The 57671-nt window shown below is 50.9% G+C and carries 47 protein-coding genes, 1 tRNA gene, 2 rRNA genes and 1 riboswitch (1 of these 51 running past the window's edge); of the genes, 17 read left to right on the top strand and 33 right to left on the bottom strand.

The genetic code is table 11. From position 1 onward, the window contains the following. The 11 genes from ACVA53_RS08080 to mgtE form a co-directional block, all read left to right on the top strand. On the top strand, positions 1–181 hold the final stretch of the coding sequence (locus ACVA53_RS08080; RefSeq protein WP_446504867.1) for a KpsF/GutQ family sugar-phosphate isomerase. It extends 791 nt beyond the left edge of the window; the window shows 181 of its 972 coding nt (coding positions 792–972); its start codon lies off the left edge, out of view; it ends in the stop codon at positions 179–181. Continuing rightward, positions 181–732 (top strand): 3-deoxy-manno-octulosonate-8-phosphatase KdsC, encoded by a 552-nt coding sequence (gene kdsC, locus ACVA53_RS08075; RefSeq protein ID WP_446504866.1) that lies wholly within the window; start codon positions 181–183, stop codon positions 730–732. Before ACVA53_RS08080 ends, kdsC begins: the two co-directional genes overlap by 1 nt. Beyond that, complete coding sequence (gene lptC / locus ACVA53_RS08070) at positions 729–1286, top strand: LPS export ABC transporter periplasmic protein LptC (RefSeq protein ID WP_446504865.1); 558 nt, start codon at positions 729–731, stop codon at positions 1284–1286. The genes kdsC and lptC overlap by 4 nt, the downstream gene beginning before the upstream one ends. Beyond that, a complete protein-coding gene (gene lptA / locus ACVA53_RS08065) occupies positions 1273–1776 on the top strand; it encodes a lipopolysaccharide transport periplasmic protein LptA (RefSeq protein ID WP_446504864.1) in 504 nt (167 codons plus the stop codon). Before lptC ends, lptA begins: the two co-directional genes overlap by 14 nt. 7 nt (positions 1777–1783) lie before the next feature. Next, on the top strand, positions 1784–2509 hold the full coding sequence (gene lptB / locus ACVA53_RS08060; RefSeq protein WP_255040768.1) for an LPS export ABC transporter ATP-binding protein: 726 nt from the start codon (positions 1784–1786) through the stop codon (positions 2507–2509). A gap of 110 nt (positions 2510–2619) precedes the next feature. Further along, on the top strand, positions 2620–4110 hold the full coding sequence (locus tag ACVA53_RS08055; protein WP_446504863.1) for an RNA polymerase factor sigma-54: 1491 nt from the start codon (positions 2620–2622) through the stop codon (positions 4108–4110). A 26-nt stretch (positions 4111–4136) separates the two neighbouring features. Next, on the top strand, positions 4137–4424 hold the full coding sequence (gene hpf, locus ACVA53_RS08050) for a ribosome hibernation promoting factor (RefSeq protein ID WP_255040766.1): 288 nt from the start codon (positions 4137–4139) through the stop codon (positions 4422–4424). A gap of 3 nt (positions 4425–4427) precedes the next feature. After that, entirely contained in the window at positions 4428–4877 is a 450-nt protein-coding gene (ptsN, locus tag ACVA53_RS08045; RefSeq protein ID WP_446504862.1) for a PTS IIA-like nitrogen regulatory protein PtsN, read from the top strand. Between the two features lie 40 nt (positions 4878–4917). Next, a complete protein-coding gene (gene rapZ / locus ACVA53_RS08040) occupies positions 4918–5769 on the top strand; it encodes an RNase adapter RapZ (protein WP_255040764.1) in 852 nt (283 codons plus the stop codon). Continuing rightward, the gene (locus tag ACVA53_RS08035; protein ID WP_255040763.1) at positions 5769–6044 is read left to right on the top strand and encodes an HPr family phosphocarrier protein; all 276 of its coding nucleotides are present in this window, start codon (positions 5769–5771) and stop codon (positions 6042–6044) included. The genes rapZ and ACVA53_RS08035 overlap by 1 nt, the downstream gene beginning before the upstream one ends. 233 nt (positions 6045–6277) lie before the next feature. Further along, entirely contained in the window at positions 6278–7636 is a 1359-nt protein-coding gene (mgtE, locus tag ACVA53_RS08030; RefSeq protein WP_255040762.1) for a magnesium transporter, read from the top strand. Positions 7637–7791: 155 nt separating this feature from the next. Here the strand turns inward: mgtE and pmbA are convergent, their stop codons facing one another. After that, complete coding sequence (gene pmbA, locus ACVA53_RS08025; protein ID WP_255040761.1) at positions 7792–9135, bottom strand: metalloprotease PmbA; 1344 nt, start codon at positions 9133–9135, stop codon at positions 7792–7794. A gap of 170 nt (positions 9136–9305) precedes the next feature. Between pmbA and yjgA the strand changes: the two genes are divergently transcribed. Next, positions 9306–9830 carry a ribosome biogenesis factor YjgA gene (gene yjgA / locus ACVA53_RS08020; RefSeq protein ID WP_446504861.1) on the top strand — a complete coding sequence of 175 codons (525 nt, stop codon included), beginning with the start codon at positions 9306–9308 and terminating at the stop codon, positions 9828–9830. Between the two features lie 111 nt (positions 9831–9941). On the opposite strand, the gene tldD is transcribed toward yjgA, so the two are convergent. The 25 genes from tldD to csrD all read right to left on the bottom strand — a co-directional run bounded on the left by tldD (position 9942) and on the right by csrD (position 40634). After that, a complete protein-coding gene (gene tldD, locus ACVA53_RS08015) occupies positions 9942–11390 on the bottom strand; it encodes a metalloprotease TldD (protein WP_255040759.1) in 1449 nt (482 codons plus the stop codon). A gap of 43 nt (positions 11391–11433) precedes the next feature. Further along, the gene (locus ACVA53_RS08010; RefSeq protein ID WP_446504860.1) at positions 11434–12258 is read right to left on the bottom strand and encodes a carbon-nitrogen hydrolase family protein; all 825 of its coding nucleotides are present in this window, start codon (positions 12256–12258) and stop codon (positions 11434–11436) included. 64 nt (positions 12259–12322) lie between these two features. Beyond that, complete coding sequence (locus ACVA53_RS08005; protein WP_446504859.1) at positions 12323–16207, bottom strand: YhdP family protein; 3885 nt, start codon at positions 16205–16207, stop codon at positions 12323–12325. A 14-nt stretch (positions 16208–16221) separates the two neighbouring features. Beyond that, positions 16222–17691, bottom strand: coding sequence for a ribonuclease G (rng, locus tag ACVA53_RS08000; protein WP_255040756.1), 1470 nt, complete (start codon positions 17689–17691; stop codon positions 16222–16224). Positions 17692–17699: 8 nt separating this feature from the next. Beyond that, the gene (locus tag ACVA53_RS07995) at positions 17700–18278 is read right to left on the bottom strand and encodes a Maf family protein (RefSeq protein WP_255040755.1); all 579 of its coding nucleotides are present in this window, start codon (positions 18276–18278) and stop codon (positions 17700–17702) included. A gap of 107 nt (positions 18279–18385) precedes the next feature. Then, positions 18386–18874 (bottom strand): rod shape-determining protein MreD, encoded by a 489-nt coding sequence (mreD, locus tag ACVA53_RS07990; RefSeq protein WP_255040754.1) that lies wholly within the window; start codon positions 18872–18874, stop codon positions 18386–18388. Then, the gene (gene mreC, locus ACVA53_RS07985; protein ID WP_255040753.1) at positions 18864–19724 is read right to left on the bottom strand and encodes a rod shape-determining protein MreC; all 861 of its coding nucleotides are present in this window, start codon (positions 19722–19724) and stop codon (positions 18864–18866) included. The genes mreD and mreC overlap by 11 nt, the downstream gene beginning before the upstream one ends. Positions 19725–19764: 40 nt before the next feature. Beyond that, positions 19765–20808 (bottom strand): rod shape-determining protein, encoded by a 1044-nt coding sequence (locus ACVA53_RS07980; protein WP_107350074.1) that lies wholly within the window; start codon positions 20806–20808, stop codon positions 19765–19767. A 115-nt stretch (positions 20809–20923) separates the two neighbouring features. After that, positions 20924–25228, bottom strand: a complete 4305-nt coding sequence (locus ACVA53_RS07975) for a DUF6701 domain-containing protein (RefSeq protein ID WP_446504858.1) — start codon at positions 25226–25228, stop codon at positions 20924–20926. Further along, positions 25225–25659, bottom strand: a complete 435-nt coding sequence (locus tag ACVA53_RS07970) for an MshP protein (protein ID WP_255040751.1) — start codon at positions 25657–25659, stop codon at positions 25225–25227. Before ACVA53_RS07970 ends, ACVA53_RS07975 begins: the two co-directional genes overlap by 4 nt. Continuing rightward, positions 25649–26401, bottom strand: coding sequence for a PilW family protein (locus tag ACVA53_RS07965; protein ID WP_255040750.1), 753 nt, complete (start codon positions 26399–26401; stop codon positions 25649–25651). Before ACVA53_RS07965 ends, ACVA53_RS07970 begins: the two co-directional genes overlap by 11 nt. After that, positions 26401–27126 carry a type IV pilus modification PilV family protein gene (locus tag ACVA53_RS07960; RefSeq protein WP_446504857.1) on the bottom strand — a complete coding sequence of 242 codons (726 nt, stop codon included), beginning with the start codon at positions 27124–27126 and terminating at the stop codon, positions 26401–26403. Before ACVA53_RS07960 ends, ACVA53_RS07965 begins: the two co-directional genes overlap by 1 nt. After that, on the bottom strand, positions 27110–27643 hold the full coding sequence (locus ACVA53_RS07955; RefSeq protein ID WP_446504856.1) for a prepilin-type N-terminal cleavage/methylation domain-containing protein: 534 nt from the start codon (positions 27641–27643) through the stop codon (positions 27110–27112). The genes ACVA53_RS07960 and ACVA53_RS07955 overlap by 17 nt, the downstream gene beginning before the upstream one ends. A 98-nt stretch (positions 27644–27741) precedes the next feature. After that, positions 27742–28257, bottom strand: coding sequence for a type II secretion system protein (locus ACVA53_RS07950; RefSeq protein WP_446504855.1), 516 nt, complete (start codon positions 28255–28257; stop codon positions 27742–27744). Between the two features lie 13 nt (positions 28258–28270). Continuing rightward, on the bottom strand, positions 28271–28858 hold the full coding sequence (locus ACVA53_RS07945; protein WP_446504854.1) for a prepilin-type N-terminal cleavage/methylation domain-containing protein: 588 nt from the start codon (positions 28856–28858) through the stop codon (positions 28271–28273). 39 nt (positions 28859–28897) lie between these two features. Then, entirely contained in the window at positions 28898–29386 is a 489-nt protein-coding gene (locus ACVA53_RS07940) for a hypothetical protein (RefSeq protein ID WP_446504853.1), read from the bottom strand. Next, positions 29367–30587 (bottom strand): type II secretion system F family protein, encoded by a 1221-nt coding sequence (locus ACVA53_RS07935; RefSeq protein ID WP_446504852.1) that lies wholly within the window; start codon positions 30585–30587, stop codon positions 29367–29369. The genes ACVA53_RS07940 and ACVA53_RS07935 overlap by 20 nt, the downstream gene beginning before the upstream one ends. 19 nt (positions 30588–30606) lie before the next feature. Further along, positions 30607–32322: a GspE/PulE family protein gene (locus tag ACVA53_RS07930; RefSeq protein WP_446504851.1), complete on the bottom strand. Its 1716-nt coding sequence runs from the start codon at positions 32320–32322 to the stop codon at positions 30607–30609. Positions 32323–32324: 2 nt separating this feature from the next. After that, complete coding sequence (locus ACVA53_RS07925) at positions 32325–33575, bottom strand: tetratricopeptide repeat protein (protein ID WP_446504850.1); 1251 nt, start codon at positions 33573–33575, stop codon at positions 32325–32327. Positions 33576–33578: 3 nt separating this feature from the next. After that, positions 33579–34421 (bottom strand): ExeA family protein, encoded by an 843-nt coding sequence (locus ACVA53_RS07920; protein WP_446504849.1) that lies wholly within the window; start codon positions 34419–34421, stop codon positions 33579–33581. A 3-nt stretch (positions 34422–34424) separates the two neighbouring features. After that, positions 34425–36077, bottom strand: a complete 1653-nt coding sequence (gene mshL / locus ACVA53_RS07915; protein ID WP_446504848.1) for a pilus (MSHA type) biogenesis protein MshL — start codon at positions 36075–36077, stop codon at positions 34425–34427. Between the two features lie 16 nt (positions 36078–36093). Further along, entirely contained in the window at positions 36094–36417 is a 324-nt protein-coding gene (locus tag ACVA53_RS07910) for an MSHA biogenesis protein MshK (protein WP_255040739.1), read from the bottom strand. Continuing rightward, on the bottom strand, positions 36410–37045 hold the full coding sequence (locus tag ACVA53_RS07905) for an MSHA biogenesis protein MshJ (protein ID WP_255040738.1): 636 nt from the start codon (positions 37043–37045) through the stop codon (positions 36410–36412). Before ACVA53_RS07905 ends, ACVA53_RS07910 begins: the two co-directional genes overlap by 8 nt. Next, positions 37042–38535, bottom strand: a complete 1494-nt coding sequence (locus ACVA53_RS07900) for a PilN domain-containing protein (protein WP_446504847.1) — start codon at positions 38533–38535, stop codon at positions 37042–37044. The genes ACVA53_RS07905 and ACVA53_RS07900 overlap by 4 nt, the downstream gene beginning before the upstream one ends. Positions 38536–38663: 128 nt before the next feature. Continuing rightward, complete coding sequence (gene csrD / locus ACVA53_RS07895; RefSeq protein WP_446504846.1) at positions 38664–40634, bottom strand: RNase E specificity factor CsrD; 1971 nt, start codon at positions 40632–40634, stop codon at positions 38664–38666. A 252-nt stretch (positions 40635–40886) separates the two neighbouring features. On the opposite strand from csrD, the gene ACVA53_RS07890 reads away from it, so the two are divergent. Further along, positions 40887–41774, top strand: a complete 888-nt coding sequence (locus ACVA53_RS07890; protein ID WP_255040735.1) for a LysR family transcriptional regulator — start codon at positions 40887–40889, stop codon at positions 41772–41774. 96 nt (positions 41775–41870) lie between these two features. Here ACVA53_RS07890 and ACVA53_RS07885 read toward each other — a convergent pair whose 3' ends face one another. Further along, complete coding sequence (locus ACVA53_RS07885) at positions 41871–42425, bottom strand: single-stranded DNA-binding protein (protein WP_255044151.1); 555 nt, start codon at positions 42423–42425, stop codon at positions 41871–41873. Positions 42426–42693: 268 nt separating this feature from the next. On the opposite strand from ACVA53_RS07885, the gene uvrA reads away from it, so the two are divergent. Together uvrA and ACVA53_RS07875 are read left to right on the top strand one after the other, a co-directional pair. Then, positions 42694–45522, top strand: a complete 2829-nt coding sequence (gene uvrA, locus ACVA53_RS07880; RefSeq protein WP_255044150.1) for an excinuclease ABC subunit UvrA — start codon at positions 42694–42696, stop codon at positions 45520–45522. A 99-nt stretch (positions 45523–45621) separates the two neighbouring features. After that, positions 45622–47367: a PglL family O-oligosaccharyltransferase gene (locus ACVA53_RS07875; protein WP_255044149.1), complete on the top strand. Its 1746-nt coding sequence runs from the start codon at positions 45622–45624 to the stop codon at positions 47365–47367. Between the two features lie 80 nt (positions 47368–47447). On the opposite strand, the gene ACVA53_RS07870 is transcribed toward ACVA53_RS07875, so the two are convergent. Then, positions 47448–48566 (bottom strand): pyridoxal-phosphate-dependent aminotransferase family protein, encoded by a 1119-nt coding sequence (locus tag ACVA53_RS07870; protein WP_255044148.1) that lies wholly within the window; start codon positions 48564–48566, stop codon positions 47448–47450. Between the two features lie 254 nt (positions 48567–48820). Continuing rightward, positions 48821–49007, top strand: a riboswitch (Lysine riboswitch). A gap of 108 nt (positions 49008–49115) precedes the next feature. Here ACVA53_RS07870 and lysC point away from each other — a divergent pair. Then, positions 49116–50498, top strand: a complete 1383-nt coding sequence (gene lysC, locus ACVA53_RS07865; RefSeq protein WP_255044147.1) for a lysine-sensitive aspartokinase 3 — start codon at positions 49116–49118, stop codon at positions 50496–50498. A gap of 108 nt (positions 50499–50606) precedes the next feature. Here the strand turns inward: lysC and metH are convergent, their stop codons facing one another. After that, entirely contained in the window at positions 50607–54278 is a 3672-nt protein-coding gene (gene metH / locus ACVA53_RS07860) for a methionine synthase (RefSeq protein ID WP_255044146.1), read from the bottom strand. A gap of 203 nt (positions 54279–54481) precedes the next feature. Between metH and ACVA53_RS07855 the strand changes: the two genes are divergently transcribed. Next, the gene (locus ACVA53_RS07855; protein ID WP_255044145.1) at positions 54482–55765 is read left to right on the top strand and encodes a cation:proton antiporter; all 1284 of its coding nucleotides are present in this window, start codon (positions 54482–54484) and stop codon (positions 55763–55765) included. Between the two features lie 71 nt (positions 55766–55836). Here ACVA53_RS07855 and metA read toward each other — a convergent pair whose 3' ends face one another. The 4 genes from metA to rrf (ACVA53_RS07835) form a co-directional block, all read right to left on the bottom strand. After that, complete coding sequence (gene metA, locus ACVA53_RS07850; protein ID WP_255044144.1) at positions 55837–56778, bottom strand: homoserine O-acetyltransferase MetA; 942 nt, start codon at positions 56776–56778, stop codon at positions 55837–55839. A 241-nt stretch (positions 56779–57019) separates the two neighbouring features. Beyond that, positions 57020–57135: ribosomal RNA gene (gene rrf / locus ACVA53_RS07845) — 5S ribosomal RNA — on the bottom strand. Between the two features lie 8 nt (positions 57136–57143). Further along, a tRNA-Thr gene (locus ACVA53_RS07840) sits at positions 57144–57219 on the bottom strand. A gap of 47 nt (positions 57220–57266) precedes the next feature. Then, positions 57267–57382, bottom strand: a 5S ribosomal RNA gene (gene rrf, locus ACVA53_RS07835). Positions 57383–57671 lie beyond the last annotated feature (289 nt).

Raw genomic sequence — 57671 nt, 5'->3', positions numbered from 1 at the left:
CAACACGGCTATCGGCGAGGTGATGACCCGCAACCCAGTGACAATCCGCGCTGACGTGCTTGCTGCCGAAGGCCTGAAATTGATGGAAGATCGCAAAATAAGTGGCATTCTAGTAACCGATAACGGTGTATTGGTCGGCGCGCTAAACATGCATGATCTACTGAAAGCGGGAGTGATGTAATGCAAATAGAGACCCTATACGGCCCAGTCAGCCAAGCTGTATTTTCCCATGCCCGCACTATTCAGCTACTGATCTGCGATGTTGACGGTGTCTTTTCTGACGGCCGTATCTACATGGGCAATGATGGCGAAGAGCTAAAAACATTCCATACCCGCGATGGCTATGGCGTTAAATCCTTGATGGGGGCCGGTATCGAAGTGGCCATTATCACCGGCCGCAAATCAGCAATTGTCGAAAACAGGATGTCGGCTTTGGGTATCAAGCATGTCTATCAGGGGCAGGATAATAAATTAGCCGCCTACGAAGACATCGTTGCCAACCTAGGCATCGCTCCGGAAAACACCGCCTATATTGGCGATGATCTGATTGATTGGCCGGTAATGGAAAAAATCGGTCTTTCCGTCTGTGTTGCCGACGGCCATCCCCTATTAGCCCAGCGTGCAGACTTTGTCACCCGTATCCAGGGTGGATTCGGTGCCGTTCGCGAAGTGTGTGATCTGATCCTTGAAGCCCGAGGGGAATTGGACAAACATAAAGGCTTAAGTATATGACCTTACAGCGGCTACTCTATGCACTGTTGATTGTCATCTGTGCATGGACAGGCTATTACCTGCTTGAAAAGCACTGGGCAGAGGACATCCAAGTTGCCCCGGATGCAGAGAAACCGATTTTCACTGGCAAGTCTGTTGTCAATACGTCCTACAATGAGTCAGGGCTGCGCAGCTACCAGATCGATGCCGATTACCTTGAGTACTTTAGCCAGAGCGGCAATACAGACTTTATCGAGCCAGTGTTGTGGGTCTATAAAGACGGCAGTGAAACCGAATGGCGGATCAGCTCCAATGAAGCACGGCTGGACAAAAAGCATATCTTGCAAATGACCGGTAATGTTCGTATTTTCAACTTGTTGCCTGACTCAGCTGTTCGCGTTATCCAAACCGACACCTTGCGGCTGGATTTGGTTAGCAAGGACTTCGACACGCCGGATCATGTCATTATTACCGGTGATTCCTTCCAAAACGAAGGAACAGGCATGAAAGGCAACATGGACCGTAACATCGCCACCTTATTAAATAATGTAAAAGGTAGATATGAAGCGCTATAAATTAATGACCCTGCTCTGCCTGTGCCTGAGCACAACCAGCTGGGCACTGAGTAATGACACCGAGCAGCCTATCTATATCGACTCAGACAACCAAGAGTTAGATATTCAGAAGAATATCGTTACCTTCACCGGCAATGTCATCCTACGCCAAGGCAGTATTGATATCCGTGCCGACAAAGTGGTAGTCACTCGCCCTGGCGGTCAGGAAGGTAAAGAAACCATTGATGCTTTCGGCAATCCGGCGACATTCCACCAGCTGATGGATGACGGCAAGCCAATTGATGGCTCCGCCAAAAAAATGCGCTATGAGACTGCCACCGAATTCCTCAAGATGACCGACGAAGCGGTTCTGATCCAGGAAGGCAGCGAAATTAAAGGTAACGTGATCAGCTACCGCATCGACCAGCAGAAGTTGGTGGCCGAAAGCGGCAAGAAACAGCGCGTCACGACAATCCTTCAGCCGAACCAGTTGAACAACGACAAGAAGTAACCATGCTATGGCAACCTTAAAAGCACAACACCTAGCCAAAAGCTACAGCGGCCGCAAAGTGGTTTCTGATGTCAGCCTAGAGGTCAAATCGGGCAAGATTGTCGGTCTACTTGGGCCCAACGGTGCCGGCAAGACCACCTCTTTCTATATGATTGTCGGCCTAGTTGCCCGTGACGAAGGTACCATCACCATTGATGATACCGACATCAGCCTTCAGCCGATGCATAACCGCTCGCGAATGGGGATTGGCTACTTGCCGCAGGAAGCATCGATCTTCCGCAAGCTATCGGTCCACGATAACCTGATGGCGGTACTGCAAACCCGCAAAGAGCTGTCAAAACTTGAGCGTCAGGAAAAACTGGAAGAATTGTTAGATGAATTCAACATACAGCACATTCGCAATAGCTTAGGTATGGCACTATCAGGGGGTGAACGACGCCGGGTGGAAATTGCGCGAGCATTGGCTGCTAACCCGAAATTCATCCTTCTCGATGAGCCTTTTGCCGGCGTTGACCCTATATCTGTGATCGATATCAAGAAAATCATTGAACATTTGCGCGATCGTGGCCTTGGCGTACTGATCACCGATCATAATGTAAGGGAAACTCTGGATGTCTGTGAGCAAGCTTACATTGTTAGCCAAGGGCAACTGATTGCCCACGGTACGCCATCAGAAGTACTCAATGACGAACATGTAAAACGAGTCTATCTGGGCGACCAGTTCCGTCTATAGTTAATTTATAAAGGCTTTTTTGAAGCCGTGATGGACGCAGAGGGTTCAATCACCATTTTGGGTACTAGGCAGCAAAAACCAGCGATAAATATAAAGGTACATACAATAATATGAAAACCTCGCTCCAGCTTAAAATTGGTCAACAATTGGCAATGACGCCGCAACTGCAACAGGCCATCCGCTTGTTGCAGCTATCAACTCTGGATTTACAGCAGGAGATCCAGGAGGCATTGGATGCAAACCCGTTACTAGAGCTGGAAGAAGGGACCCAAGAATCGACCAACGACGAAAGCGACGGCAATTCGACCACAGCCGAGACCACCGACAACAACAGCGATGACGGCCTGTCTGAGGTCGCTGACGCTGACTCATTTGACACATCCGATGCTATCGAGCAGCGAGAGATGCCTGAAGATCTTCCGGTCGATACCACATGGGACGATGTCTACAGTGCCAGTACTGGCAATACCGGTATCGCCTTAGATGACGACATGCCGGTATATCAAGGCGAAACCACCGAAAGCCTGCAGGACTACCTGATGTGGCAGGTTGAGCTGACCCCGTTTAGCGAGACCGACCGTACGATCGCAACGTCCATCATTGATGCCATCGACGAAAAAGGCTACCTCACCTGCTCGGCCGAAGATATTCTCGATAGCCAAGGCGATGACGATGTCGAGCTCGATGAGGTGGAAGCCGTCCTCAAGCGTATCCAGCAATTTGACCCGCTGGGCGTGGCCTCTCGCAACCTGCAGGAGTGCCTATTGCTTCAACTGGCAACTTTTGAGCCGGATACCCCTTGGCTCGCTGAAGCCCGGATGTTGCTGACCGATTACATCGGACTGTTGGCAAATCGTGATTACCGCCAGCTAATGCGTGATACCAAGCTCAAAGAGCCTGAACTCAAGCAAGTGATGCAGTTGATCCATGGTTTGGAACCTCGACCGGGCAACCGCGTCGTTACCTCAGAGACCGAATATGTCGTCCCTGATGTCTCGGTATTCAAAGATCACGGCAAATGGGTCGTCACCATCAACCCAGACAGCGTGCCGCGGATCAAAGTCAACGAACAGTATGCGGCTCTGAGCAAGAGTACCCGCAATTCAGCTGACAGCCAGTTTATCCGTACCCATTTGCAAGATGCAAAATGGCTGATAAAAAGCCTGGAAAGCCGCAACGAAACCTTATTGAAAGTCGCCCGCTGCATTGTCGAGCACCAACAGGACTTCTTCGAATATGGCGAGGAAGCCATGAAGCCTATGGTACTCAACGATATCGCGCTGGCGGTCGATATGCATGAATCCACGATATCCCGCGTGACGACGCAGAAATACATGCACACGCCGCGTGGGATTTTTGAATTGAAATACTTCTTCTCCAGTCACGTTAGCACCGATAACGGTGGCGAGTGTTCATCCACCGCTATCCGGGCCTTGGTAAAAAAACTGGTTGCCGCCGAAAATCAGGCCAAACCATTAAGTGACAGCAAGATAGCGACATTACTGGCGGAACAAGGGATCATGGTAGCAAGACGAACCATTGCTAAATACCGTGAATCGCTGGGCATTCCGCCGTCCAATCAGCGAAAACGTCTGCTCTAACAGACGCCACAAGAAGGAAGATGTCTATGCAAATCAATCTCACTGGCCACCATGTAGAAATTACTCCATCCATGCGTGAGTACGTGGAGACGAAGTTCAATAAGCTAGAGCGGTTTTTCGATAAAATCAATAATGTCCATGTCATCCTGAACGTAGAGAAACTCCAACAAGTTGCTGAGGCGACGCTACACATTAACTCAGGAGAAATCCACGCAAAAGCGGATTCTGAAAATATGTATGCCGCTATTGATGCATTAACTGATAAACTGGTTCGTCAACTTAACAAACACAAAGATAAGCTCAACAGCCACTGAATCATGCAACTGAGTAATGTATTGAGCCTGGACTGCACGAAAAGTGCAGTCCCCTGCTCCAGTAAAAAGCGCGCCTTGGAAATCATCAGCGAAGTTGCTGCCAAGCACCTAGACCAAAACCCCCAGCCGCTGTTTGAGTGTATGCTCAGCCGTGAAAAAATGGGCAGTACCGGTATCGGCAACGGTATCGCGATCCCGCATGGCCGGATCAGCAGCAGCGATCAAGCCATTGCCGTACTCATCCAGTGTCAGGATCCTATCCAATTCGACGCTATCGACAACCAACCTGTGGATCTGCTATTTGCCTTGCTTGTTCCTGACGAGCAGTGCCAGCAGCACCTCAAGACTCTGTCCTGCATGGCGGAAAAGCTAAGCAGCAAACAGGTCTGTAAGCAGCTACGCACCGCAAAAAGTGACGAAGAGCTTTATCAAATCCTCACCAGTGATTCATAATGATCGCCACACTCTCCATGAATGTTAAGGATTGCCAGCCATGATGTTAATGGTCGTAAGCGGACGCTCAGGCTCAGGAAAATCCATCGCCCTACGGGTATTGGAAGATCTGGGATACTATTGCGTTGATAACCTTCCGGTTAACCTACTCCCTCAGTTCATTGAGACCCAACAAGGCAACCAGCAAAACATTGCCGTCAGTATTGATGTACGCAATATGCCGGAAGATCCTGAAGAAATCAGCCATACCTTGGACACCCTCGGTGACGACGTCGATGTCAATGTGATTTACCTTGATGCCGATGACAAGACGCTGGTCAAACGCTATAGCGAAACCCGTCGTCTGCATCCGCTCTCACGCCATGGTATGACTCTTGAGCAGGCCATTTTGTCGGAAAGTACCCAGCTTTCCAGCCTCAAGGCCCGAGCCGATTTAGTGATAGATACCACCACCAAATCAATTCATGACTTGAGTGAAACGGTCCGCTCACGGGTGCTTGGCCGCGAATCGCGCGAGCTGATCATGGTATTCGAATCCTTCGGCTTTAAGCACGGCCTGCCCAACGACGCCGACTATGTGTTTGATGTCCGCTTCTTGCCGAATCCACACTGGGTCCCTGAGCTTAAGCCACTGACCGGTTTGGATCAGGAAGTCAAAGACTACCTGTCGGGCCATGCCGAAGTCAGCCAGCTCATCTACCAGGTACGTAACTTCATCGAAACCTGGTTGCCAATGCTGGAGAAAAACAACCGCAGCTATATCACCGTAGCCATTGGTTGCACCGGTGGCCAGCACCGCTCGGTCTATATTACCCAACAACTGGCGGAGTATTTCCGCTACGAAGGCCATCAAGTTCAGGTTAGGCACCGCACGCTGGAAAAAAGCAAATAATGACCATTTTCTCTCGCGAACTGTTTATCAAAAACCGCCTGGGCCTTCATGCCCGGGCTGCCATCAAACTGGTTGAGTTGGCACAAAGCTTCGAATCTAGCATCACGATTAGCAATGGCGAAAAGAGTGCCACCGCCGACAGTGTAATGGGGCTACTGATGCTCGAGTCAGCCCAAGGCCAGCAGGTACTGGTCTGCGCCGAGGGCGGCGATGCCGAGCAAGCGATTAATGCGGTCAGCACCCTGATCGAAGCGGGCTTTGACGAAGAAAATTAACCGTATCAAGCCACTGCCAACGCTAACAGGCAGCATACTCCCCCCCACTCATTACCGGCAACCCATCCGCTCGTGCAATAATTCATCAATTCCTCTCACATCTGGTGAGACACACCCCGATGATTACGTTAAAATTCAGATTATTGCGCTGTTATGCCATCTAGTCATCCGCCATTTGCAAGACGGGTGCGCGGTGGTATTTCACATCTGAGTCATTTGGGGTACTGCAAACAATGGCCGATGTCATCGATCAAGATCAAACTCATCAAACGCTGCAAGAAGTCAACCAGGCGCTTGAAAACGGCATGTTTGTCCATGTCCGCCGTATGCTCCAGAATATGGAGCCGGAAGATATTGCCCACCTGCTAGAGGCCTCTCCGCCCAAAGAGCGTCAAGTCCTGTGGCAACTGACCGATCCCGAAGAGCAAGGCGAGATCCTTGACGAGCTATCAGAAGACGTCAAAGACGGCATTGTTGCCCAAATGGCACCGGATAAGCTGGCTGCTGTTACCGAAGGGATGGAAACGGATGATGTCGCCTACGTTCTCCGTAGTCTGCCCGACAGCAAGTACCAAGAAGTACTGGCCCAGATGGATGCCACCGATCGGCACCGGGTAGAAAAAGCACTGGCCTATCCGGAAGAAACGGCCGGTGGGATCATGAGCACCGACTTCATTACCATCCGCGGCGATGTCACCGCCGATGTCGTACTTCGCTACCTGCGCATGAGAAGCGAGCTGCCAGAAGCCACCGATGCCCTGTATGTTGTCGACCAGAACGAGAAGCTGATCGGCCATTTGTCACTGGCGACCCTGATCACTACCCAGCCTGATATCGAAGTCCATGATGTGATGGACGACGCTGACGAGGCGATTCCGGTCGATATGGATGACGGCGAAGTCGCCAACCTGTTCGAGCGCCGTAACTGGCTGTCGGCCCCGGTTGTTGATACCAACAACCAGCTCGTCGGTCGTATTACGATCGATGATGTGGTCGATATTATCCGTGAAGACGCTGAACACTCGATGATGAGCATGGCGGGTATGGATGATGACGAAGATACCTTTGCACCGGTAGTCAAGTCGGCCAAGCGACGCAGCATCTGGCTAGGTGTCAACGTACTGGCCGCGCTGGCCGCCGCATCGGTTTCCAACCTGTTCGAAGAAACCCTAGAGCAAATGGCAGCTATTGCCATCTTGATGACCATCGTACCTTCAATGGGCGGTGTTGCCGGTAACCAAACCGTTGCATTAGTGATCCGCGGCTTAGCCGTTGGACACATCGGAGAATCCAACACCCGCTGGCTGTTGAGCAAAGAAGCTCGGGTCGGCCTGCTCAACGGTATTCTTTGGGCAGCGATTATTGGTGGTGTGGTGGTGTTCTGGAAGGGAAACCTGCTACTGGGCGCCATTATTGCCGGTGCCATGCTCACCAACCTGCTGGTCGCTGGTGTTGCCGGGGTCTGTATTCCTATCATGCTCAAGAAAATGAACATCGACCCGGCATTGGCAGGCGGAATGGCTCTGACAACCATCACCGATATCATTGGCCTGTCCGTCTTCCTCGGCTTAGCAACGCTATTTCTTGTCTGAATCATTTCTGTAACGGCTAAGCCCGAAAACCGACATAAAAAAAGCGAGAGCAGAAATGCTCTCGCTTTTTTATGGCGAGTTCCTGGATCCTAGAACCGAGAACCGAGAACCTAGAAACAGCTCTCTCTAGGAGCTATCTCCTAGGATCCCGAGGGTTATTCACCCGCGATCTTCATACTATCAAGTAGCATTGAACCGGTTTGGATCTGGCTGCGGATTTCGGTATCAGTGCCAATCGCCACGATATTCTGCATCATATCTTTAAGGTTACCGGCAATCGTAATTTCACTGACCGGGTATTGGATTTCACCGTTTTCTACCCAAAAACCAGCGGCACCGCGGGAGTAATCACCGGTCACGATATTTACGCCCTGGCCCATCAATTCAGTCACCAACAGACCGCGATCCATCTTCTTGAGCATCTGCTCGAAGCTCTCACCCGTCGAGTTCACCAACCAGTTGTGAATACCACCGGCATGCCCGGTCGGCTGACGGCCAAGTTTACGGGCAGCATAACTCGTCATCAGGTACGATTGCAGACGACCATCCTGGATAATCTCTAGATCTTTGGTCGCCAAGCCTTCGCTATCAAATGGCGTACTGGCCATACCGCGCAAGATATGAGGACGCTCGCTGATGTTGAGCCACTCAGGGAAGATCTGCTCACCCAACTTATCAAGCAGGAAGGTCGATTTACGATATAGGTTAGAACCGCTGATCCCCATCACCAAGTGGCCAAACATACCAGTAGCAATATCGGCAGCAAACATCACTGGCGCTTCACGGGTTGACAGTTTCTGTGGATCAACTCGGCCAGCCGTTCGTTCAGCAGCATGCCTGCCAACCGTTTCCGGCGTCCATAGCTCACTTGCATGGCGTGCCGTGGTGTAGCTGTAGTCACGCTCCATCTCACCGTTCTTGCCTTCGGCAATCACACAGCAACTGATACTATGACGGCTTGAGGCATAGCTCGCCAGCATGCCGTGGCTATTACCATAGACGCGGATCCCATAGTGACTGTCATAGCTAGCACCGTCGCTCTGCTTGATACGAGGGTCAAACTCCAGTGCTGCCTGCTCAGCACGTGCCGCAATCTCTGCTGCATGATCTGGCTCAGGCTCATCTGGGTGGAATAGATCCAAGTCAGGAATATCCTTAACCATCAGCTCTGCAGGGCCAGGGCCGGCAAACGGGTCTTCTGATGTATAAAGGGCAATATCCAATGCCGCCGCAACCGTCTGGGAAATGGCCTTCTCACTCAAATCCGACGTTGAAGCGCTACCTTTACGCTGGCCACGGTAGACCGTGATACCCAGAGCACCATCGCTATTGAACTCAACATTCTCGACTTCGCACATCCGGGTCGATACGCTGATCCCTGTGGTTTTATTAATCGCGACTTCCGCTGCATCGGCTTGTTGGCCAGCAACTTCTAGTGCTTTTGCCACTGCGGCCTCTAGTTCCACACGCTGCTGGGCAACCTGTTCTCTCACGTCCATACTTATCGTCTCAAAAATGGCCATTCCGTTCTGGTCCGCTTGGCAGCGTGAAGGATAAGCCAATGAATTTGGTATTACTCTTAGGATAACACTGCATTGGTGGAATTTGCGCCCCAAATCACGATTAAACTGGTAAAATAAAAACCAAATGCAATCGTCATGAGCCTGTTATGAGCCGTAAAAACCAAAAAGCCCCATGGGAACCGGAAGAAGAAATCATCTGGGTAAGTAAATCCGAGATGAAACGCGACATGGATGCCCTCCAGAAGCTAGGTGAACAGCTGGTTGAGCTTAAACCTAATGCACTCGCCAAAGTGCCTCTTGATGAAGAGCTGCTAGAAGCGGTTAAAGACGCCCAGCGCTTTAATAAAGAAGCGCGCCGCCGTCAACTACAACGCATCGGTAAACTGATGCGCCAAGTAGAAGTTGAGCCAATCCAAGCAGCATTGGACAAGCTAAACAACAAGCACAACCAAGCAACAGCCGAACTAAAGAAGCTTGAGCAAAAACGCGACAAGCTAATTGAAAACGGCGATAGCATGATTAACGCTATCATGGTTGATCACCCAGACGCTGATCGCCAGCGTCTACGCCAACTTGTTCGCCAAGCTAACAAAGAAAAGGCCCAGGGTAAGCCAGCTAAAGCGTACCGCGAAATTTTCCAGTACCTCAAAGCGCTGTACCTGACTGACTAAGCAGCCGCTTTGTTGTTTGTTGATACGCCGATACAAAAAAGCCAGCTTTCGCTGGCTTTTCTTTCAACCAATCTGGATCATTCGTTGATCAAGTATTTATGTCGGTTGGTATTATTGAGTTCCGCCCACCGTCATAGACTCTATTTTCAGGGTTGGCTGTCCCACGCCAACAGGGACACTCTGGCCGGCTTTGCCACAGACGCCGACACCGCGGTCAATATCCAAGTCATTACCAACCATAGACACCTGCTGCATCGCTTCAATACCACTGCCGATCAGGGTCGCGCCCTTGATTGGACGGGTGATCTTACCGTTTTCAATTAGGTAGGCTTCCGATGCCGAGAACACAAACTTGCCCGATGTAATATCGACCTGGCCACCACCGAAGTTCGGCGCATAAACACCTTGCTTAACGCTGGCAATGATCTCTTCCGGCGTATGTTCACCTGGCAACATGTAGGTATTGGTCATACGTGGCATTGGCAGGTGCGCATAAGACTCACGGCGACCATTACCCGTCGGAGCCACACCCATCAAGCGAGCGTTGAGTTTATCTTGCATGTAACCCTTGAGCTTACCGCCCTCAACCAGCACGTTATACTGACCCGGCGTACCCTCATCATCGATATTGATCGAGCCACGGCGATCAACCAGAGTGCCATCATCAACGATAGTACACAGGCTAGATGTCACCTGCTGCCCCATCTGGCCCGAGAACATCGATGAGCCTTTGCGGTTGAAATCCCCCTCCAGACCATGGCCAACCGCTTCATGCAACAAAACACCCGGCCAGCCCGCGCCTAGAACCACCGGCATAGTACCAGCCGGCGCCGCATCGGCATCGATATTGATCAGCGCCTGGCGGATCGCCTCATCGGCATAATTCAGGGCAACGGTTTTGCCATTGCCTTCATCGGTTTGGAAATACTCATAACCATAACGGCCACCGCCACCGGCACTGCCGTGCTCACGCTTGTCACCTTTTTCAATCAATACACTGACAGAAAGACGGACCAACGGACGGATATCTGCTGCATAGGTGCCGTCCAACGCGGCAACCAACACCTGCTCATACACCCCGTTGATACTGACAGAGACCTCTTTGACCAAAGGCTCCTTGGTACGGATATATCGATCGATTTCCTCAAGCAGGGCAATCTTCTGGTATTTATCGAAGCTATCCAGAGGGTTAACCGGTGCATAGATCTCTTGTGCAGTAACAGGTGCAAACGCCTTTACCTGACCGTTACCACCACTGCGGGTAATACCGCGGGCCGCCTTGGCACTTTGTTGCAGGGCTAACTGACTGATTTGATCGGAATAGGCAAAGCCGGTCTTTTCCCCCGACACTGCCCTGACACCGACACCGCGGTCAATGTTAAACGAGCCGTCTTTAATGATGCTGTCTTCAAGCACCAAAGACTCATGCCAGCATGACTGGAAGTAAATATCGGCATAATCGACATTACGTGCCGCTACCAGCCCCAGTAATTGGTTTAGTTCTTCACGTCCCAACCCGGACTGGGCCAGCATTGTGTTTTCTACAGTTTCCAGCGTCATTTAATTTGCTCTTATATTCATTGCCAGCCGGCCCCTCTGCCGGTCAGCCCTCACGTTGCTGAACACTGAATCTTGCGTGTTCAACAAGCGGCATGTTTGTTCGGATCGCCTTGCTCAAATCAAGATCGACATCGGCTAACATCACTCCAGTCCCCTGTTGCTGACAGGCAACCACCTGTCCCCAAGGATCAACAATCATCGAGTGACCCCAGGTCTCCCGATGCTCATTGTGCTCACCCCACTGGGCAGCAGCGACGATCCAACATTGAGTTTCAACGGCACGGGCACGGAGCAGTAATTCCCAGTGAGCCTTACCGGTCACTTTGGTAAATGCAGCAGGGACGACAATAATATCCGCCCCCTGCTCGCGCAGGGCAGCATATAGTTGCGGGAACCTGACATCATAACAGATAGATAAACCAATGTTGCCAAACGGCGTGGCGATCACCTTGGTTTCACGCCCAGCACGGAAGGTGTCGGACTCACGGTAGCTATGGTGGGCATCGTCAATTTCCACATCAAACATGTGTAGCTTGTCGTAATGCCCTTGAAGCTGCCCCTGATCATCAAACAGCAAGGCTGTGGAAGTGATGGCACCATCGAGCTGACGAATAGGCATCGAGCCAATCAACACCCAGATCCCCAGCTGCTTTGCCAGTGCGGCGACTTCGGCCTGTAACGGACCTTCGCCGAGGTACTCAGCATGGGCTCTGTAATCCTCGCTAGAACCGAACACCAGACAATTTTCCGGTGTCACAACCAGTTTTGCCCCCTGCAGCTGCAAACCTTTGAGTTTCATCTTCAGGTGCTTAAGGTTAGTCTGCGGATCAGCCCCTGAAGTCATTTGTACAATACCGAATTTAGCCATCTGCATTCTCCCTCATGCCGTCAGTCGGCCACCAACAAGAATGGCCATACTACGGGTATTGTTATTATTTTGCTTCCTTATCCTTGCCTTCTAGCATTTCAGAGACATTATACTCGCCAGTAAAACGCGACTGCTCTGTGACGACCGGAGAGTCAATCGGCCCTTTCACCACGTAGTTCACTTGAGTAAATACATCCAAAACAGGCGAGAGTGCGGTTGAAATAGCAAAGACATAAATTGCCGTTTGAGGTGCTACCGCAAACGCGGTCAAAACTGGAATTCCTGATGTAAAATCAGGGGTAAACCTCACCTTCGCATCCACGGTCTCATTGACAAGATTAGCACTTCCGCGGATAAACATGTCACCCGCTAGAGCCTGCATCTTAATATTGTCCGTTGCGAACAGGCCATTTTCAATGCGGCCGCTACCACGGATGTAGTTAAATGCCAGCCCTTCATCAAAAATCCCTGAGAAATCAAGCTGCATCCGGCGGATCAGCGAATCAATACTGAATAGGCCCAGTAAACGCCCTGCCCCTCCGATATCGCTAATTACCCCCTGCCCGGTTTCTGATTTCAGCTCACCGGTCAAGGTCTCGCGGTGCATCGACCAAGGCGCACCCTGCCACTGGATTGAGGCATAAGTGCTAAATTTAGCGCCCTGGATCCCACCAGAAATACCAAAGCGCCCCATCAGATCTGAGCTGTTCTGACCATCAATATCAAAGGCTATTTGAGTTTCACTGCGGTCACCATCAAGGCTCCAGTGACCATCAAGGTTGAGCGACGTGGCACCTGAATCCACGGTAAAGTTGACCAGCTCCAGCATATTGCCTTCCCGGCGTAACTTACCGGATACCTCACCAAGGCGATAGCCCTGTAGCCAGGCATCACGGAGCACCAAGTCAATCTCCGGCATATTAGCCATCATGCTGCGATCAAAGTCGGTCGCTGCTGGAATATCACGCTGAGGCTTATATCGCTCCTTGATCTTAGTGTCATCCACCTGCGGTAAATTCAAGTGGAAGGTGTCGATAACCAAATCCAACGGCTGCCCCTGAGGCCAACGAGCGAGTCCTTTCGCCTCCCGACTGTCGAGGCGGATCTGCCACGTTTCACCACGCTTATTCGCCGACAAGTCAACCCTGTTCCAATCCAGTGAGGCCAGTTTAAGCTGACGAACCTTGGCACCGATACGGGAAGGGGTAGGAATATCCGGCTTCACTGATGCGCTACCGGAAACAGCCTCCGCTTCAACGTTGTCATGAACAGCCGAAATTAAATCAGCCCAGCGGTCGCCATCAAGCTTATCGGCCACAATATCCAGGCCGTGCTCACCGTGTTTAAGCGAACGCAGCGCGGTACTACCAACGGCCATCTGGCTGGCATCAATATTGAGCTTCTCACCGGTAAGGTTAATCTTAGCTTGGTAGAGTACATCCGGCAGTATTGCCTTACCGACTAAGGCCTGCCCGTTGCCAGCCACATCAAGCTTAAACGCATCAGGGCTACCTGATTTCAGCGCCAGCGGATAGGGTAATGAACTAACAGCATCGGCCAAGGCCGCTTCAATCCCGACCTGATATTTAAAACCGGTATCGTTGAGATCAACGCCAACGCTACCTTGCCAGCGGGTGCGGCCCTTCACCTTGGCCAACAACGGATCCTGTACCTGTTGTTGCAGGGTTTCAATTTGCCAATCACCACCGAGAGCAACATCAACCCGGTAGCCATCCGCCACGCTGTTCCCGGTAAAGCCCACTGTAAGCGGTTGCGCCAGCAAGTTTGCAGTCAGTGCCTCCGCCGACACCTTGTCATCATCAAACGTAATAGTTCCGCTCGCCCCTTCAAGGGTGAGCGGCGGCGCCTCAAGCTGAACTTGGTTACCGGTCAGCTCGGCACTGCCCCAGGCCCTGACATCGGTGCCGTCAAACGGAATATCGAGTTCGAACTGTGAGGTAACGGGTCCACCGACCTGCACCGTCGTCAGCGCCGCCCCCACCGAGTCTACTAGCGGGGTCGCCAACATATAATCACGTACCTGCTCGCCTTCAGCTGCCAAATCAACCTTCAGTTTCAAGTGGCCATCACTGCTGAGCTCAGCATCACCGGTCACCCGGGATGCCGTCGCGCCCATGGTTTTGGCATGCGTCGCATCGAGGTACATAAAATCATTTTCAAACAGCAGATCAAGCTTAAGATCGGTCAGCTCTGGCCAGGCGGTATCAAAACTGAACGTGCCGTTACGCAGCGGGACATAGGCCTGAAAAACACCGTCATGATTGCCGTAAGGGAAATCGGACAGCTCGCCATACCACAGCAGTTGGGCTGACTTAGCCTGACCGCCGCGGATCGCTGCCGACAGATAATCAGTCAAGCTGCGGCCCAGCGCCAAGGTGGGTAGGTAACGCCAGGTTTCACCGGCATTATTCAGGCTCGCTTCACCGTAGAATGACAACCACGACGGCGCCTCAGCCGGGAAATCTAACCTAAATTGCCCATCAACTTTTAGGTGTGGGGTGGCGACATCAATTTTGTCACTCCACAAGCGCCAACCGTCGTCGCCCACCTGCCAGTAGGCAGTCACATCCGCTGCATCAATTTTCAGCGGTGCCTGGAAGACATAACCATAAGGTAATTCATCGTCTTGTAGGTTAACGACCGCGCGGCCACCTTGGGTGTTACCCGCCACAGTAGCATCCAGTTTGTGGATCCCCGGCAGTAGCTCCCACTGCTTCACCCCCAACTGACTGGCATGAAAAGAGAACTGTGGCGCATCATCACCTTTAGCTGCGACCCGAATATCGCTGATCTGGCCCGATGGCTGCAATGTCGACAGCACATCAACCAGCGCACTATCATCGGGTAAAAAAGTAATGAATGGCTGCAGGTGCTCAAGAGAAAGGTGAGTAGCCGCTAACTGCCAGTCGCTCGGTAACCAGCTTGCCGCAATATCAAAGGCCGGCCATTGTGCTTTATCAGTCTCCAGTACCATTTGGTCGCTGTCGATCCGCCAACCCGGCTCACCGCTTTCATTTTCCAGAGGCAGAAGCTTGACCAGCCCCTGCTTGACTCTAAACTGGTGTTTATCTTCGCCCAACTGCCAGCGTAGGAAGCTATCATCGAGCTTGACCAAGCTCTGCTGCAAGGCACCATTGGATAACGTCAGCCACACTTCGGCATTAAGGTTACTACCAGTGATATTGGTATCGGTCAGGTGCTGCTTGTTGAGCCACGGGGTTACAGAAAGATTACGCGCCTGAAGGTAGATGTCACCGGACATCTTGGCCCAAGAGCGGTTATCGGAGAGGTTAGCAATCACTTGCATTTGGCTAAAGTGGGTGTCTGCAATGCTGACAATCCCTTCGGCCCGGCGTTGGCGGTTATGGGTGTCCCACTTCAACTGCTGAATATCGACTGTCAGCTTCTCATCAGCCGGAGACAGCAGGGTGATATCTGAGTTACGGACAGAAAACTGCCCCAGCTGCACAAACAGCAATTCTTCCAGCCGCTCAATGGTTGCCATCTGGCTTTGCTCTGAGCTAGCGGCTTTGTTGCTGTCACTGCCCGATAGGCGGGTAAGATCCAAGCTCAATTCATCGATCCGAATATCTTGGAATACCGGGCTAAGGTTAAGCACCGATCCCAGCATATCGAGCTGCATCGAGACATCACCGACCTTAACCAGCGACTCGGGAGCCCCCGGTAAATTGACCTTAACCCCCTGCAGTACCAACGATGGGCCGAGATTGCGCCAATGCCCCTCGACCAGATCAACATCGAGATCCATATCGATTTGATCGGAGGCCCATTGGCGGATCGGCTCACGGTATTCATTGAGCTGAGGAAGATAAAAACGTAGACCGCTGATCGCAACAGCGGCCAGTACTAACACCGTCAGTACCAGCCACATTAATCCACGTGCCAGTCGAACTGGAACTGTTGTCACGCTATTGCCCCGCTTTACATCATCACGACATCAAACTGTTCTTGTATATACAGAGGCTCAGCTTTGACTTTGACCTGCTTACCGATGAAAACCTCTAGTTCAGCAAGCGCATGGTACTCATCGCCCGCCAGCACTTCAGCCACAGCCGGAGACACATATACTACAAACCTATCCGCATCGTAGGCACGGTTGACTCGAGTAATTTCGCGCAGAGTTTCATAACAGACACTTTCGACGGTTTTCACTGTTCCGCGCCCTTCACAGGTCGGGCAGGTATCGCACAATACATGCTCGATACTCTCGCGAGTCCGCTTACGCGTCATTTCAACCAGGCCTAGCTGGGTAAAACCATTAATGTTGGTCTTAACCCTATCGTAGGACAAGGCCTGCTCCAGCGCCACCAACACCCGGCGACGGTGATCATCGTGAGCCATATCGATAAAATCGATAATGATGATCCCGCCAAGGTTGCGCAATCGCAACTGGCGAGCAATAGCCTTAGTCGCCTCGATATTGGTGTTGAAGATGGTTTCTTCAAGGTTACGGCGGCCAACAAAAGCACCGGTGTTAATATCGATAGTCGTCATCGCCTCGGTTTGATCGATGATCAGATAACCGCCCGATTTCAGCTCAACCTTACGATCAAGCGAGCGCTGGATTTCATTCTCGGTATCGAACAAATCAAAGATTGGCTGCTCGCCGGCATAGTATTCCAACTTTTCGCTCAGCTCTGGCACAAACTCATCGGTAAACTCCTTGAGTTTCTCGAAGCCCAAGCGGGAATCGACCTGAATACCATCGAGCTCGGTACCAACAAAATCGCGCAAAATACGCTGTGCCAGCCCCAGTTCACCGTATAGCATGGATTTTGGTTTATATTTCGCACGACGCTCAAGGACTTTACGCCACAGGTGCTTGAGGAAGGCGGCATCTTGTGCCATCTCCTCATCGGTCGCCCCTTCGGCAGCGGTACGAATAATAAAGCCACCCAGATCATCGCAGTACTCATTGACTACCGCTTTCAGGCGCTCGCGCTCAACCTCACTTTCAATGCGCTGCGACACACCGACATGGCTTGCCCCAGGCATAAACACCAAGTAGCGAGAGGGTAGCGTCACATCGGTTGTCAGACGCGCACCTTTGGTACCTAGCGGATCTTTAACCACCTGCACCACCAGGTCTTGGCCCTGGCGAACCAACTCTGAAATATCGCGAACCTGAAACTGTTGCTTTTCGTTTTCTGCCACACACTCGGTGTGCGGAACAATATCTGACGCATGCAGGAACGCTGCTTTTTCAAGGCCAATATCAACAAAGGCAGCCTGCATCCCCGGTAACACCCGGCTGACGCGCCCTTTATAGATATTGCCAACAATCCCGCGCTTGGATTCGCGTTCGATATGGACTTCCTGAAGGCTCCCTGCCTCGATCATGGCGACACGAGTTTCACTCGGGGTCACGTTAATTAGCAGCTCTGTGCTCATGGTTGCCTCTAATTTGATAAACCTAAAAAGTCTTGAACCATGATGTCGGTTTCCACCAAAGGTAACCCCACCACAGCGTAATAACTGCCATCGATACGTTCGACGAACTTACCGCCGATCCCCTGAATGCCATAGCTTCCTGCTTTGTCCTGCGGCTCACCACTGTGCCAGTAGTCTTCGATTTCTTTTTCTGACAGTGTCTTGAACCACACGTCGGTAACGACCAAGCGCGTTTCTCGACGCTCATCACTGGCCACGGTCACTGCCGTCATCACCTGATGGCGCTGACCTGACAACAGGCGCAGCATCTGCTGGGCGTCGTCAAAGTCCTTGGGTTTTTCCAAAATACGCTCGCCCGCGACCACAATAGTATCAGCCCCCAATACCGGCGCCCTACCATCGACCACCGCAACCCCAGCCAGCGCCTTGTCTACCGACAACCGCTGGACATAATCTGCTGGCGATTCGCCAGCCTGGTGCAGCTCTTCAACATCTACCACGACCCGCTCAAACTGGTAGCCGAGCTGGGTCAGGAGTTCTTTACGGCGCGGAGAGCCCGAGGCCAAATATAATTGCGGTGTCGACATGATATCATTCATTTGGTTTTGTGTGATAAATCAATGCGATCCACTCAAGCTCGTTCGATGTGTCTGTTTACACCCTAGCACTGAACGGATCCCATTGGGAGACTAATTTAACGAATTGAGAGCTTACGTCGCATCCGTCGCAGCAGCAGAAATAACCATGGCCATAACAAGAAGTTAAGTAACACAGCCCACAGTCTTTCAGGGTCAAAAGTGATCACCGATACTAAGTATTCGGCCCAGAATTCGACCAACTTACCACCGAGTGTCAGTAAGGCAACCAGCAGGGCCTGCTGCCATAATGAGAGGTTACGCAATACCTGGAAGTTAAGTGCGACGATGTAGCACAGTACTGACATCATCAAGCCACGTACCCCTAACGTCGAGCCGAGCATCAAGTCCCACAGCAAGCCCAGCAGTAATGCCGTCCCGACGTTCACCCGGTGCGGCAACGCCAACACCCAGTAAAAGGCAACCAGCACTACCCAGGAGGGACGGAAAGGCTCCAGCTCTCCTGGCCAAGGAGCAGCTTGCAAAATCAGCGCAATTAAAAACGACAGCCAAATCCACATTCGGCCGTTAGCGCGACTATTCGCCACTATTGAACTCTCCTTCAGTCAAGGTTTCACGCGGAGTTGGCCATACCAACAGCAGATAACGCAGACGATCAAACTGTACGGTTGGCTTCGCCTTTATCTGAGCAAACGGACGTTTGTTATCAAACGAAAACTCAGTCACGTTGCCAACCGGATACCCTTCTGGGTAACGGCCACCCAAACCAGAACTCACCAGCAAGTCACCCACTTCGATGTCGGTACTGCTTGGCACGTGCTCCAGCTGGATCTGATCTATCTGGCCACTGCCAGAAGCAATGACCCGAATATCATTGCGGACCACCTGAACCGGGATCGCATGAGTTGGGTCAATCAGCAACAAGACCCGACTGTTGTGGGCGCCCACATACGAAACCTGGCCGACAATCCCCTTCTCGTTGATCACTGGTTGGCCTTCGTAGACACCGTCTACCCGTCCCTTATCGATCATCACCTGATGACTGTAGGGATCTGAATCAACAGCCATTACCTCGGCGATTAGCTTTTTCTCATCGCGAACAAACGGCGAGCCTAGTAGCTCACGCAGGCGCTGGTTTTCTTGTTTTAGCTGCTCGAGCAGCAATACGTCACTCTGCTGAACCAGCAGATCACGTTGCAAAGCTTTGTTTTCTGCCAGCAGACGCCGGTGCGAGCTGAACTGTCCGGATACACCACCGAGCAAATCACGCGGCAAATTGGCCGCATATTGCAATGGAGAGATAGCTGAATTGAGTAGGTAACGGACGTTGGCAAAGGCGTCAAGACGACTGTCGGCTAGCATAAGGCCAACCGACAGTAAAATGGCAAGAAACAGGCGCAGTTGCAGGGAAGGCCCCCTGCCAAAGATAGGTTTCATGTAACACTATAACCTGTTTGTCGATATGCCCGGGCGGGCATTATTCTTCGCTGAATAGATCGCCACCGTGCATGTCGATCATTTCCAGGGCCTTGCCGCCGCCACGGGCAACACACGTTAGCGGCTCGTCTGCCACTACCACTGGAATACCGGTTTCTTCGGTCAATAGACGGTCAAGGTCACGCAACAGCGCACCACCACCAGTCAGTACCATACCGCGCTCAGAGATATCCGACGCTAGTTCTGGTGGACACTGCTCTAGTGCAACCATAACGGCAGATACGATACCTGTTAGCGGCTCTTGCAGCGCTTCTAGAATTTCGTTGGAATTCAGGGTAAAGCTGCGTGGTACACCTTCGGCTAGGTTACGGCCGCGAACTTCAATTTCACGCACTTCGTCACCCGGGTAAGCCGAGCCGATTTCGTGCTTGATACGTTCAGCGGTTGCTTCACCGATCAGGCTGCCGTAGTTACGGCGTACATAGTTGATAACCGCTTCATCGAAACGGTCACCACCGATACGCACAGACGATGAGTAAACCACACCGTTTAGCGAGATCACTGCGACTTCTGTCGTACCACCACCGATATCGATCACCATTGAACCGGTTGCTTCTGATACTGGCATGCCAGCACCGATCGCCGCCGCCATTGGTTCATCGATCAAATATACCTCACGGGCACCTGCACCTTGGGCAGATTCACGGATAGCACGGCGTTCAACCTGAGTAGAGCCACAAGGAACCGCAACTAGAACTCGTGGGCTTGGACGCAGCAGGCTGTTGTCATGCACCTGCTTGATAAAATGCTGAAGCATTTTCTCAGTAACATAAAAGTCCGCGATAACACCGTCTTTCATCGGACGGATTGCCGCGATATTGCCCGGAGTACGCCCCAGCATCTGCTTGGCGTCGTGACCGACTGCGGCCACACTCTTTGTTGCTCCGGCACGATCCTGACGGATCGCTACTACTGATGGTTCATCCAGTACGATGCCCTGTCCTTTGACGTAAATAAGGGTATTGGCTGTACCCAAGTCAATAGACAGGTCATTAGAAAACATGCCACGAAGTTTTTTAAACATAGTCTTCGGCTAATCCTGCAAGCTCACAAATTCGTTAAATTGCGCTAAATGTATCAAGGGGGGCTGATCGAGACAAGGTAAGCTTTGTCAAACCTGCCACAGATCGGCATTTTATTTAATCGAGCATTGTATTAATGCCTTTTTCACCGCGGTAGAGCACGCGGTCGTTACCTCGGAAGGCACCAAAGGTCACTGTCGAGTGCGGGCTCTCATCACCTTTACCACGCCAGTCGAACGTCAACCATGGCTGATAATTGCTATGGTCACTGGAAGGTCCGCCTTCACAACGGATTTCAGGTTCATTATCTATCGCTTTAGGCTTATCGCTAATCACTTTCTGCCAAAAACGTACCTGCTCACGGTAAATCAATGGATTACCGTCGTCATCCTTTGCGTTTGTTGGCACCGCAACAAACTCGCCGGAGCGGATATCCCCTGACTCTACATGTCCAGAGCCTTGAGTGTACGAGGCGCTTGTCACGGCAGTGTCAGATTGGGAAATAATTTGTTTGCACGCTAGCTGGCCATTAAAGGCAGCACGGCTGTCTTGGGTGTTCCTCACCCAATCTGTCAAAGGACTGTCCCAATACTCAACCCGAAGTGGGATCGACAATTCACTGTCGAAGCGGCCGGAGGCACCATCTAGTGCCATACGGCCATAGCGAGTATTAAACGTTGCAAATTCCATTACCCCCCTAGAGTCAGCATCAGTGCAACCATCCTTACTCAGATCGCACGGGAACAGCTCGTGATCCACTTCAATACCCGGGTAGCCAATAGAATTTGCCTCATTGACGCCCATACTCTCCCGCATAATACCCAACGCAACATCATAGGGGCCGTCAGGCTCAGTGGTGACGGCCTTATCTTGTGAAGCGGCACTTTTGACATCCCGCTTAAAGGCCAGGGTAAACCAATCCACCGTAATGTGTGCATTATTCCAGTTTTTATTCCAACTGCTAGGTAGCCCTCCCCAATCAATTCGCCCACCTAAATCATTGACCTTTCCACGTTCGACATTGGTATCTATCGCAGCAATCTCAATGGCGACCTGCTTTGGAGGCGCAAAGTGTCCGTAGTTTTGGGTTGGCTCCCCTGCAGCATTCTGTGCTTCGACCTTGAATTGAGCAGTAAACGGCTGGTTCATATAAACAAATGATTGGCTGTCAGGGTATTTTTTACCACTTTCAACAGAGACAATAGTAAAAGAATCAGGGTAGAAGCGACCAACCGGACGATAGCCCATATTCATAGTCATTCCCAAATAATCACCCAAAGTCGAGGCCTGCAATTGAATGCTGCCTACTTCATCCCAGCTGGCGGAAAAGTCATTGCTTTGTACGGCCTCATTGCTCAATGGTGTACTGCTCAAGTTACCGCTAATCGCCCCATCTTCAGTTGGCGAATGCGGTTTGATCCCTTCCCCTGAAGGGATGGAAAGTGCCACTGTCGCTTTCGGTGCATCACTGGCGTAGAAGTTCGGTGTGATAGCCCTTTGGCATAGATTGCGACTATCCACCATTGCGGTAGCATTGCCACTGTCATCGATATCATTGTTAGCATTATCGCTCTCAAACCAAATCACGGGTTTAACCTTGGTCTGGAATACTTCGCCCGCGGAAATGAATGCGTCACCGTTGTATGCCGTTCCGGTTGCCAGCTCAACAGCGTGAGCACCAGCATTACACAAAGCAAATGTGTAAGGGCGACTTTGAACCAATACCGACCCAGTTAATCCCTGCCAACCTGTTGGCAACTGCTTGATCTGCGAAGACTCGCCACCGATAGAAGCCAAATCACAGCTGTCCTTAGTACACTTAGGATCAGATAAAGTCAGCGTCATCTCACCGGCATCGTCGTATTTGACAGGGATACCACTGGCGACACCATCAACAAAGGCGAATTGGCCCTGCGAGCCTTGCCAAGTTTTAATGTCTGTACCCGCGGTATTTTGCAGCACAACTTTATCGTTACGGCTATTGCTCGTTGCAGGCTTGTCGTATTTTGTTTTGATGTCCAGCGTTTTGTTTCCAGAATATTCACTGATAACAGAATCACCGGTATCACAGGCCATCGCCTTCACTGTGATTTCCGCAGGCCTTCCGGCGACTAGCCGCAAGGGGTTAGGTGTGATAACAAAGCCCCCTGGTAAAAACTGATACCGACCAACCGGAGGATTACCGCTGAGACCGTCAATGGTTGCCGTTAACTCTAGTTCACCGAGATAGTCACTCTTGAACCACAGCTGTTTTTGGTTGTTATCAAGCGCACTCACCGGCACCGTAAAAGGTACCCCATCTTGAAAAGGCTGGCCGTAATTACTCCCTTCCAGCGCCGAGGTCGACCAAACCCCAGAAGCCGACTGTCCAGACTTAGCCGTAATACTGACCGTGATACCACCGTCAAAGGTATCCCCGCCAGCATCGTCAGGCGCTAGGCTGAACAACACCTCCTGGCTCTCACACAACATGTTCTGTTGCCAATCAGGGGTTATGTCCAAAGTGAAGTCTGGCGTGGTGTCAAAACAAGAGCTGTTGCCGTTGATCACTGCCGTCGGGATATACTTACTGCTATTCATCTCCAACCGGGCCGCCGTCACCGCGCCGGTAATTGATGTAACCTCACAATCATTATCACTTTTACAATCTCCACCAGCCAAGGTTACTTCAGATTGTGAATAGACCAAGCCTGTTATAGAGCTACCTTTACTCAAATAAACATTGGTATCCTCAATGTTTTTGCCTTCATGAGCATATAGTTGTAACGAATCCGGCTCACCACTTTGCGGGCCCATTGTAGAGAAATCAGCTAGATTCAAATTCTTAGTATGAACAATGACATTACCGTGAGTAACAATATGACTTGCCGAATTAATCCGTATCTCTTCAAACCAATAAGTGCCTTCATATAAATGCAAGGCCGCCCCATTATTTAGTTCCAATAAACGAATACGCTCACCAGCCCCATTGCGAAGCTCTTCAACCTTATCGGTGGCATTCCCCATATAAAATGTGCCGTACTCTTCAAGAGTATTATCTTGACCATAATCAGGCGCGTTCTGATCCGTAACCACGAAGTCGCCGAGTTCAACCTCTGTGGCCCACTTATCAGGCTGTGCATTGGTAGGGTAGAGACATGCTTGACCATCACAAGCGGTAGACGTGCCATTCGATGTCGTGTTAAACCACAGGTAATGCCCACCATTCTCTTGGTAAGTACCATTAATCAAAGCCAAATGATGGAGTTTGGCTTGATAATTACTGCGATCAGTCCAAGTCTGAGCAGGTCCAGGGAATACTTCACACGTTGCTTCGCTCGCCTTACGCTGGAAAGCCATATAACCAATGTCCTCGCTAAGATGCTTACGCTCAACGCTGTTAAGTTTCCCTTCGTTTAGATCTTCATCATTTACAAAACTTACGTTATAACCGTCACTCCCAGACGGCCCCAGTCGACATAAACGGATCCAGCCACCATTGTTGCCTTTGCGTGAATTTTTCGAGGCGATAATAAAAGGCTCACTGGAAAAACCAGATGGTACCGATGTCGTTGCAGCACATTGGCGTAGCGTAGGTTCAGTCACTTGATCGAACTGCTTCAAGCCGTTAACCAAGGTATTCAGGGTTGCCCCCGCCCCCATCGCAAACTGCAAGCCTTTATGACTCCCTTGCCCCTCAGCGACGATATATGCCACCTCTTGCGCTTCACCACCATAATGACCGCCACTCGCCAGCTCAGAGCGATCCAAAGCAACAAAAACCCTGTTCAAGTCTTGCTGTACTGCAGTCACCACAGGCGTAACCCAACGCTGCTGAGAACCTATGTCAGTCTGGCCATTTCCTTGCAGACTAAGCAGTACCCCTGGATTATTAAACGCGGCATTATAATTTACCGGTGATGATACATCCTGTAGGTTATTGTTGTTGACGCCATTGCCTCCCACCAAGTACCGACTGATCTCAACAGTGCCAGCTTGTATCCGCCCCTTATCACCAAAATTCAGCGTTCCGGGCTCAATGGCAAAATATCGCACTTTATCCATCGGTACCGTTTCCAAACAGTAGTTACTCTTCGTGTTGGGAGAGCATATATTTCCAACTGACTTGAGCTCGATCCCACTTCTCATCGGAGCAATATATTGCCGGAACGTAGCACCGGTTTTAGTTACATTGATAAGGCGCAAGGTAGAAGGTGCATCCCGGCCATCTCCCTCTTCGATCGTGGGCATCAGAAACACCAGAGGTTTAGTGCTAAAAGGCTGATCAAATTTAATTTCACAGCTTTTTGCTGCCCCAATACCGATACAATCAGCAATTCCCTGATCTGATAACTGGTACTCACCAAAACGGAATTCCAACGCTGAAGCCGGAAGAGCGATTACCAGCATCAATAACCAAAGACAGAGTTTAATGGCCCTCATGGTAATGCAATCTCCAAGTCCTTCGCCCACACTTCTTGGGTACGGGTCGTTGAAAACTGCCCACTGCCGCAAGTTGCCGTGCTTTCTAATTGATATTTATTGGCTGGCTGGCCATTTTCTTTGTAGCTATAGGTTTTACAGATAACCTGTAATTTCTGGCACGAAAACAACTCGGCGTCTTTATTGAAATCGTAAGTTTGCTCACAGGCCAAAGGTTCTGATACCGTTTTCCCGAGCGGGAACAATTTGCTCAAGACAATGTCGTTGCCTGAGTGGGCGGCATACCAAGCTCGGGTCGCGAACACTTCGCGGGCAGTAGTATCCTGCCCGGACCAATCAATACGGATCATCGCAGCGGCAAAGGCCCCCATCACGGTAATAATAAATAGCGATACCACTAACGCGCTGCCGCGCTGCCTGCTATAGAACATTGATCACCTGCACTGTATGTTCGTAGCTAAAGCGTTCACCTGTCCGGCCATCTTGGAATGCCAAGTTAATGTGAACCATGCTGTTGTTTTCCAACCCCTTGCCATTCACGGCGACATCAAAGCCAGAAACCTGCTCGGCTATCACTACGCTGCTGTTTCCAAACTTACGCCTTAGCACATTGGCCTCCAAGCAGAATGATACCGGCAAGCCGTAGGCGTAAGCACGATTAGCCGGAGAGCGGTTCTCAAGCGGTGCAGTGACATTCACTAACACCGTCCCATTGCCATCCGGCCCAGCATCTACACGGTTGATTTTAAAAGGTTGCTCGGCATACTCGGCTGAATTACCCAACCCCGCTGCCAGTGCCAATTTGTCACTGCTGGATATTGTCTGCCACTGCTCAGCCGTACCGATAATCGGCACTAACTCAACACTCATTGTTCGAGTATTGCCAAGGGTAAAACCTGCGTAATAAATAGGATAAAAGCTGATACAGCTTCCCGTTGATGCAAGGCTATTGGGAGCGGCATGACGAATCTCACGAGTCATTTTTTCGAGGGCAAAACGGGCCTGAGACTGGACACGGTCACGGCTAACCGTACTGACATAACCCTCTGCGCCAAACTGAAGGTAACTGCCTATAGCCAAAGAGATAATACCGAGGATCACCAAAGCAATAACCATCTCCATCAGCGTGAAACCTTGGCTTTTTCTCATCGAAAATGGTTTCGTAGTCAGCATCAGTAGTTACTCCGGTAGGCAACAAAATCAAACTTGCCGTAACGACCGGTATCGACTTCGACCACAATTCGCTTGTGCTGATGGGGATAAGTCGAGTTTTGCGAATCCGCCGTGTTGAAGCGATTGTCATAGCGGATATCGACCTTCACTGTCATATTACGGTAAGTGCCCGCTTCAGCCACCTCCTCACCAGTGAGGTTTTCTATCGCTCCGCGCCAAGGAAACTGGCTATCACTGTAACGGTCATAACAAAGCGATAAATCGCCCCAGCAACCATGAAAATCATCGACATCATTGGCAATCGCCACGACCAACCCTTTCCCTGCAGGCAGTGAGCTGCCCGGCACCACGTAGTCGAAGTACTCACTCGCTTTATCTATCGGCCAGACACCTTGCTCATTTGGCTCACTGCAGGTATAGGCGATTCCCTCATGGGTTTCACCACAACGCACCACGCTATCGCCGAACGGGTCTGTATTTTCATCGAACTTGCGCGAGAGAATTTCATTGAGAAAGGCATTGCCGATCGCCGCGGTACGGGCTTGGTAATAAGGCGCGGCAGATCGTTCAACCTGCGGGAACAAAAAACTGGTCAGGGTCACCATGGCAATGCCGAGGATCACTATGGTGATGATGCCTTCAATCAAGGTAAAACCGCCCTGCTGACGAGGCGAATTTGGCAAACGAGATAGGCGAGAAAAGCGAGGCTTAGAGGGTACAATCATTAATAAACCCCTCGCTATTGATACACAAACTGGCTTGCTCGCCATTGCGTGAAGTCATCGTCATCTGACAATTTGATACTGTGCAAATGCGCTGCAATTGCTGATTATTAACCACCGAAGGGCGACCGAGCATATCAAAGTAAATGGCAGCGGAGCGCTGTGGGTTTACCCCATCAAACAAAGCAAACTTAACCATATCGTGATCAAAAGTCAGCTTACGAGTAGAGTGGCTATTGCTCGCGCAGTTTTCTGATCCAAACTCTGTGGTACTTATGTGAAGAGCAAGGCAGCTATTTGGATTAGCCGGATTTACCGGGCTGTTCATTCCCACCAGTTGAATTTGACGGGCGAGGGAAATCGCTTGGTCACGGGCCAGCACCGCATCAAAACCACTGCGGCCAAACAGACGCGAAGCGGCCGTCACACTGATAATGCCGACCAGCACGATAACAATGATAAGTTCGAGGAGCGTAAAGCCGGCGCTTTTGGCGTAGGTTTTTCCGTAATGTCGGGGCATTAATCACCCGGGAGGTTATTGTTGATCTCTATTTATTCAGGGCAATAATCGGAACTATCACCCTGAATAAATAGCGCTCCTCGGAGCGCTAAGAATGATTAACAGTTTTCGTTATCAACATCCAAAGATGGCTCACCACCTTTCACTGATGCTTCTGTATATTTAACAAAGCACTTAGTTGCAGAGATTTTCTTAAAGTCATTATCTAAACCAGCCCCAGTTGGCAAAGATAATGCTTTAAGTGTAAATACCGCCTCACGAGCTTGATCTGCTGTAGTATCGTAAGCAACCTGCCACTCATTAATAATATCTAACTTCAAAGCAGCAATAATACCTGTTGCTTCAGCCGTTGGATAACCAAAGCTCACGGTAACATCACCGTCAACCGTCACTTTTTCAGAGCTACCATCAACTTGCTCTTTACCCTCAACAGCAGCTTTGCCGTACACAATACCTGCCGCGCCATTAACTGCTCCTTTTAGACCGTCTAGTGTCGACGCGCGAGCATCACCTTGCAGGTTCAAAAAACGAGGCGCCGCTGTTACAGCTAGAATGCCCAGAATTACGATCACCACAACCATTTCTATTAGCGTAAAACCGCCTTGACGTTTCATATACTACTCCAGATTATTTTAATGTTACTTTTACCTGGCCTTTCGCTGGCAGGTATGAGAAATAGTGACCACTGTTATTCACATCAAAGTCACCGTTGCCGCTGGTATCAGACGAGGCAAGTTGGTAGTACTCACAGAAACGCTGGCTATCAACGGTTTGTGCGCGTACAAAGAAGAGGTTATTGCCACTTTTGGCTTCTGTTGTGCTTGTTGTCGCAGCAGGGGGATTCTGCATCAAGTTATTAATCAGTGCTAAACAATCTGCTGAGTTAACGTTGGTTGCACTACGATTACTTTCTTCAACATATAAAGGGTAACCGTCACTGATGCTGCCATCTGTATTACCATTACTCAGGAAAAACTGAGTACCATCATAGTTCACGACATTTTTATTATTTTCTTGAGGCCGACCGTAAGCTTCCCACTGCGCACGAGCAGACAGAACCGCTGTTGCATAACCACCTGCAACACCTTCGATCGATGCTTTTTTAGCTTCATCCGTGACGTTCAGGAATCGCGGTAGGGCGGCAACTGCCAGCAGGCCAACCACGATAATGACGATCACCAATTCCACCAACGAAAAACCGGCTTGTTTTTTCATCTTTACTCACCCTTTTTTTGTTTTTTTGTCAAATCGACGTCACCACCACTCGGGAAGCGTCAAAAAACTGTTGGTGTGTATTGTCTCATTTTCATAAAATAATGCTAGCCATTTTCCGTCAGTAATTTGGAAATAACATGAATTATAACGCTCTGATATCACATTTCTTTTATCAACAAGGTTTATATAATTGACCGGTGTTTGTTGCGATGACAATAAATTCCACATTTCAACGCAATCAATATGCTCGTTTCGGATAATTATCGGCCAACCATATCGGGTAAATGAATATTCAATGCCATTGGTTTGCGAGTGGCTAGGTTTATTTTCCAGCTCCCATTGCTGGCGTAATGTTGATGCACTTCGGCTCATGGTTTGCGCCAACAATTTGACCTTGGTACGTTCAGCCTCTTCATGGACCTTATGCCACTCCACAAGCAATACCCAGATCATCAAGAAAATGACACCGCCCCAAAGAAACCAACGCACATGGCTGGAGAACTTAGGGTTAGCCACCGCGTGCAACATCGAGCAAACTCCACATTGGCAGGAAGATCCCCAGCGCCAGTACCAGCACCATAATAGCAACGATAAACAGTAAGATAGGTTCTATACGTGCAGTCAGTGTTTTGAGATCGTAATCGACCTCTCGATCGTAGAAGTCCGACACCTCAAGCAACAGCTCATCAACTTGACCGGTCTCTTCACCAACCGCGATCATCTGCAGTACCAAAGGGGTAAACACCCCAGACTGACGAGCCATAGCAGTAATACTGCTACCGCTTTCGATACCGTTTTTCATCTCTATCAGGCGGTTTTCTAGGTAGTTGTTACCCAGCGATTCTGCCGACATCTGAATCGCCTGATTGAGCGGTACACCAGCGCGTATCATTAGTGAGAAAGTCCGGGAAAAACGCGATAGCTGAGCGCGATTGATGATATCGCCCACAATTGGCACTTTTAACCGCAGTTTATCCCACTTTTCCCCGCCAGCAGGGGTTTGACGCCACGCCTTAAGACCAATCCAACTTACGACAACAGCACCGATCATCAAGGGCCAGTAATGAACAAAGACGTTCGAGGTTGCAATCAGGATCCGGGTCGGCAACGGCAGCTCAACCCCGAAACGGCTAAACATAGAAGCAAACTGCGGGATCACTTTGATGTTCAGTACCGACATCGCTAGGGTGATCGCGATAAGCACGAAAGTCGGGTAACGCATCGCCGATTTGATCCGGCGACGGGTTTCCATTTCCTGCTCGAAATACTGCGCCAACTGCAGCAAGGTCTCGTCCAACCGACCGGTGTTTTCACCGACACTGATCATCGATACAAACAGTTCGGAGAACACTCTTGGGTGGGCTTTCATCGACGCAGACAACGACTTACCGTTAGTCAACTCGACGACGACTGCATCCAAGGTTTCGCGCATCAAAGGATGACTAGCACTCTGACCCAAACCTCGTACCGCACGGAGCAAAGGCACACCGGCTTTGGTCAGACTGTATAATTGGCGGCAAAAGATCACCAAGACCTCGAGCGGGATCCGGCTTTTAAACAAACGGTTAAAATCAAGGCCTGACGATTTGGCTTTGCCTTCGCGAATTTCCAGCGGAATAATACCCTGGCGCATCAGGATGTCTGCGGCGGCATCTTGCGACGCGGCATCGAGCTGCCCACGCTTGATGCCACCTTGGGCACTGCGGCCGCGGTAATTAAATACTGCCATGCTTTTTTCCTGCTAACCGTTACAACATGAAACTATTGTGTTCGTCGCCTTCACCGAGCACCAGCACTTCATCCAAGCTGGTGACGCCTTGCTGCGCCAACTCCATGGCTGACTCAATAAGCGGTTTATAGCCCGTTGACTGACGGGCTATCTGGCTAAACAGCACAGCATCTCCGCCGCGAAGTGCATCCATCATATCCGGGCGCATTTCCAATAATTCGAACACACCAATACGGCCACGATAACCGGTAAAGTTACAAGTCTGACAGCCACGTCCTTTAAGGAATCTAGCGTCCCCCAAATGCGGAAACCTTGCCATCAACCACTGCTGCTTGGCCGGTTCAAGATCATGCTCGGTCGCGCAATCTTTACAGACCCGCCTTACCAGACGCTGGGCCAATACTGCCCGCACCGCACTGGCAACCAGATAACCCGGTGCTTCCATATCGATCATCCGCAAGGCACTGTCTATGGCATCATTGGTGTGCAGGGTTGAAAGCACCAAGTGGCCGGTTAGGGCTGAACGCAGGCCAATTTCCACCGTTTCCTGATCACGCATCTCACCGACGAGAATAATATCGGGATCCTGGCGCAGGAAAGTACGCAGAATCGACGAGAAACTCAGGCCAATCTTGCTGTTAACTTGAACCTGATTGACACGTGGCAAGCGGTATTCCACCGGATCTTCGGCGGTGATCAGCTTCTTACCCGGCTGGTTGAGCTCGCTCAGTGCGCCATATAAGGTGGTGGTTTTACCCGAACCGGTCGGTCCGGTAACCAAAATCATACCGTGCGGCCGGCGCAACTGGCGGCGTAAGCGCTGCAAGATGTCATCGGGCATGCCGACTTGCTCGAGGCTGAGGATCCCTGCCGACTGATTGAGCAAACGCATCACAACCGATTCGCCGTGCTGAACCGGCATGGTCGAAAGACGCACGTCGACCGACTGACCGCGCACCGACAGGTTAAAGCGGCCATCTTGTGGCAAGCGCTTTTCGGAAATATCCAAGCTCGCCATCAATTTCAAGCGCAATACCAAAGCCGATGCAACACCGGACTCTTTAAGTAGGGTTTCGTGCAGCACGCCATCAATACGCTGGCGGATCCGCAGTACATCGCTGTCAGGTTCGATATGGATATCCGAAGCGCCGACCTGAATTGCATCTTCAAACAGTGAGTTGATCAGCTTTACAACAGTGACTTCATCATTGTCGTTATTGTCCAGACCAAAGGAGTAGTCTGAGTGATGCTGGTGTTCAGCCTGCAGTTGCTCGGCAAAAGAAACTATTTCTTGGGTGCGGCGGTAATAGCGGTCAAAAGAGGTGATTAACTGGCGCTCAGAGGCAATTACCAACTCGATGCGATACTGTCCCAGCTGATCATACACCGCTTCCTGCGCAGCCAAATCAGCCGGATCACTCATGGCAACCCGAACCATACCGTCCTGCTCACTGAGCACCAGTGCTCGCAAACGGCGGGCATGGACTTCGGCCAGCAAAGCGACCGCATTGGTATCAACGGTCAAACGATTCAAGTCGACCAGCGGAATATCCAGCTGACGAGAAAGGAACTGCAGCATCTGCTGTTCACTCAGAAAGCCTAGGCTGATCAGGGTGTCACCCAGCTTGCGGCCGGTAGACTGCTGGTTGTCCAGCGCCTGATCAAGCATGTCAGGAGAGACAATGCCTTCTTCTATCAGCAGATCGCCAAGGCGTTTACGTAATCGAAGTGCCATGGTTACCCCTTCATACTGGCCAGTACGGCCAGACGTTGACGAATGAACTGTTGCGTCTCATCGGAGATCTGCCCCATACGCAATGCTTGTTGATAAGCTTCCTCGGCTTGATCCCGATCTTGCCCACGCTCAAGCGCGACCCCGAGCCCCAGCCACCAGCGGCCATCATAAGGCTCGGCTTTGACTAGGCTCTGATAACTGCTCAGTGCCAGCTCATTCTGGTTAAGTTGCTGGGCCAATGCTCCGCGCATCGCCAAATAGCCGCTATGAGTGTTGCTTGGTAACTGGCTCAGTACATTCAGAGCTGCCTGCTGCTGCGATTCATTGACCAGCAACTTGGCCATGGTTAAACGTAAATCCGCTTGGTTAGCATCCAAGGACAACCCTTTTTGCAGTGTCGCTATCGCACGGCGAGTATCCCCCCTACCGTAATGCAGCGCCGCCAACTTCTGGCGTGCCGTTATCCATTCAGGCTGGTATTTGATCGCAGATTCCAGGTAACCAATGGCCTTGCGGCTATCCCCTTGCTTGAGGGCTTTTTCTGCTTTGCTGTATTCAATCTGGGCCAACTGGCCGGCATCGAGCTCGACGGTTTCAATCATCAAGCTTTCATCGCCGTCCATCATATCTACGCCGTCGATTTGATGGGTTTCACCGTCAGCACTTGATGACACTGCGGGCTCTGGCATTGCAGGTTTTCCCGTGACTGGTTGAGTCACAACAGGTTCAGGCGCTTTGGGTTTAGGTGCTTTGGGTTTAGGCGTTTCGGATTTAGACGCAACAGGTTTAGGTGAAACAGTCTTGGATACTTCAGCTTTTAGTGCTTTAGTCTTTACTACAGGGACGGGGGCCTCTTTAGGAGGTTGAGCCGGAGCTGGTTTGGCGGCGGCCTTAGGCACTGCTTCGACAGTGGATGTCGATTCAACCTGCGCTAGATCAGGCTGCGCCGCAGGCTTTTCTGCAACAACGGGGACCTCTGCCACTAATGCAGCGGGAGCCGCTTCCACCGGCGCAACCGGATTGACCGCCATTACGACCTCACCAACGGGATCATTACTTGTCCACAACTGCCAGCCGCCAATACCTATCACGATACCCAAGCTCAGTACGCCAAATGTTGCCCAAGGTGTTAGGTTTGTTTGCTTTACGGGCTTAATCGTTGCTGGCTTTATCTCACTGCGCGAGATAGCCGATTCTTGACCTTGCCCCTGCTGGCGACTTAACGCACTCAGCTTTTTATTCAGTTCACTCATCGGTTATTGCCATCCCCATAATACCGGGTATGTCCATTTCGGTTGGCGCGCATCTAAGGTATCGCGGATCGCCACGAGTACCTCGTTGCGCTCAACCATCAATTTGTTTTCGCTGTATGCGGCAATCAAGGCCTTGTGACACAGCTGATTAATCAGCCGCGGAATACCGCCACTGGCTTGCCAAACCGCCTTGCCCTGTGGCAAGGCAAACAACTCGCGTTCGATACCTGCGGTGTGTAAGCGGTGCTCGATATAAGCGAGTGTTTCGGCTAAATTCAACGACCTTAATTCACTGCGGAATGTGATTCGCTGACGGAACTGGCGCAGCTCATGCCTAGCAAGTTGATTATCGAGCTCAGGCTGACCCAACAGTACAATGTGCAGCAACTTTTCTTGCTCGGTTTCCAAATTACCCAGCAGGCGAATCGCCTCCAGGGCATCATCCGGCAGCGCCTGTGCTTCATCAATTAACACCACTACGGCTTTGCCTGCCGCTTTTCGCGCTACCAGCGCTTGCTGCAACCTGTCGGCCAGTAAGCTGTTATCGCCTTCGCCTTCCAGCCCCAACTCACGAGACAGCGCAATTCGTAGCGCGGTGCCACTCTCTGCCGGTGTCGGCAAGTAAGCCAACTCAAAATGTTCAGGCAGCTGATTGATCAGCATCCGACAGACCAAGGTTTTACCCGTCCCCACTTCGCCGGCAACCTGGATGATCCCCTCGCCCATCCCCAGCGCGGCCAAGGTGGTGTCGATAGCCTCCAAGTGCGGAGGCAAGGCATGGAAAAAGTGTGTGTTGGGTGTCAGGCCAAAAGGCGCTGACACCATACCGAAATGCTCGAGGTACATGGCTTAGCCCTCTTCGGGGAACCACTCGTTGATCAAGGCGCGGGAGCGTTCCACTTCCTGCTGCCAGGTCTGCTCGCCGACAACAGTAGGCTTAAGCAAGATCACCAGCTCTGTTTTGGTTTGTAGCTTGTTCACGTTACGGAACAGGTGGCCCAACATGGGGATATCACCCAGTAGTGGCACTTTAGAGACTTGATCCGTCGTCGCTGATTTCATCAAACCACCAATCACAACAACATCACCAGAGCGGGCGTGGATCACCGAATCCGATTCTCGGATAGAGCTCTTTGCTAGAGGTAGCTGATAAGTACCGAAGGTATCACCCAAGGCAATGTCGCGAACCTCAGTTTCAACATCGATAACCGCAGGGTGAACGTGCAGTAATACACTGCCTTCATCACCAATTTGTGGGGTGACATCCAATGATATCCCGGAGAAGAACGGGGTTAATTCGATATCCGGTGAGGCCGTGCCACCATCACTGTTGACCTCACCACCCGACACGTCGGTGACAAAATACTGATCGCTACCGACTTTGATTACGGCTTTCTGGTTATTGGCAGCGGTAACTCTCGGGCTGGACAGCACATTCAGATCGCCTTGGGTATCAAGGAAGCTCAGTACTGCATCGAAGTTGCCGTCAGAGATGGTAATATTGGTTTGGCCGCCCAGTAACGCGGCAATAGGGTCTGCACCCGGCAAGGTCGGAATATTACCGTTAGAAATGTCGCCACGGCCAAAAATAATGTCGGTGCCGCCAATCGACTTGGTGATGTTGCTCCAGTTGATCCCTTGCTGATAGCCATCACTCAGGGTGACTTCCATGATTTTGGCTTCTAACACCACCTGACGCTTGAGGCGTTGCTGGGAAATACCAAGGAATTCTTTCACTTCACGCAGCTCGTTCGGGTAAGCACGTACCGAAATCAAACTCGCCTGAGGTGAAACAACAATACTGCGCCCCTGGCCACTACCAATCATCGCTTGCACAGCTTTTTCAAGTTGCGTCCAGAAATCACTTTCCGACACCGTTTCGATGGTCGTACCGCCCGTTGTGGTACTTGAGCTGTTGTTACTACTATTATTGCTGCTGTTATTGCCAGAGTTACTGCTAGAGTTACCGGAATCGCTATTGGTAATGGAGCCGGTTGTCAGTGATGTCAGGGACACACCGCGGCGCTTTAGCTGAAGGTAATCAACCGGGATCACTTCGGTGCGAAGAGTTGCTGGGAAGACTTGGATAATGTTGCCCTTGCGGGTGGTGTTATAACCGTAAATGTCAGAAACCACAGACAACACTTCATCAAGCGTAACGTCACGGAGGGTCAGGGAAATACGGCCCTGAACCTCTGGGTGGATCACCATATTAAATGGCGTGCCTTTGACTAGGCTGCCGAAAAAGGCTTTGGCATCGACATTGCGGGCATTGACCCGAAAGCGCTTTTCAAGCACCGACTGGCTGGCATAGTCCATCCCATCGAGACCCGGCATCAAATCATTGCTGACTGCCGTCGGCAGATCCATCAACGGTCGACTATTGGCTTCGTTGGCGGCCTGATTCAGAGCACCTTTGACTTCCACCGGATCACGGTGTCCCATATTGGTCGAGCATCCTGTCAGGGAAGCCATGACAACGGCAATTATTAATCCACGCATGTTTACCACTTATTGTTTACTCTGACTTTATGTTATCGGCGAACATTTCCAGTCGCCATTGTCGACCACCCCGCTGCAAGATAACGAAGTCATCCGTCACCTGGCTGAGGGTATAACCGCTGATCCGCCCGCCGGTCCCGACAGACACACTGTTAAGAATCGCCCAGCATGCCTGGCCATCCTGATCGCAAAATATGCCCTGCAATTGAGGGAGGCGCACCCGTGATGAGGTAGCCTTGACCACTGGTGCCTGCCAGCCCAATGGCGCAGTAGGATCCTGCGCGGCCTGTGCCAGTGGCATCATCAACCATGCCACGGCCACCATAACTAATCTAACCACCAATAAAGTCCTCGCTAATACCGAGTGTGTAGACTTCCAACTTGATATCTGCCCAAGGGTAGTTATCCACTTGGTAGTCCATGCTGCGCCAGTAATACTGGACAGGCAACGCTTCTAGTTGCTCAAGGTAACTGATCAAATCAAAATAGCGGCCGCGCAATGTCAGCCTAACCGGGTGGATGAAGTAGCCTTGATCTTCCCCACCAACCAGCTGGACTGGCGGCAGTGATTCAAGTGAAAGCAACTTGAGCTTGCGCGAATGCTGGAGCACTTGTTCCATCAACGCCGACATCTTTGCCGGGGTAACCAAGCTGGATACCCGGCCATCCAGCAGGGCATCAAAATCGGTATTCTGTCGCTCCAGTTCGCTGATTTGCTCATCAATGTCGGCGTCTGGATCGCCTTTAAGCTTGCGCTCCATCACGAGTAGCTGATTCGTGTTAGTTATCAGGGCATTTTTCACTGACTGAAGCTGCCTCTTAGCGGCATCGACGGCTTTGACCTGCGGTTCGATAATGACCACAAAGCCAACAAACAGCAGGGCTATCCAACCCGACAAGGCAATCAGCCATTTTTCGCGCTTGGTCAGCAGTTCAAATTTGTCACATAACGTCTGCCACTGGCTCATTGGGCAACTCCTGGCGTAACAGCCTGCGCTGCTGGCTGGTTGCGCTCTGCCAGCAACTTGAAGGTCACGATATTTTGTTTGTTTCGACCCAAGGACATCAATTTAAAGCGGCGATCCGACAGCGATGGGTACTGCTTAAACATCTGCAACCAAGCGGGAACCGCATCCGGCGTTCGCGCCAACCCTTCCAGGTTAAGCTGCGGCCCTTTCACCCGCAGGTGCTGGACTGAAATATCGCCACTGGCCGCGGCCGAGAGTTGCTGCATCATGCCGGCATAACCGACTTGCAAGCTGCTGTCATGCAAGGCTATTGCCTCAAGCGCTGCCCGCTTATTGGCAAGGTGCTGTTCCAGCCCATTGGCAACATCCACTTTCAGCTGACTTGGCAAATGCTTTGTCAGTGCGGCTTTGGCCCGTTCGACCTCGGCGGTTTTCTGTTGCAGGAGCTGCTGCTCTGAAGCCAGCTCCTGCTGTTGTTGGTAGCTCTGCCAACTGAACCAGCCAGCCAATGCAGCCAAAATGGCGGTGATCGCAACCCAGCTCATGACAATATTGGGCAAAGTCAGCAGATCAAGTTTCGGTTTGAGGGCATCGCTGTAAAAGTTAATTCCCACATGCTCTGGCTCAATGACGGCACAATAGGCAACACGGGCAGCATTGCTCGCCAAAGACGGATGAGAAGGCGTGACAGGCTCAACGTTGACATTGAGACGCTGGCTCAGCGCTAGGGCCAGTTCACTGTCATCATCATCATCGCAAGATATCAATAACTGGGTGATGGGAGCGTCACGTAATTGGGCGCTGAGAAAGTCGAGCGAGCGCTGCAGCTCCAGTGCCAAGCCGTCAAGCTGTAAGCCCTTTTCCAATGGCGGGCTATCATCATCAGCCAACAATGGTACGCTGAAACCGCGCAGCTGGCGCTGGAAGCACAACAGCTGATGCTTGAAGGCAGACAATTGCAGGTTGGTTTTACCACGACGGTGCAGCACCAATTGGCTGCGTTCAAACGCCGTTATCTGCCCCCATACCACCTCTTCAGCGGAAACAGATATCAATTCACAACCGGCCTCCCGGCATGCTCTTTCCAGCGGCTCAATCTGTTTTTTCTGGGTAGAAAAAGCCTGCAGGCGATCTTTCAGCGGCGCAACAAAACCATCAGCCACTAGCTCCATCGGCGATTCATTGACCAGCTCTTTGACCAAAAACGGCAAGGCCGTTGGGTATTCTTCCCGCGGTAGCTCTGGCTTGTCTATCAGCATGCTTTGATATAAACCATGGCCAAGGACAAGACGGATATTAGCGCCTTTGAGCTGGTGCTGTTCAATCAGAGATTTAATGGCATTAGGCCACCCTACAAGCCCGGTCACAGACCGCTCATCGGTGATCCATGCTTTATTTTCCTGATACACCAAGGCCACGGTGTCGGCAAACAATGCCATACCTACAACAGGAGAATGTGTCTTCTTCCTAAATAACTTCTTCACTATCATTTCAGGCTACTTGGCTTTAACAGACTTATATCAGGAGATATGGCAAGGCTTTAACTATTTTGACCATAAGGTGTCAATATTTTGACCATTATAATGATAAATCTCATAATGAATAGTGATTTTTTGCTCTATCCAGCGTTTTTTCCAAACAATTTCCGTGAGTTATTATCCTGGGTAAGATCATGTTCGGCTGACATTTCAGGCGAAAAGTAGCGACCTTGACCGCCATTGACTCCTAGTTGCTTGAGAACCTGCCACTCACTGGCATTTTCAACACCCACCGCAATAACCTTAACGTCCGAATCTGCACAGGCTCCCAACATACTCCTGACGAATAGCTGATTTTCCTGACGGAAGTTTATTTCGCGCACCAAGCTGCGGTGCAATTTGATGTAATCAGCGCGAATATCCTTGATGTAGTGAGTACTGACAATGGTACGACCGGCCTGATCGACCACCAGCTTACAGCCGAGTCCCACCAACATCCGGGTGACTGGGCGCATTGCATCAAGATGTTTGACCAACCCCCCTTCGGGGATTTCAAACGACAACCGATTGAGTACCGTACGCGGCGTCTGAAGCAGCTCATCCCGTAGCCATTTGACAAAACTTTTCTCCAGTAAGGCTTCAACGCTGAGGTTGACGGAAATCGACTCGGTCACCGGCTCACTCTTGAGCATATGCAGCGCCTTGGTCACCACGCACCTATCCATCCGGGCATTGAAACCCACTTGTTCGACAGCAGTAAGAAAACGTGACGCTTTGATCAGCATGCCGTTTTCATCACGGATACGGGACAGCAACTCACGATGCAGAGGACTGCCATCAACCATCAGTACCGGTTGCTGATACAGTACCGGGCCACCGCTATTAAATATTGCATCAAGCAAGGTACGCCAGCGCACACTGCCACGGGCATCTTCAAACTGCTGGTCCTTTTTAAAGGCATACCAACTATTCGTTCCCTGCAACTGGGCACTACGCAGGGCCATATCTGCTTCATCCATGATCCGGCCACGACGCTCACCGCTGGCACAGAAGGTCACCCCGATATGGCACCAGTTATCCGGCTCCAGCGGCGCGGGCGGTGATAGCCTGTCCAGTGCATTCATCAACGCATTGCTGAACTGCTTAACCTCTTTCACTGACTGCTGAGGCAACAAAATCGCAAACTCAGCATCGAAATAACGCGACAGTACTGTATCTGGGTAACGCTGGATCAGGTTAGACAAGATCCCCCCCACATCCTGGACTAGCTCATCGGCCTCGGCCTTGCCCTTATCGGCCAGCAACTCCTCCCAATCAGTAATTCGGATCAGGATAACCGCACCGTGGGTTTCCTGATCTTGCAACATCGATTGCAACCGGCTATCGAACAACACTCGGTTAGCCGCCCCAGTCAGCTGATCAAGGAAGGTGTGGGTACGGATAAAGGTATCGAAACGGCTTCGCTCCTGTCGTGCATCCTTGAGTTCGGCGATCATTTTGTCCAACGCAAGGCTGGCCGTTGCTGGCCACTCCCGCTCATCACCCACTTCGTTCTCTTCGACCCGCCCGGCCAATATCAGCCGGCCGCGGTGCTCAAGCAGTTCCGATCCCTCTAGCTGGCGTCGTAGCCAGTCCATCCCCCAGACCAGCCCCAAGATGATGATAGCGATCGCCAGACTTATCGACGACATGGCCCCTATCGAATAGGTAAACTCGGTATAAGGCGGGAGCGACTTCATGGTGACGGTGAAGCCGGGATTATGTTCAAGTTCGTAGCGGCTTTCATGGAGGATGCTAGGATCTGCAATCGGTTGTAGCCCCTTAAAGGAATAAACGGCCCCTGCGACGCTGCCTACCTCAAGCTCAACCACATTACTGGCCTTAAGCAATTTAGGCAGCCAACGTGAAATGGCCTGCGAACCCTGCGGATCAGCCAGCTCTTGGTCGATCACTTCCACAACACCATCAAGATAATGAGTGAGATAGTCCTGTCCTAACTTGCGAAAACTCACCGCCCCGCCAATAAAAATGACGAAAATTGCACAAATCACAATTAACGTAACAAAGGCAACCAGACGGTTGGTTAAGCGCATCCCTGAAGCTTTTCTCATAAGCAGCCAAAAAAAATCAATAAGTCAAACAGATACCTCGCCATTTCACATTTCTGCAAGGCGAAGAAACGGTGGTATATTGCAAGCAAAATACCATTCTATTGATCGTACTGTCAGTGCTAAAGTCGACAAATTAACAATTTTGCAAATACAAACAGGATTAGAAACAGTCTGAACCGAGCGTAAACTCATGGTAGTGTAGGGAAAACGGCCATTTCGGCTCCCCACTAGCGCTATAGGGTTAATTACGACATGGATTGGATCACCTGCACAAAAAGCTTTGTTACCGTCGTCGACCAGGGCTCCCTCGCTCAGGCCGCCACCAAGCTCAATACTTCCAGCTCTGCACTGTCCAAACGATTGGCTTGGCTGGAAAAGCAGTTGGGTGTGCAGCTGCTCAAACGCACCACCCGCAGTCTCACCATGACCGATGCCGGCCGCCTTTTCTACCAACGCAGTGCACGCTTGCTCGATGACTGGCACCAGATGCTGGCAGAGACCACCTCGACCTACGGTGAGGTCAGCGGCGTATTGCGGATTGGTGCGCCGCTAGCCGTCGGAAGCCGCTTGCTGGTGAACTACCTGGCCGAATTTATTGAGGTCTACCCCAACATCCAAGTCGAACTCCATACCAATACCCCGGGCCAGTTGCCGGACCTCAACCTGGATGTGTTTATCAGCAGGGAGTTAACCGACTTCAACTCGTCGAGTTACATTGCGACAAAGCTGTTCAACTATAGCAATGGCTTCTACGCCTCTCCTTCGTACCTCGAAGGTAAGCCGCTAATTGAGAGCCCTGAACAATTGGCGCAGCACAACTGCCTGATGTACGGCACCCATGGCCATGAACAAGAGCACGTGTTTGAAAACGACATTCGACTGCGACTCAAAGGGAATTTTACTACCCAGAACCCCGAAGCCCTGGTAGCGGCGGCCGTTGCAGGTATGGGGATCATTCTATCGGGTGAGAATACGGTCAAAAGAGAGCTGCTCAAGGGCCTTTTGGTACCGGTATTGCCTGAGCTGAAACAACCCGTGAATTCAGCCTATGCCTACTACCCCAAGCTTGACTACAACCATGTCAAAACCAAGTTGTTCATCGATTTTATCAAAGCCAAGTCCAGTCCGGCAGAGCGCTAAACTCAACCCTCAGCCAATATGATTTAGATAATAAAAAGCCCCGCATTAGCGAGGCTTAATATTTTGGGTCAACGACCTATCAACACAGCAAGTGCCTCAGAACGGGATGTCGTCATCGAAATCCATTGGCGGCTCGTTGTACTGAGGCTGTGGTGCAGCCTGCTGCTGAGGAGCCTGTTGCTGTTGTTGCTGCTGAGGAGCAAAGTTCTGCTGAGGGGCTGCTGCTGGCTGTTGAGGCTGACCCCAACCACCTTGTTGCTGCTGTTGGCCACCCATTGGAGCGCTCTGGCCACCGCCCTGACGGCCGCCAAGCATCTGCATGACACCGTTGAAGCCCTGAACCACAACTTCTGTTGTATAACGGTCCTGACCACTTTGGTCTTGCCACTTACGTGTTTGCAGTTGGCCTTCGATGTATACCTGAGAGCCCTTACGTAGGTACTCGCCAGCCACTTCAGCAAGCTTGCCAAATAGCGCCACACGGTGCCATTCAGTTTTCTCACGCTGCTCGCCAGTGTTCTTGTCACGCCAGCTTTCAGAAGTGGCAATGGTAATATTTGCTACTGCACCACCACTAGGCATGTAACGGATTTCCGGATCATTACCCAAGTTACCGACTAGGATAACCTTGTTTACGCCACGACTGGCCATAATTCACTCCGATCTCATAATCGGTGCTGGGAAAAAGCCAGCAACCGTTATTGAAAGTTTATACTTAATCGCGCAGTCTATCATGCTTCCCCCCTGATCGAACAGGGTTGAATCAGAGTAAAATGTAGTGATCGCCAGCACGAATAAGCAACACATTATGGTGTTATTATAACCATCCAACTGTGTTTTTATACAGCTTTTTCTTTCAAGGCCCTAAGCCCTGTGCAATAATGCCGCAGTCATAAATTAGTCAATAAAGCTCATCGATATGGATAACATTGAAGTCAGGGGTGCCCGTACCCATAACCTCAAGAATATTTCCCTCACGCTGCCTCGGGATCAGCTGATTGTTATCACCGGCCTGTCGGGTTCAGGAAAGTCATCGCTGGCTTTTGATACCCTATACGCCGAAGGGCAGCGACGTTATGTCGAGTCACTGTCGGCCTATGCCCGCCAGTTTCTGTCATTGATGGAAAAGCCGGATGTCGACCATATCGAGGGGCTGTCTCCTGCGATCTCCATAGAGCAGAAATCGACCTCGCACAACCCACGCTCAACTGTGGGCACCATAACCGAGGTCTATGATTACCTTCGTCTATTCTACGCCCGTGTCGGTGAACCACGCTGTCCAACCCACCATGTTGAACTGGCCGCGCAAACAGTAAGCCAGATGGTCGACAAGGTACTCGAGCTTCCGGAAGGCAGTAAGATGATGCTGCTGGCTCCTATTATTAAAGAGCGCAAGGGTGAGCACGTCAAAACCCTGGCCAACTTGGCGGCCCAAGGTTACATCCGTGCCCGTATCGATGGCGAAGTGTGTGATCTGTCCGATCCACCGACGCTTGAACTTCATAAAAAGCACACCATTGAAGTCGTTGTCGACCGCTTCAAGGTGCGAGATGATCTGCAGCAGCGTCTGGCAGAATCGTTTGAGACCGCACTGGAACTATCTGGCGGTACCGTGGTTGTGAGCCCAATGACCAACGGCGAGCATGAAGAGATCATTTTCTCCGCCAACTTTGCGTGCCCCCACTGCGGCTATAGCATGCAGGAGCTTGAGCCCCGCCTGTTCTCGTTCAATAACCCTGCGGGAGCCTGTGGCACCTGTGACGGCTTGGGTGTCCAGCAATTCTTCGACCCAGCTCGCGTGGTACAAAATGGCGAACTAAGCCTTTCTGGCGGCGCCATTCGCGGCTGGGACAAACGCAACTTCTATTACTTCCAAATGCTCAAGTCTCTGGCCGAGCATTATGAGTTTGATGTCGAAGCCCCTTATGACAGCCTGCCTAAGAAAGTCCAAAATGTGATTCTAAATGGGTCAGGCAAAACTGAAATCGAATTCAAATACATCAATGACCGCGGTGATATCACGGTAAGACGTCACCCGTTTGAGGGGATCCTCAACAACATGGAGCGCCGCTACCGCGAAACCGAGTCGAACTCGGTCCGTGAGGATCTGATCAAGTTCGTCGCTACCAAACCGTGTAGCAGCTGTAACGGCTCACGCCTACGCCTCGAGGCCCGCAATGTCTTTATTGCCGATACCACGCTGCCAACCATCAGCGAAATGAGTATCAGCGAAGCGATGGATTTCTTCGACCAATTGGCACTGACTGGGCAGAAGGCCAAAATAGCCGAGAAGATACTTAAGGAAATCAATGACAGGCTGAGTTTCTTGGTTAATGTTGGCCTCAACTATCTTAACCTGTCGCGCAGCGCAGAAACCCTGTCGGGCGGTGAAGCCCAGCGTATCCGCCTGGCCAGCCAGATCGGTGCCGGTTTGGTCGGCGTCATGTACGTGTTGGACGAGCCCTCTATCGGACTCCACCAGCGGGACAACGAGCGCTTGCTCAAAACCCTTACCCACCTGCGCGATCTCGGCAATACCGTGATTGTGGTCGAGCACGATGAAGATGCTATCCGTACCGCTGATCATGTGATCGATATTGGCCCGGGTGCCGGTGTCCATGGTGGCAATATTATTGCCGAAGGCAAGCTGGCTGATATCGTCAATAACGATAACTCGCTAACCGGCCAATACCTCAGCGGCAAAAAATGCATAGCGGTACCAGAGCAACGCGTGGTGATGGATCCGGAGCGAACCGTCAAGCTTCTTGGTGCCACCGGCAACAACCTGAAGAATGTTGACGTCGAGATCCCTGTCGGCCTGCTGACTTGTATTACCGGGGTATCAGGTTCAGGCAAATCAACCCTGATCAACGATACTTTCTTCCAAATCGCCCACCACCAGCTCAACGGTGCGACGTCTGGCCAAGCTGCACCATACAGAGAAATCCAAGATCTCGAGCACTTCGACAAGGTGATCGATATCGATCAGAGCCCAATTGGCCGTACCCCACGCTCAAATCCAGCGACCTATACTGGGATCTTTACCCCGATCCGCGAACTGTTTGCCGGTACCCAGGAGTCACGCTCGCGTGGTTACAAACCGGGCCGCTTCAGTTTCAATGTTAAGGGGGGCCGATGCGAGGCGTGTCAAGGCGACGGTGTGATCAAGGTTGAGATGCACTTCCTGCCGGATGTCTACGTGCCGTGTGATGCCTGCAAGGGCAAGCGCTATAACCGCGAAACGCTGGAAGTTCGCTACAAAGGCAAGACCATCGACGAGGTACTAGAGCTTACCGTAGAAGATGCCCGTGAATTTTTTGATGCGGTGCCGGCTATTGCCAGAAAGCTACAGACCCTGATTGATGTCGGCTTATCGTATATTCGCCTAGGACAAGCCGCGACCACCCTGTCGGGCGGTGAAGCACAGCGGGTTAAACTGGCTCGCGAACTATCCAAGCGCGATACCGGCAAGACCTTGTATATTTTGGACGAGCCGACAACCGGCCTGCATTTCCACGATATCCAGCAGTTACTCAATGTCCTGCACCGCCTGCGTGACCACGGTAATACCATTGTGGTGATCGAGCACAACCTCGATGTGGTCAAGACAGCAGACTGGATCATCGACCTCGGACCGGAAGGTGGTAACGGCGGGGGTGAAATTGTTGCAACCGGCACACCTGAGCAAGTGGCACAGATCGCAGGATCGCACACTGCCCGCTTCCTCAAGCCTTTGCTGCCAGAGTGAACGCCAGTACAATAGCACTGGCAACCTAACCAACAACGAAAAACCGGGCTTGCAAGCCCGGTTTTGTTTGATTAAGACAGTGAGACCCAGCGAATCACCATGACAGTGTTATATGTAAAAGGCACCAACCTTGCCGAGAAAGGGATCAGCAAGCCGATGATAAAACCCTTCTTGGTGTCTCTCGGAATCCTGTTCCTGCTGGCAATGCATTACTTCCAGCACAACCCTGGCGGCTCAGGACTCGAGCTCTCATACAATGCCATGAGCTGGATCCCGTTCAGCTTCGCCATTGCCTTCGGTTTGCTGGAAATTTGCCGACAGCGGGTGTGGCGTTACTCGCGACTGACTGTCGTCCTCACCCTCTGCTGTGTCTTACTGACGCTGCCGGTGTTCTCCCCCAATGCTAACATCGGACAAAGCCTGCCGAGGCTACTTGGTTTATGGGCCGGTTTGCTCTTTTTCGTCGGTTTGCAACAGTTTTCCTTCAACCACAAACAACGCCAGCGCATGCTGTGGTTTGTGCTCGCCGCAGTATGGATTCAAGCAATATTCGGCTGGGTACAATTTATGCTGCTGGAGCCAGGCAACCCTATCGGCTATGACACCGTTGCCAACCGTCCTTACGGCATCTTCCAGCAACCCAATGTCATGGCCAGCTTTTTAGCCACCGGTCTGGTACTATCCGGTTATCTACTGGCACGCATTCCTATGTACCGTGGTAGGTGGAGTTGGCAACAGTGTTTCTTGCTACTGACCCCGGTCATTACCCTGCCGCTGCTTGTCGTACTAAGCTCCCGCACCGGTTGGCTCGGCGCCACCATGGGTACTCTGCTACTTATCCCTTACCTGCGCCGCTTTGCCGCCAAGGCACAATGGCGAATGTGGCTACTGATGATAATACTGGGGCTAAGCCTGTCATGGCACATCAACAGTACATCGGGCTGGTCGCCGCAGGAAAACCGCCTGAGCTTGGTCAGTGCCCGTGCGATGCATATTCCTCAAGCCGCCAATATGTTCCTTAACCAACCATTAACCGGTTACGGCTATGGCACGTTTGAAGTCAGCTATATTACCCAAACCGCCCGATGGCATCACGACAACCCAGCCAACCCTTCCGGTATGGCTGGCCTCGATCATCCTCACAACGAACTGGTATTCTGGGCTGCTGAAGGCGGCATTATTCCGCTTCTGGCATTATTGGCAGCCGCTGGGGCGGTGCTGCTCAAAATAAAGAAAGCACGGGAAGGTACCCAACTAGCCTTGATCGGCTTATTTTTCCCAATCGTTCTGCACTCCCAGTTGGAATACCCATTCTATCACTCGCTGATCCACTGGGTGATCTTCGTTATTTTGATTTACTGGGCCGATAACCTGACCGCCAAATACTACAAGAAGAAAATGGAGTATATCCTGTCGATCCGGGCGCTAGTGCTGACAATACCGCTGATCACCACAGGTTTCATGGCGACAACCCTGTACTCTGGCACTCAACTCACTAAGTACGAAACCAACCATCCGGCCAATGTGAATTACCTGCTGCGAGTCAATAACCCTTGGGCATGGCAAAACCGATTCGAATGGGATCTGCATGTCACCCAACTTCACCAGGGTATTGCCAGTAATAATCCAGCGTTGATCCAGGATTACATCGACTGGGCCCAGCAAAAGGCCAAGCAATGGCCACGCATCGCGCTTTATCAAAACCTGATTGCTGCTTATAACCAACTAGGTCAGAAAGAGATGGCCTCCCAAATTATGGATGAAGCCCAATACCTGTATCCAAAATATGCGTTTTTAAAGGAAACGGACTTGTCCGCTCAGACTGCTGAAAATGGGACGCCATAAACCCTATGGGGTGATGTTAAAATGAAAAAAGGGCTACCCGAGGTAGCCCTTTTTACTAATTAAACCGCAATAGCTTAGATTCACTTAAGAGTTGTTTCTAGCGCCCGCAGGCACAATGCCACGTTTTCACTGCGAGCGGCATAGCCCATCAAGCCGATACGCCACGCTTTGCCAGCAAGTGCACCAAGACCTGCACCAATTTCCAAATTATAGCGCTCCAACAACGTTTTCCTCACCTCGGCATCATCAATGCCCTCGGGAATATATACTGCATTGAGCTGTGGCAAGCGATGTGCCTCATCAACCACAAATTTAATCCCTAATGGCTCCAGACCTTCACGTAATTCTAGATGGGCATCTTTATGGCGCTGCCAAGCATTCTCCAAACCTTCATTGTGTAGCAATACCAAGGCTTCATGCAGCGCATATAGGCTGTTCACTGGCGCGGTATGGTGATAGCTTCGCTTGCCTTCACCGCTCCAGTAACCCAGTACCAAGCTCTGATCTAAAAACCAACTCTGGACGGGCGCTTGACGGCTCTGGATCTTATCGATGGCTTTTTCAGAGAACGTTAATGGTGACAAGCCCGGAACACAAGACAGGCACTTTTGACTACCAGAATACACCGCATCAAGTTGCCATTCATCCACCAGCAAAGGGACGCCCCCGAGCGATGTCACGGCATCGACAATTGTCAGGCAGTTATGCTCACGGGCCAACTTGGCAATAGCTTCCGCATCGCTCAGCGCACCAGTTGAGGTTTCGGCATGAACAAAGGCCACGATTTTGGCATCTGGATGGCTCTCGAGCGCCAAGGCAACCAAGGTCGGGTCTACCGGCTCGCCCCAGTTGTTATCCACCATCACCGCCACGCCACCGCAGCGCTCGACATTCTCGCGCATCCGATCGCCAAACACGCCATTGCGACAGACAATCACTTTATCACCCGGTTCAACCAAGTTAACAAAGCAGGCTTCCATACCGGCGCTCCCTGGCGCAGAAACCGCAATCGTGAAGGTGTTTTGAGTCTGGAAAGCGTATTGCAGTAACTGTTTGAGTTCATCCATCATGCCGATGAATAGTGGGTCTAGGTGGCCAATCGTCGGGCGGCTAAGGGCCTGCAGCACCTGCGGGTAAATATCCGATGGACCGGGTCCCATGAGGGTACGCTGTGGTGGGTAAAAGCTACCAATCGTCATTCTTATTTTCCTCCCTGGCGGTAAGAGTGGCATTTGCCTCGTTATTGTAAGGTACTGATTGACTATATCAGTATTAGACTAATTATGCTTATCTCAAATCATTTCCCCCTTCCGGTATATAGAGCCCTCCCTATTTGTGACAATTTCTTGCAAATTTTATGCATATTTTATTCTTACCCAATTGACAACCGACTAGGAAATCCGGTTCAATATAGATCGTTTTTTGTTCATCCTGAGAAAGGCTTTTCTCAGGTGAAGACAGAAGAGGAGCGTTACCCAGGTATCTAGATTGCGGGGCCCCACCCCAAAGCAGTCTTGAGAGGGGGAGTAACGCCGAGATACAACATGACAGGGGGCATGGTGTATCGGCTACGAAGGTTGAATCCTTCTGGCTGTCATCTATTCATCGTGGTAATGAATAGATGGGGAGCTTCTGGTTGTTGTACCGGTTTACATCTTACCTTTTTGCTCTCCTGACTTATTGTCGGGATTACCATCCCGATCCCCCTGTTAATTGCGTTTATACTCTTTAATTCTGGGAGACTCGTTGTGAGCTTTGTTGAAAATAACTTTACTATTCCTCCACCGATAACCGTAGCGAAATTTGGCGGTACTAGCGTAGCCGATCATGCCGCCATGAGCCGAAGTGCCACGATCATCAAGGATAACCCTGCTGCCAAAGTAGTGTTGATCAGTGCCTGCTCCGGTGTTACCAACCTGTTAGTTGAACTTGCAAATGGAATTGCCAATAACGAACAGCGATCCCAGCGGCTACAGCAATTGAAATCGATACACCAAAACATTATCGACAAACTGGCTCACCCTGAAGCCGTTGCTGACCACATAGAACAATTAATCAATACTGTGGCAAACCTTGCAGAGCAGGCTATTGACGCGCCTTCAACTAAGCTGACCGATCAGCTGGTTGCCCATGGCGAGTTGTTGTCGACCCACCTGTTCAGCCAGATTCTCAACGAAATGGGGGCTTCAGCCCTGCGTTTCGATATCCGTTCAGTTATGCGCACTGACGGCCAGCATGGTAAAGCCGTTCCGGATATTGATGCTATCCATCAGCTTGCCGATGAACAGCTTCAGCCACTGCTAGCTAGCGATACGATTATCGTATCCCAAGGCTTCATTGGCTCTGACAGTGATGGGCAAACGACGACTTTAGGCCGCGGCGGTAGTGATTACAGTGCCGCTTTAGTCGCCGAAGCTATCAGCGCGGGCACTCTGGAAATCTGGACCGATGTACCGGGTATGTACTCCACAGATCCGCGTATCACTGCTAATGCCAAGCCAATCAGCGAGATAAGCTTTAGCGAAGCCTCTGAAATGGCTAATTTCGGGGCAAAAATTCTCCATCCGTCGACCCTGTTGCCAGCAGTCCGCCAGCAGATCCCTGTCTTTATCGGTTCATCAAAAGCACCGGAACAAGGTGGTACCTGGATCCGCCAACAGGTCAGCGAACCACCAAAATTCAGAGCTTTGGCACTGCGCTGTAATCAAACCATGGTGACGCTAACGAGCCTGAATATGTTCCAAGCCTATGGGTTCCTTTCAGAGGTCTTCCGTATTTTGGCCGAACACAAAATCTCGGTCGACTTGATCACCACATCAGAAGTCAGTGTGTCACTGACTCTGGATCAAACCGATACCGGCGGGGGCGCACCTAGCCTACCTGCCGCAGCGATGGAGCAACTGAGCCAGCTATGCCGGGTAGAGGTTGAACAAGATCTTTGCCTAGTCGCACTGATCGGGAACGATCTCGGTGATGCACCGGGTGCCGCAACCCAGGTCTTCAGTCGCCTAGAGCAATACAGTCCACGGATGATCTGCTTTGGTGCCAGCACCCACAACCTGTGCTTCTTGGTCAAAACCGAAGAATCACGCGAAGTGGTCAAGGTATTGCACCACGGTCTGTTCGAGTAATATCAAGCTGAATTCAGCCGATAGATACAAAATAAGAAAAGGCGCTCACTGAGCGCCTTTTTTATCTGTGCTGATTAACTTCAAACTCGGCAGAACTATAAGCAACAGCTAGTTATTCAAGTTCGGACCCAGCCATTTTTCAGCCTCGATAAGATCCCAGCCTTTACGATCGGCATAGCTGTCACGTTGATCATTCTGGATCTGGGCAATCGCAAAGTAGCGAGAGTCTGGGTGGGAGAAATACCAACCCGATACCGACGCACCCGGCCACATGGCATAGCTGGTTGTCAGTGACATATCGATCGTCTCTTCTACCTTCAGCAACTCCCACAAGCTGCCCTTTTCCGTATGCTCCGGACAGGCTGGATAACCCGGTGCAGGGCGGATCCCTTGGTATTTCTCACGGATCAGATCGTCATTGGACAAATCCTCCTCCGGCGAATAACCCCAAATATCCTTACGCACCTGCTCGTGAAGGTACTCGGCAAACGCTTCGGCCAAGCGATCAGCAATCGCTTGGATCATAATGGCATTGTAATCATCCCCTGCCGCCTTATAAGCATCGGCCAGGTCACGCTCACCAATCCCCCCCGTTACCGCAAAGGCACCGATCCAATCCGCTTTCCCGCTCTCTTTTGGCGCGATGTAATCAGACAGGCAATAATTGAAACCTTTCGGTTTCTCCGTTTGCTGACGCAAGTTATGCAGTACCTTGGCAACCTCAGTGCGAGACTCGTCAGTATAGACCTCGATATCATCGCCTACACTGTTGGCCGGGAACATGGCACACATACCACGGGCTTCCAGCAAGCCTTCCTGCTCAACGCGGTCGAGTAAGTCATTAGCATCTTTAAACAAACGGCGGGCTTCCTCACCCACTTCCTCATGATCAAGGATGGCCGGATATTTACCCATCAACGACCAGGTCATGAAGAATGGCGTCCAGTCGATATACTGGCGCAGGATCGCCACATCAAAGTCCTCAAACACTTGAACACCCGATTTACATGGTGCTGGCGGCGTATAGCTCTCCCAGTCAATGGCCACGCGATTTGCCCGCGCCACTTCCAGAGAAACCGGCTTGGTCTTGGGCCGCTTACGGCTGTGCTGATCACGCACCCTGACATAATCGGCATCGAGTTTTTCGACAAAGGCCGGACGCAGCTCATCAGATAGTAACGAAGTACACACCCCAACGGCGCGAGAAGCGTTGTTCACATACACAACCGGATGGCTGTAGTTCTGCTCTATCTTCACTGCCGTATGCGCTTTGGAGGTTGTCGCCCCGCCAATAAGTAAAGGTAACTCAAAGCCTTGTCGTTCCATTTCCTTGGCGACATGTACCATCTCATCAAGTGATGGAGTGATCAGGCCGGATAGGCCAATGATATCGACATTTTCTTCCTTGGCGACCTTGAGGATCTTTTCACACGATACCATCACACCCAGATCGATGATCTCGTAGTTATTACACTGAAGTACAACACCTACAATATTTTTACCAATATCATGAACATCGCCTTTTACCGTTGCCAGCAGGATCTTGCCGTTAGTACTTCCGGCCTGCTTCTCAGCATTGATATATGGCTCGAGGTGGCCAACGGCTTGTTTCATGACACGGGCAGATTTCACCACCTGCGGCAGGAACATCTTGCCTTCACCGAACAAGTCACCAACCACGTTCATACCGTCCATCAACGGTCCTTCAATGACCTCCAACGGCTTGGATGCATTCACCCGCGCTTCTTCGGTGTCTTCGACAATAAACTCGGTGATGCCTTTGACCAACGCATGCTCAAGTCGTTTTTCTACCGGCCAGGTGCGCCATTCCAAGGCAGAGGCATCTTCTTCTTTACCGACGCCTTTATTGGCATATTCAGCAGCAATGTCCAACAAGCGTTCCGTCGAGTCATCACGTCGGTTCAGCACCACATCTTCGACGGCCTCACGCAATTTTTCTGGAACGTTGTCATAGACTTCAAGTTGACCTGCGTTGACGATCCCCATATCCATACCATGCTTGAAGCAGTGATAAAGGAAAACAGCATGGATAGCCTCACGCACATAGTTATTACCACGGAACGAGAAAGAGACATTGGACACGCCACCAGAGATCATCGCATGGGGCAAATCACGCTTGATATCGGCGACAGCTTCAATGAAGTCCACCGCATAGTTATTGTGCTCATCAATACCGGTCGCAACGGCAAAGATATTCGGGTCAAAGATGATATCTTCCGGCGGGAAGCCGACCTCATCAACTAATATCCGGTAGGCATTGGTACAAATTTCCAGCTTGCGCTCTCTGGTATCAGCCTGCCCGACTTCATCAAACGCCATCACAATCACAGCAGCGCCGTAGCGGCGGATCAGCTTGGCCTGCTCAACAAACTTCTCTTTGCCTTCCTTGAGCGAGATAGAGTTAACAATTCCCTTGCCCTGAATGCACTTCAGGCCAGCTTCGATCACTTCCCACTTAGAGGAGTCGACCATGATAGGAACTTTTGATATTTCCGGCTCAGAAGCACATAGGTTGAGGAATCGAACCATGCACGCCTCAGCATCCAGCATCCCTTCATCCATGTTGATATCGATGATCTGAGCGCCGTTTTCGACCTGCTGACGGGCGACATCCAGCGCCTCGTCATACAACTCTTCTTTGATCAGGCGTTTGAATCTTGCCGAGCCGGTAACATTAGTTCGCTCTCCAACATTAACAAACAAGGTATCCTTCTCGATGATCAAAGGTTCAAGGCCAGATAGTCGGCAACTAACCGATAATTCTGGTAATGCGCGAGGGCTCACCTTTGCCACAGCTTCGGCCATCTGGCGGATATGCTCCGGCGTGGTACCACAACATCCTCCGACCAAATTAAGGAAGCCACTCTGCGCCCACTCTTTAATATGCTCGGCCATCTCTTCCGGGGACAAATCATATTCGCCAAACGCGTTTGGTAGGCCGGCATTCGGATGGGCAGATACCGCACATTCGGAGATGCGTGACAGTTCTTCAACATACTGGCGGAGCTCATCAGGCCCAAGTGCACAGTTCAAACCAAACGAGATTGGTTTGACATGACGAAGAGAATGGTAGAAAGCTTCTGTTGTTTGGCCCGAAAGAGTCCGACCAGAAGCATCGGTGATGGTGCCAGAAATCATGACCGGCAGCGAACAACCATCTTCGTCAAAAACAGTATCCACCGCAAATGCACAGGCTTTAGCATTAAGAGTATCGAAAATAGTTTCGATAAGGATGATATCGGCTCCGCCTTTGATCAACGCACGCGTTGACTCGGCGTAAGCCTCAACAAGCTGATCAAAGGTAACATTTCGGTAGCCGGGGTCGTTCACATCCGGTGAGATAGAACAGGTACGGTTAGTCGGGCCAAGTACGCCAGCAACAAAACGCGGTTTATCCGGCGTCTTTGCCGTCCACTCGTCAGCGACTTGGCGAGCGAGTTTGGCTGCCTCAAGATTAATCTCACCACTCAACGCTTCCATCTCGTAATCAGCCATCGCGATCGTGGTTGCGTTGAAGGTGTTAGTCTCTAAGATATCAGCACCGGCCTCAAGATAAGCTACGTGAATATCTTTGATCAATTGCGGCTGTGTCAGTACCAGTAAGTCGTTATTGCCCTTGAGATCCATGTGCCAATCGGCAAAACGCTCACCGCGATAATCTTGCTCTTCCAGCTTATAGTCCTGGATCATGGTGCCCATGCCACCATCAATGATCAGGATCTGCTCTGCCAAGCGCTTATTTAATAAATCCTTGCCCATCAACACCACTTTACTTCCTTATCTAATGTTACAGCTAGTTCACATCCTACCATAGCAACAATGGAAATCTAGACGTCTAAAGGGCTTTTCATTGATTAAATTTTAACTCATTGAAAGAAATTAGTGATAGCTATCGAGCAGTGATAGATTTATATTTTGACACAATTTTCAGCTTTACTTTAAATCACCATCGAGGTCATGGGATGTCAGTTTACAGCACCCTCTGTTTCCTAGCGGCAGCAGCTATGCTTATCGCTTTTATAAACAGCAAAATAGGAAAAATGCAGACCACTATCGCCATTACCGCGGGAGCATTGATGCTATCTCTAGGCATTATTGTTGCCGGACATAATGGCTGGTTCTATCTTGAAAATATTGCTGCAAGCCAACTTGGCGAGATCAACTTTGAAAACTTCTTGCTCAAAGGGATTTTGGGGTTCTTGCTCTTTGCTGGCGGCTTGGGGATCAAACTGCCTCACCTTGAAGACCAAAAGTGGGAAATCACCACACTGGCACTGGCGGCGACCTTGTTCTCGACCTTTTTTATCGGTTTTGCTTTATGGGGCATTTGTCAGGCTATCGGTATCCAGCTCGACCTGATCTATTGCCTCATCTTCGGCTCACTGATCTCTCCTACTGACCCGATAGCGGTCCTCGCTATAGTAAAAAAACTCGATGCACCAAAACGGATTTCTACCCAAATTGAGGGCGAATCTTTATTCAATGACGGCTTTGGCCTTGTCATTTTCGTTACCCTGTTTACCATCGCTTTTGGTAACGAAGCCCCTACTATACTAGGTGTTGGCCAATTGTTCCTACAGGAAGCCATTGGCGGTATTGCCTACGGCTTTGCTCTTGGTCTGATTTTCCATTACCTAATCAGTTCAACCAATGACCACTCTATGGAACTGCTGCTGACCCTGGGAATACCAACGGCAGGCTATGTCTTTGCTGATGTCATCCATGTCTCTGGCCCGCTGGCAATGGTGGTATCAGGGATCATGATTGGTAACTGGACCCGCTATATCGGCTTTTCCAAAGAGAGTGAAGATCATCTCGACCACTTTTGGGAGCTGGTCGATGAGTTCCTCAATGGGGTGCTATTCCTTTTGATTGGTATGAGTATGCTGCAGTTCAGTTTCCACCAAGAAGACTGGGTACTGATGGTGATTGCCGTTCCATTGGTCCTCTTGAGCCGCTTCCTCAGCGTCAAGCTCTCTTATCTCGGTTTCCAGCGATACCGAGACTATAACCCGATGTCGGTTAAAATCCTGACTTGGGGTGGGTTACGAGGCGGCTTGGCCCTTGCTATGGCCATGGCTATCCCCGCCGGGGTGATGGTGATCCCGGATAAGAATATCGATGTCCGGGAAATTATGCTGGTCATGACCTATTCGGTGGTAGTGTTCTCGATTCTGATCCAAGGCTCAACAATCACCTCCCTGATCCACAAGGCCAAGCACTGGGAAGCTGAAAACAACACCTAATGTGTTCTCGGCTGGGTCAGCTATATAAAGAAGACCTGCAGATGCAGGTCTTTTTTATCTCACCAAAGGGGCTATTCACCCTTAGTGAAATTAGCTTCAGAAAACTTATCCAAGTCGTAAGGTGTTTGCTGGTAAACACAATAATTCAGCCAGTTAGAAAACAACAAATGACCATGGCTACGCCAACTGCCGATTGGCGGGTTTTCCGGATTGTTATCAGGGTAGTAATTAACTGGCACCTGTGGCTCCATTCCTTCACCAACATCCCGCGTATACTCATTGTGTAAAGTATCGACATCATATTCAGGATGACCGGTTACAAAGACATTTCGCTTGTCTTTGGTTGCCGCCAGGTATACCCCAGCCTGATCCGAGGTAGCTAGAATATCAAGATCAGTATGTTCTGCCAGATACTCTGGCGAGAAGTCCGCATAGCGAGAATGCGGCGCTAGAAAGGAATCATCAAAGCCACGCAAGATCGGATTATGACAATCATGGGTTCGATGCCAATATACCCCAGATAACTTTTCCTTACGTGTACGTTTAGGCAAGTCGTAAAGTAGCTTCAGCCCTGCCTGAGCAGCCCAGCACACGAACAAGGTCGAGGTGACATGCTCCTTAGCCCAATTCATGATGGTTTGGATCTCTTCCCAATACAGTACATCTTCGAACTGAACCAAGCCCAATGGTGCTCCTGTGACAATAAGGCCATCAAAATTACGATCCTTGACCATCTCAAACTGGCGATAGAAAGTGTCCAGATGCTCTGTCGGCGTATTCTTGGTCGGTCGGTTATCAATCCGCAGCAGTTCAACGTCTACCTGTAGCGGGCTATTGGACAGCAGGCGGAGGAACTGGGTTTCTGTTTCGATTTTCTTCGGCATCAAGTTCAGCAGCAACACCTTTAAGGGGCGGATTTCCTGACTTGACGCACGAGCCTCCGACATCACGAAGATATTCTCACCTCGCAAGATATCGGTAGCAGGCAGTTTGTCAGGGATCTTAATCGGCATCGGTGCTTCTCCTTAAACGTTTTCTCGTCTTTACCATCTATTGAAGGGATGTTTAGACGTCCAGATTTCTAAATAAAACTATAAGAGATCCGTCGCGGGTGCAAGTAAAAGAAGATTAAAATAATCAAAGCAAGGTGCTACGAGTATGAAGAAAACTCATAAAAACATGGGGATTGATAATGGCATTTTTGAAAGGCCAGAAATGAAAAAACCCAGCCGTTAGGCTGGGTTTAGAAGAAGAGTTCAGCAATGACCTACTCTCACATGGGGAGACCCCACACTACCATCGGCGCTACAACGTTTCACTACTGAGTTCGGCATGGGATCAGGTGGGACCATTGTGCTATTGTCGCTGAACAAAATCGTGGTGCTAGTACCCAGATTCGAACTGGGGACCTCACCCTTACCAAGGGTGCGCTCTACCAACTGAGCTATACCAGCACTCAATTCTGTGTCGAAATCCGCTGCTGCGAATTTCAAAATTGGGAGCCTGGCGATGTCCTACTCTCACATGGGGAGACCCCACACTACCATCGGCGCTATTACGTTTCACTGCTGAGTTCGGCATGGGATCAGGTGGGTCCATAACGCTATGGTCGCCAAGCAAATTCTTTTGAATATATTCCGCTGGCTATAAAGCCCGCTAGCTACGTTAAGTTGCTCTCTCGCTCAGTCATTTAGCAGGCTAAACTCCTTCACTCGACTCACAACTTGTCTTGCTATCGAACTTTATCCCGGCGCTACCTCTGGTAGGCGGAATATCTTCATAATCTGGGAAAATCTGACTAGGTTCTCAACACTCATTCAAGTGCTCGCGGAGTCCGTAAAAACCCCTTGGGTGTTGTATGGTTAAGCCTCACGGGCAATTAGTACAGGTTAGCTCAACGCCTCAC

The organism is Photobacterium sp. DNB23_23_1 (assembly GCF_052873815.1).
This window is presented reverse-complemented; position numbering and strand designations above follow the sequence as displayed.

What these genes read in the sequence shown, in the direction of transcription:
- kdsC (WP_446504866.1), top strand. Translation starts at nt 181, where the DNA reads ATGCAAATAGAGACCCTATACGGCCCAGTCAGCCAAGCTGTATTTTCC.
- lptC (WP_446504865.1), top strand. Translation starts at nt 729, where the DNA reads ATGACCTTACAGCGGCTACTCTATGCACTGTTGATTGTCATCTGTGCA.
- lptA (WP_446504864.1), top strand. Translation starts at nt 1,273, where the DNA reads ATGAAGCGCTATAAATTAATGACCCTGCTCTGCCTGTGCCTGAGCACA.
- lptB (WP_255040768.1), top strand. Translation starts at nt 1,784, where the DNA reads ATGGCAACCTTAAAAGCACAACACCTAGCCAAAAGCTACAGCGGCCGC.
- ACVA53_RS08055 (WP_446504863.1), top strand. Translation starts at nt 2,620, where the DNA reads ATGAAAACCTCGCTCCAGCTTAAAATTGGTCAACAATTGGCAATGACG.
- hpf (WP_255040766.1), top strand. Translation starts at nt 4,137, where the DNA reads ATGCAAATCAATCTCACTGGCCACCATGTAGAAATTACTCCATCCATG.
- ptsN (WP_446504862.1), top strand. Translation starts at nt 4,428, where the DNA reads ATGCAACTGAGTAATGTATTGAGCCTGGACTGCACGAAAAGTGCAGTC.
- rapZ (WP_255040764.1), top strand. Translation starts at nt 4,918, where the DNA reads ATGATGTTAATGGTCGTAAGCGGACGCTCAGGCTCAGGAAAATCCATC.
- ACVA53_RS08035 (WP_255040763.1), top strand. Translation starts at nt 5,769, where the DNA reads ATGACCATTTTCTCTCGCGAACTGTTTATCAAAAACCGCCTGGGCCTT.
- mgtE (WP_255040762.1), top strand. Translation starts at nt 6,278, where the DNA reads ATGGCCGATGTCATCGATCAAGATCAAACTCATCAAACGCTGCAAGAA.
- pmbA (WP_255040761.1), bottom strand. Translation starts at nt 9,135, where the DNA reads ATGGACGTGAGAGAACAGGTTGCCCAGCAGCGTGTGGAACTAGAGGCC.
- yjgA (WP_446504861.1), top strand. Translation starts at nt 9,306, where the DNA reads ATGAGCCGTAAAAACCAAAAAGCCCCATGGGAACCGGAAGAAGAAATC.
- tldD (WP_255040759.1), bottom strand. Translation starts at nt 11,390, where the DNA reads ATGACGCTGGAAACTGTAGAAAACACAATGCTGGCCCAGTCCGGGTTG.
- ACVA53_RS08010 (WP_446504860.1), bottom strand. Translation starts at nt 12,258, where the DNA reads ATGGCTAAATTCGGTATTGTACAAATGACTTCAGGGGCTGATCCGCAG.
- rng (WP_255040756.1), bottom strand. Translation starts at nt 17,691, where the DNA reads ATGAGCACAGAGCTGCTAATTAACGTGACCCCGAGTGAAACTCGTGTC.
- ACVA53_RS07995 (WP_255040755.1), bottom strand. Translation starts at nt 18,278, where the DNA reads ATGTCGACACCGCAATTATATTTGGCCTCGGGCTCTCCGCGCCGTAAA.
- mreC (WP_255040753.1), bottom strand. Translation starts at nt 19,724, where the DNA reads ATGAAACCTATCTTTGGCAGGGGGCCTTCCCTGCAACTGCGCCTGTTT.
- ACVA53_RS07980 (WP_107350074.1), bottom strand. Translation starts at nt 20,808, where the DNA reads ATGTTTAAAAAACTTCGTGGCATGTTTTCTAATGACCTGTCTATTGAC.
- ACVA53_RS07975 (WP_446504858.1), bottom strand. Translation starts at nt 25,228, where the DNA reads ATGAGGGCCATTAAACTCTGTCTTTGGTTATTGATGCTGGTAATCGCT.
- ACVA53_RS07970 (WP_255040751.1), bottom strand. Translation starts at nt 25,659, where the DNA reads ATGTTCTATAGCAGGCAGCGCGGCAGCGCGTTAGTGGTATCGCTATTT.
- ACVA53_RS07965 (WP_255040750.1), bottom strand. Translation starts at nt 26,401, where the DNA reads ATGCTGACTACGAAACCATTTTCGATGAGAAAAAGCCAAGGTTTCACG.
- ACVA53_RS07960 (WP_446504857.1), bottom strand. Translation starts at nt 27,126, where the DNA reads ATGATTGTACCCTCTAAGCCTCGCTTTTCTCGCCTATCTCGTTTGCCA.
- ACVA53_RS07955 (WP_446504856.1), bottom strand. Translation starts at nt 27,643, where the DNA reads ATGCCCCGACATTACGGAAAAACCTACGCCAAAAGCGCCGGCTTTACG.
- ACVA53_RS07950 (WP_446504855.1), bottom strand. Translation starts at nt 28,257, where the DNA reads ATGAAACGTCAAGGCGGTTTTACGCTAATAGAAATGGTTGTGGTGATC.
- ACVA53_RS07945 (WP_446504854.1), bottom strand. Translation starts at nt 28,858, where the DNA reads ATGAAAAAACAAGCCGGTTTTTCGTTGGTGGAATTGGTGATCGTCATT.
- ACVA53_RS07940 (WP_446504853.1), bottom strand. Translation starts at nt 29,386, where the DNA reads ATGTTGCACGCGGTGGCTAACCCTAAGTTCTCCAGCCATGTGCGTTGG.
- ACVA53_RS07935 (WP_446504852.1), bottom strand. Translation starts at nt 30,587, where the DNA reads ATGGCAGTATTTAATTACCGCGGCCGCAGTGCCCAAGGTGGCATCAAG.
- ACVA53_RS07930 (WP_446504851.1), bottom strand. Translation starts at nt 32,322, where the DNA reads ATGGCACTTCGATTACGTAAACGCCTTGGCGATCTGCTGATAGAAGAA.
- ACVA53_RS07925 (WP_446504850.1), bottom strand. Translation starts at nt 33,575, where the DNA reads ATGAGTGAACTGAATAAAAAGCTGAGTGCGTTAAGTCGCCAGCAGGGG.
- ACVA53_RS07920 (WP_446504849.1), bottom strand. Translation starts at nt 34,421, where the DNA reads ATGTACCTCGAGCATTTCGGTATGGTGTCAGCGCCTTTTGGCCTGACA.
- mshL (WP_446504848.1), bottom strand. Translation starts at nt 36,077, where the DNA reads ATGCGTGGATTAATAATTGCCGTTGTCATGGCTTCCCTGACAGGATGC.
- ACVA53_RS07905 (WP_255040738.1), bottom strand. Translation starts at nt 37,045, where the DNA reads ATGAGCCAGTGGCAGACGTTATGTGACAAATTTGAACTGCTGACCAAG.
- ACVA53_RS07900 (WP_446504847.1), bottom strand. Translation starts at nt 38,535, where the DNA reads ATGATAGTGAAGAAGTTATTTAGGAAGAAGACACATTCTCCTGTTGTA.
- csrD (WP_446504846.1), bottom strand. Translation starts at nt 40,634, where the DNA reads ATGAGAAAAGCTTCAGGGATGCGCTTAACCAACCGTCTGGTTGCCTTT.
- ACVA53_RS07890 (WP_255040735.1), top strand. Translation starts at nt 40,887, where the DNA reads ATGGATTGGATCACCTGCACAAAAAGCTTTGTTACCGTCGTCGACCAG.
- ACVA53_RS07885 (WP_255044151.1), bottom strand. Translation starts at nt 42,425, where the DNA reads ATGGCCAGTCGTGGCGTAAACAAGGTTATCCTAGTCGGTAACTTGGGT.
- uvrA (WP_255044150.1), top strand. Translation starts at nt 42,694, where the DNA reads ATGGATAACATTGAAGTCAGGGGTGCCCGTACCCATAACCTCAAGAAT.
- ACVA53_RS07875 (WP_255044149.1), top strand. Translation starts at nt 45,622, where the DNA reads ATGACAGTGTTATATGTAAAAGGCACCAACCTTGCCGAGAAAGGGATC.
- ACVA53_RS07870 (WP_255044148.1), bottom strand. Translation starts at nt 48,566, where the DNA reads ATGACGATTGGTAGCTTTTACCCACCACAGCGTACCCTCATGGGACCC.
- metH (WP_255044146.1), bottom strand. Translation starts at nt 54,278, where the DNA reads ATGGGCAAGGATTTATTAAATAAGCGCTTGGCAGAGCAGATCCTGATC.
- ACVA53_RS07855 (WP_255044145.1), top strand. Translation starts at nt 54,482, where the DNA reads ATGTCAGTTTACAGCACCCTCTGTTTCCTAGCGGCAGCAGCTATGCTT.
- metA (WP_255044144.1), bottom strand. Translation starts at nt 56,778, where the DNA reads ATGCCGATTAAGATCCCTGACAAACTGCCTGCTACCGATATCTTGCGA.